Source organism: Taklimakanibacter lacteus (assembly GCA_003576695.1).
GTDB lineage: Bacteria > Pseudomonadota > Alphaproteobacteria > Rhizobiales > Aestuariivirgaceae > Taklimakanibacter > Taklimakanibacter lacteus.
In genome coordinates, this window is the sequence record QOZQ01000004.1 from 111345 (window position 1) to 167996 (window position 56652).

At 63.1% G+C, this 56652-nt stretch carries 54 protein-coding genes and 3 pseudogenes (2 of these 57 running past the window's edge); 33 read left to right on the top strand and 24 right to left on the bottom strand.

All coding sequences use genetic code 11. The features are described from left to right. Positions 1–339: the 5' end (the start) of a metallophosphoesterase family protein gene (locus DT068_RS08735; protein ID WP_119389434.1), read on the bottom strand. The gene continues 570 nt to the left of window position 1, outside the view; 339 of the gene's 909 nt are visible here — the first part of the coding sequence; the start codon lies at positions 337–339; its stop codon lies beyond the left edge, outside the window. A 93-nt stretch (positions 340–432) separates the two neighbouring features. Here DT068_RS08735 and DT068_RS08740 point away from each other — a divergent pair, with 93 nt between their 5' ends. Further along, a complete protein-coding gene (locus DT068_RS08740) occupies positions 433–1161 on the top strand; it encodes a phosphocholine cytidylyltransferase family protein (protein ID WP_162914077.1) in 729 nt (242 codons plus the stop codon). Here DT068_RS08740 and DT068_RS08745 read toward each other — a convergent pair. From DT068_RS08745 to DT068_RS08755, 3 genes are read right to left on the bottom strand one after another with little or no spacing between them, the layout of a single operon-like run. Continuing rightward, positions 1150–1938 carry an NTP transferase domain-containing protein gene (locus DT068_RS08745; RefSeq protein ID WP_119389436.1) on the bottom strand — a complete coding sequence of 263 codons (789 nt, stop codon included), beginning with the start codon at positions 1936–1938 and terminating at the stop codon, positions 1150–1152. The two genes, DT068_RS08740 and DT068_RS08745, sit on opposite strands and share 12 nt — an antisense overlap. After that, positions 1935–3071 carry a GNAT family N-acetyltransferase gene (locus tag DT068_RS08750; RefSeq protein ID WP_119389437.1) on the bottom strand — a complete coding sequence of 379 codons (1137 nt, stop codon included), beginning with the start codon at positions 3069–3071 and terminating at the stop codon, positions 1935–1937. The genes DT068_RS08745 and DT068_RS08750 overlap by 4 nt, the downstream gene beginning before the upstream one ends. Next, positions 3068–4795 (bottom strand): ABC transporter ATP-binding protein, encoded by a 1728-nt coding sequence (locus DT068_RS08755; protein ID WP_119389438.1) that lies wholly within the window; start codon positions 4793–4795, stop codon positions 3068–3070. Before DT068_RS08755 ends, DT068_RS08750 begins: the two co-directional genes overlap by 4 nt. A gap of 47 nt (positions 4796–4842) precedes the next feature. Here DT068_RS08755 and DT068_RS08760 point away from each other — a divergent pair, with 47 nt between their 5' ends. Together DT068_RS08760 and DT068_RS08765 are read left to right on the top strand one after the other, a co-directional pair. After that, positions 4843–5298: an NUDIX domain-containing protein gene (locus tag DT068_RS08760; RefSeq protein ID WP_119389439.1), complete on the top strand. Its 456-nt coding sequence runs from the start codon at positions 4843–4845 to the stop codon at positions 5296–5298. Positions 5299–5474: 176 nt separating this feature from the next. Beyond that, a complete protein-coding gene (locus DT068_RS08765) occupies positions 5475–6056 on the top strand; it encodes a GNAT family N-acetyltransferase (protein WP_119389440.1) in 582 nt (193 codons plus the stop codon). Between the two features lie 46 nt (positions 6057–6102). Here the strand turns inward: DT068_RS08765 and DT068_RS08770 are convergent, their stop codons facing one another. Genes DT068_RS08770 through DT068_RS08785 form a run of 4 tightly spaced genes read right to left on the bottom strand, consistent with a single transcriptional unit; the run spans position 6103 to position 12879 of the window. Beyond that, positions 6103–8166, bottom strand: coding sequence for a hypothetical protein (locus tag DT068_RS08770; RefSeq protein WP_119389441.1), 2064 nt, complete (start codon positions 8164–8166; stop codon positions 6103–6105). Position 8167: 1 nt separating this feature from the next. Next, complete coding sequence (locus DT068_RS08775; RefSeq protein WP_119389442.1) at positions 8168–10963, bottom strand: DUF4159 domain-containing protein; 2796 nt, start codon at positions 10961–10963, stop codon at positions 8168–8170. Continuing rightward, the gene (locus DT068_RS08780) at positions 10963–11865 is read right to left on the bottom strand and encodes a DUF58 domain-containing protein (protein ID WP_119389443.1); all 903 of its coding nucleotides are present in this window, start codon (positions 11863–11865) and stop codon (positions 10963–10965) included. Before DT068_RS08780 ends, DT068_RS08775 begins: the two co-directional genes overlap by 1 nt. 6 nt (positions 11866–11871) lie before the next feature. After that, on the bottom strand, positions 11872–12879 hold the full coding sequence (locus DT068_RS08785) for an AAA family ATPase (RefSeq protein WP_438816421.1): 1008 nt from the start codon (positions 12877–12879) through the stop codon (positions 11872–11874). A 93-nt stretch (positions 12880–12972) separates the two neighbouring features. On the opposite strand from DT068_RS08785, the gene DT068_RS08790 reads away from it, so the two are divergent. The 10 genes from DT068_RS08790 to folB all read left to right on the top strand — a co-directional run bounded on the left by DT068_RS08790 (position 12973) and on the right by folB (position 22747). Beyond that, on the top strand, positions 12973–13566 hold the full coding sequence (locus DT068_RS08790; RefSeq protein WP_119389784.1) for a DUF1285 domain-containing protein: 594 nt from the start codon (positions 12973–12975) through the stop codon (positions 13564–13566). Continuing rightward, positions 13563–14195, top strand: coding sequence for a CoA pyrophosphatase (locus DT068_RS08795; protein WP_119389445.1), 633 nt, complete (start codon positions 13563–13565; stop codon positions 14193–14195). The genes DT068_RS08790 and DT068_RS08795 overlap by 4 nt, the downstream gene beginning before the upstream one ends. Next, positions 14192–15415 (top strand): CCA tRNA nucleotidyltransferase, encoded by a 1224-nt coding sequence (locus tag DT068_RS27945; protein WP_162914078.1) that lies wholly within the window; start codon positions 14192–14194, stop codon positions 15413–15415. The genes DT068_RS08795 and DT068_RS27945 overlap by 4 nt, the downstream gene beginning before the upstream one ends. After that, positions 15412–16419, top strand: coding sequence for a DUF1176 domain-containing protein (locus DT068_RS08810; protein ID WP_162914079.1), 1008 nt, complete (start codon positions 15412–15414; stop codon positions 16417–16419). The genes DT068_RS27945 and DT068_RS08810 overlap by 4 nt, the downstream gene beginning before the upstream one ends. A 12-nt stretch (positions 16420–16431) precedes the next feature. Continuing rightward, positions 16432–16797: a cupin domain-containing protein gene (locus DT068_RS08815; protein WP_119389448.1), complete on the top strand. Its 366-nt coding sequence runs from the start codon at positions 16432–16434 to the stop codon at positions 16795–16797. A 148-nt stretch (positions 16798–16945) separates the two neighbouring features. Next, positions 16946–18634, top strand: a complete 1689-nt coding sequence (locus DT068_RS08820; RefSeq protein WP_119389449.1) for a hypothetical protein — start codon at positions 16946–16948, stop codon at positions 18632–18634. A gap of 24 nt (positions 18635–18658) precedes the next feature. Then, on the top strand, positions 18659–20812 hold the full coding sequence (locus tag DT068_RS08825) for an AAA family ATPase (RefSeq protein ID WP_119389450.1): 2154 nt from the start codon (positions 18659–18661) through the stop codon (positions 20810–20812). Continuing rightward, positions 20809–21540, top strand: a complete 732-nt coding sequence (locus DT068_RS08830) for a hypothetical protein (protein ID WP_119389451.1) — start codon at positions 20809–20811, stop codon at positions 21538–21540. The genes DT068_RS08825 and DT068_RS08830 overlap by 4 nt, the downstream gene beginning before the upstream one ends. Before the next feature lie 42 nt (positions 21541–21582). After that, positions 21583–22338 (top strand): SDR family oxidoreductase, encoded by a 756-nt coding sequence (locus DT068_RS08835; protein ID WP_368904582.1) that lies wholly within the window; start codon positions 21583–21585, stop codon positions 22336–22338. Positions 22339–22342: 4 nt separating this feature from the next. After that, positions 22343–22747 (top strand): dihydroneopterin aldolase, encoded by a 405-nt coding sequence (folB, locus tag DT068_RS08840; protein ID WP_119389453.1) that lies wholly within the window; start codon positions 22343–22345, stop codon positions 22745–22747. A 3-nt stretch (positions 22748–22750) separates the two neighbouring features. Here folB and DT068_RS08845 read toward each other — a convergent pair whose 3' ends face one another. From DT068_RS08845 to DT068_RS08870, 6 genes are all read right to left on the bottom strand, one after another. After that, complete coding sequence (locus DT068_RS08845; RefSeq protein WP_119389454.1) at positions 22751–24484, bottom strand: glycerol-3-phosphate dehydrogenase/oxidase; 1734 nt, start codon at positions 24482–24484, stop codon at positions 22751–22753. After that, positions 24481–25260, bottom strand: coding sequence for a DeoR/GlpR family DNA-binding transcription regulator (locus DT068_RS08850; RefSeq protein ID WP_119389455.1), 780 nt, complete (start codon positions 25258–25260; stop codon positions 24481–24483). The genes DT068_RS08845 and DT068_RS08850 overlap by 4 nt, the downstream gene beginning before the upstream one ends. After that, entirely contained in the window at positions 25257–26780 is a 1524-nt protein-coding gene (locus DT068_RS08855) for an FGGY-family carbohydrate kinase (protein WP_119389456.1), read from the bottom strand. The genes DT068_RS08850 and DT068_RS08855 overlap by 4 nt, the downstream gene beginning before the upstream one ends. Positions 26781–26787: 7 nt before the next feature. Then, complete coding sequence (locus DT068_RS08860; protein ID WP_119389457.1) at positions 26788–27762, bottom strand: ABC transporter permease; 975 nt, start codon at positions 27760–27762, stop codon at positions 26788–26790. A gap of 3 nt (positions 27763–27765) precedes the next feature. Next, positions 27766–29310, bottom strand: coding sequence for a sugar ABC transporter ATP-binding protein (locus DT068_RS08865; protein WP_119389458.1), 1545 nt, complete (start codon positions 29308–29310; stop codon positions 27766–27768). Positions 29311–29386: 76 nt separating this feature from the next. Beyond that, positions 29387–30505 carry a sugar ABC transporter substrate-binding protein gene (locus tag DT068_RS08870; RefSeq protein WP_162914080.1) on the bottom strand — a complete coding sequence of 373 codons (1119 nt, stop codon included), beginning with the start codon at positions 30503–30505 and terminating at the stop codon, positions 29387–29389. Positions 30506–30759: 254 nt separating this feature from the next. Here DT068_RS08870 and DT068_RS08875 point away from each other — a divergent pair. Next, a pseudogene (locus DT068_RS08875) lies at positions 30760–31521 on the top strand (triose-phosphate isomerase); the annotation flags it as partial. Positions 31522–31580: 59 nt separating this feature from the next. Beyond that, complete coding sequence (locus DT068_RS08880) at positions 31581–32228, top strand: glutathione S-transferase family protein (protein ID WP_162914081.1); 648 nt, start codon at positions 31581–31583, stop codon at positions 32226–32228. On the opposite strand, the gene DT068_RS08885 is transcribed toward DT068_RS08880, so the two are convergent. From DT068_RS08885 to DT068_RS28315, 3 genes and pseudogenes are all read right to left on the bottom strand, one after another. Further along, positions 32225–32983, bottom strand: a complete 759-nt coding sequence (locus DT068_RS08885; protein WP_119389462.1) for a sugar isomerase domain-containing protein — start codon at positions 32981–32983, stop codon at positions 32225–32227. The genes DT068_RS08880 and DT068_RS08885 overlap by 4 nt on opposite strands. Before the next feature lie 5 nt (positions 32984–32988). Then, positions 32989–33387, bottom strand: coding sequence for a UTRA domain-containing protein (locus tag DT068_RS28310; RefSeq protein ID WP_368904628.1), 399 nt, complete (start codon positions 33385–33387; stop codon positions 32989–32991). Next, positions 33291–33722, bottom strand: a pseudogene (locus tag DT068_RS28315) (GntR family transcriptional regulator); the annotation flags it as partial. The gene DT068_RS28310 and the pseudogene DT068_RS28315, both read right to left, overlap by 97 nt. A 452-nt stretch (positions 33723–34174) precedes the next feature. Between DT068_RS28315 and DT068_RS08895 the strand changes: the two are divergent. After that, the gene (locus DT068_RS08895) at positions 34175–34846 is read left to right on the top strand and encodes a GNAT family N-acetyltransferase (RefSeq protein ID WP_119389464.1); all 672 of its coding nucleotides are present in this window, start codon (positions 34175–34177) and stop codon (positions 34844–34846) included. 70 nt (positions 34847–34916) lie between these two features. Here DT068_RS08895 and DT068_RS08900 read toward each other — a convergent pair whose 3' ends face one another. Both DT068_RS08900 and DT068_RS08905 read right to left on the bottom strand, forming a co-directional pair. Next, complete coding sequence (locus DT068_RS08900; RefSeq protein ID WP_119389465.1) at positions 34917–35384, bottom strand: hypothetical protein; 468 nt, start codon at positions 35382–35384, stop codon at positions 34917–34919. A gap of 6 nt (positions 35385–35390) precedes the next feature. Next, positions 35391–35741, bottom strand: a complete 351-nt coding sequence (locus DT068_RS08905) for a DUF6152 family protein (RefSeq protein ID WP_119389466.1) — start codon at positions 35739–35741, stop codon at positions 35391–35393. Between the two features lie 138 nt (positions 35742–35879). On the opposite strand from DT068_RS08905, the gene DT068_RS08910 reads away from it, so the two are divergent. The 9 genes from DT068_RS08910 to DT068_RS08950 all read left to right on the top strand — a co-directional run bounded on the left by DT068_RS08910 (position 35880) and on the right by DT068_RS08950 (position 42834). Continuing rightward, positions 35880–36194, top strand: a complete 315-nt coding sequence (locus DT068_RS08910) for an ArsR/SmtB family transcription factor (RefSeq protein WP_119389785.1) — start codon at positions 35880–35882, stop codon at positions 36192–36194. Next, a complete protein-coding gene (locus DT068_RS08915; protein ID WP_119389467.1) occupies positions 36191–36547 on the top strand; it encodes an SRPBCC family protein in 357 nt (118 codons plus the stop codon). The genes DT068_RS08910 and DT068_RS08915 overlap by 4 nt, the downstream gene beginning before the upstream one ends. Beyond that, positions 36544–37143, top strand: coding sequence for an ATP-dependent Clp protease proteolytic subunit (locus DT068_RS08920; protein ID WP_119389468.1), 600 nt, complete (start codon positions 36544–36546; stop codon positions 37141–37143). Before DT068_RS08915 ends, DT068_RS08920 begins: the two co-directional genes overlap by 4 nt. A 155-nt stretch (positions 37144–37298) precedes the next feature. After that, the gene (gene uvrC, locus DT068_RS08925) at positions 37299–39218 is read left to right on the top strand and encodes an excinuclease ABC subunit UvrC (protein ID WP_368904583.1); all 1920 of its coding nucleotides are present in this window, start codon (positions 37299–37301) and stop codon (positions 39216–39218) included. Further along, entirely contained in the window at positions 39215–39823 is a 609-nt protein-coding gene (gene pgsA, locus DT068_RS08930) for a CDP-diacylglycerol--glycerol-3-phosphate 3-phosphatidyltransferase (RefSeq protein WP_119389470.1), read from the top strand. The genes uvrC and pgsA overlap by 4 nt, the downstream gene beginning before the upstream one ends. Further along, a complete protein-coding gene (gene moaD, locus DT068_RS08935; protein WP_119389471.1) occupies positions 39820–40074 on the top strand; it encodes a molybdopterin converting factor subunit 1 in 255 nt (84 codons plus the stop codon). The genes pgsA and moaD overlap by 4 nt, the downstream gene beginning before the upstream one ends. 131 nt (positions 40075–40205) lie before the next feature. After that, positions 40206–41372: a tetratricopeptide repeat protein gene (locus tag DT068_RS08940; RefSeq protein ID WP_162914082.1), complete on the top strand. Its 1167-nt coding sequence runs from the start codon at positions 40206–40208 to the stop codon at positions 41370–41372. 1 nt (position 41373) lies between these two features. Beyond that, complete coding sequence (locus DT068_RS08945; RefSeq protein WP_119389473.1) at positions 41374–42456, top strand: tetratricopeptide repeat protein; 1083 nt, start codon at positions 41374–41376, stop codon at positions 42454–42456. Between the two features lie 81 nt (positions 42457–42537). Continuing rightward, on the top strand, positions 42538–42834 hold the full coding sequence (locus tag DT068_RS08950; RefSeq protein WP_119389474.1) for a DUF3175 domain-containing protein: 297 nt from the start codon (positions 42538–42540) through the stop codon (positions 42832–42834). Positions 42835–42837: 3 nt separating this feature from the next. Here the strand turns inward: DT068_RS08950 and DT068_RS08955 are convergent, their stop codons facing one another. Then, complete coding sequence (locus DT068_RS08955; protein ID WP_119389475.1) at positions 42838–43725, bottom strand: branched-chain amino acid aminotransferase; 888 nt, start codon at positions 43723–43725, stop codon at positions 42838–42840. Between the two features lie 158 nt (positions 43726–43883). Between DT068_RS08955 and DT068_RS08960 the strand changes: the two genes are divergently transcribed. Genes DT068_RS08960 through DT068_RS08970 form a run of 3 tightly spaced genes read left to right on the top strand, consistent with a single transcriptional unit; the run spans position 43884 to position 46450 of the window. Continuing rightward, a complete protein-coding gene (locus DT068_RS08960) occupies positions 43884–44387 on the top strand; it encodes a MarR family winged helix-turn-helix transcriptional regulator (protein ID WP_119389476.1) in 504 nt (167 codons plus the stop codon). After that, positions 44384–45067 (top strand): response regulator, encoded by a 684-nt coding sequence (locus tag DT068_RS08965; protein ID WP_119389477.1) that lies wholly within the window; start codon positions 44384–44386, stop codon positions 45065–45067. Before DT068_RS08960 ends, DT068_RS08965 begins: the two co-directional genes overlap by 4 nt. A 9-nt stretch (positions 45068–45076) precedes the next feature. Further along, positions 45077–46450, top strand: a complete 1374-nt coding sequence (locus tag DT068_RS08970; protein ID WP_119389478.1) for an ATP-binding protein — start codon at positions 45077–45079, stop codon at positions 46448–46450. Between the two features lie 157 nt (positions 46451–46607). Here DT068_RS08970 and DT068_RS08975 read toward each other — a convergent pair. From DT068_RS08975 to nanR, 4 genes and pseudogenes are all read right to left on the bottom strand, one after another. After that, a pseudogene (locus tag DT068_RS08975) lies at positions 46608–48385 on the bottom strand (SLC13 family permease). A 154-nt stretch (positions 48386–48539) separates the two neighbouring features. Next, positions 48540–49301: an SDR family NAD(P)-dependent oxidoreductase gene (locus DT068_RS08980; protein WP_119389479.1), complete on the bottom strand. Its 762-nt coding sequence runs from the start codon at positions 49299–49301 to the stop codon at positions 48540–48542. Between the two features lie 4 nt (positions 49302–49305). Next, on the bottom strand, positions 49306–50175 hold the full coding sequence (locus DT068_RS08985) for a phosphogluconate dehydrogenase C-terminal domain-containing protein (RefSeq protein ID WP_119389480.1): 870 nt from the start codon (positions 50173–50175) through the stop codon (positions 49306–49308). A gap of 161 nt (positions 50176–50336) precedes the next feature. After that, the gene (nanR, locus tag DT068_RS08990; protein ID WP_119389481.1) at positions 50337–51080 is read right to left on the bottom strand and encodes a transcriptional regulator NanR; all 744 of its coding nucleotides are present in this window, start codon (positions 51078–51080) and stop codon (positions 50337–50339) included. A gap of 185 nt (positions 51081–51265) precedes the next feature. Here nanR and DT068_RS08995 point away from each other — a divergent pair, with 185 nt between their 5' ends. From DT068_RS08995 to DT068_RS09015, 5 genes are all read left to right on the top strand, one after another. After that, positions 51266–52267: a sugar ABC transporter substrate-binding protein gene (locus DT068_RS08995; protein WP_162914083.1), complete on the top strand. Its 1002-nt coding sequence runs from the start codon at positions 51266–51268 to the stop codon at positions 52265–52267. 248 nt (positions 52268–52515) lie between these two features. Beyond that, entirely contained in the window at positions 52516–53559 is a 1044-nt protein-coding gene (locus tag DT068_RS09000) for an ABC transporter permease (RefSeq protein WP_162914084.1), read from the top strand. Positions 53560–53562: 3 nt separating this feature from the next. Next, on the top strand, positions 53563–55086 hold the full coding sequence (locus DT068_RS09005) for a sugar ABC transporter ATP-binding protein (protein WP_368904584.1): 1524 nt from the start codon (positions 53563–53565) through the stop codon (positions 55084–55086). A gap of 3 nt (positions 55087–55089) precedes the next feature. Continuing rightward, positions 55090–56127 (top strand): ABC transporter permease, encoded by a 1038-nt coding sequence (locus DT068_RS09010; RefSeq protein WP_119389484.1) that lies wholly within the window; start codon positions 55090–55092, stop codon positions 56125–56127. A gap of 7 nt (positions 56128–56134) precedes the next feature. Continuing rightward, positions 56135–56652, top strand: partial view of a sugar phosphate isomerase/epimerase family protein gene (locus tag DT068_RS09015; RefSeq protein WP_119389485.1) — the 5' portion only. 331 nt of this gene lie beyond the right edge of the window; only the first 518 of its 849 coding nucleotides appear in the window; the start codon lies at positions 56135–56137; its stop codon lies off the right edge, out of view.

Genomic DNA, 56652 nt, shown 5'->3' on the forward strand with positions numbered 1-56652 from the left:
GGCGCCCTGATCCCAGGGGAAGGGGCGGTAGGCGTCATGGTTACCCGGCACCAGCGTGATCCAGTCCGGCGGCCCGAAGGCCTTGAGCCAGTGCGCCGCTTCGACGAATTCCTGCCTGAGAGCGATGTTGATCAGATCGCCAGTTACCGCCACGTGATCGGGGGAATGGGCCTTGATGTCGGCGACCATCGCCATGGCGATCGCCGGGTCATGCAGGAAGCGGCGGCGGCGATGCCAGTTGATCTTGCCGAGGGCCCGCTTGCCCCAATAGTCGCGCCATGATTCCGCCCTGGGCAAAGGCCCGATATGGACATCGGAAAGATGGGCAAGGGTGAACATAGGGCTTGTGGACAGTTTCGTTGACTTCCGACGAATCGGATGCAATTGAGGTTCGCCGTTAATAGGCGTGTGTGATCAGCGAGTTCAAGCATCGTGAAAGTCATCATTCTTGGAGCCGGGCAGGGCAAGCGCCTGCTGCCTTTGACCGCCGAAGTCCCCAAAGCGCTGCTCGATATCGGCGGGCGCCCATTGATCGGCCGGCAGATCGATGCCTTTGCCGCTTGCGGCATCAGCGAGTTCGTCGTGGTGACCGGCTATGCGGCGGCGCGCGTCGAAGAGGCGCTGGCCAAGATCGCGCGCGAAAAGCACATCACCATCCGGACCATCTTCAACCCGTTCTTCAGCGTCGCCGACAATCTCGCCAGCTGCTGGATGGCACGCCACGAAATGAAGGGCGAGTTCATCCAGGTCAATGGCGACAACCTGTTCCAGGCCGATCTGGTGAAGGTGCTGCTCGCCGCGCCGGAAGCGCCGGTCACCGTCGCCATCAACCATAAGCCGGCCTATGACGCCGACGACATGAAGGTGATGATGGATGGCGAACGCCTGACCGAGATCGGCAAGACACTGCCCACCGAAACCGTCAATGCCGAAGCGATCGGCTTCTATGTGTTTCGCAGCGACGGCGGCAAGGTCTATGTCGAGACGCTCGACCGGGCGATGCGCGAGCCGTCCGGACTCAAGCAATGGTTCCCGGCCGCCATCGGCATGCTGGCGAAGCGCATCGCGATCAAGACGGTGGCGCTTGACGGCGTGCAGTGGTGCGAGGTCGATTTCCCCGTCGATCTGCAGCAGGCGCGCCAGCTGGTTTCAAGCTGGTAGGGCTCTTTCCGCCAATATCCTCTCGGCCAGCTCCTTGTCCGCCGGCTTGTCGACATCGACGGCGGCTTCGGCGAAAGGCATGAGCACGGGCCGCGCGGTGAGACCGAGCCGGCGCGAGGCGAGCGCGAAGGCGCTGTCCAGCGTCAGCATGCCTGTGGCGAAGCGCACAAGCGCCACCGGCCCGAAGGCACCGATGAGCCGCCAGGGCTTCTTGCGCACAGTTTCCAGATGATGCCAGAAGTCGAGCGCCACAAGCGCGCGCGGCGACATCAAGGCGAAGAGATTGCAACCCGAGGCGCGGTCGCGCCCGAAGGTCAGGAATGTCCGTTGCGCTTCGGGAAAGCGCGCCAGGATCGTCTCGGCCGTCGCCAGCCCGGCGCAGAGATCTGCGCCCGAGGCCTCAGCCAGGGTGAGGAAATGCTGCAGCATCTCCCGGGTAAGGAGCGGATGATCGCCCGTGGTGATGAGCCAGGGATAATCCTCGCGACCCTTGAGAGCGGCGAGAGCCGAGCGGGCAGCACTTTCCTGCGTCGGCTGGAAACTCACCCTGGCGGCCAACGGACCAAGGGCATCGTCCAGAAGCTCACGCCTTTCGATGCAGACGCTGATCGACCCGATGTCAGGATGGCCGGCGAGGGTACGGATGACGCGTCTCAGCATCGGCTCGCCGCCCACCGCGACGAGGCACTTATGGGTGACATGATAAGCCTTAGCCATGGGATCGTCGGGACCGCGGCCGGCGGCCAGCACGAGCACATTCCAGGCGGAAGGCGTCACGTCAGGCTCTTCTCATAGATGCGATAGGTCTTGTAGGTCACGCCGCCCATGGCCTCGATCATGCGGCGCATCGGCATGTTGTCTTCGAGGATCCAGGACAGCTCGGCGTGGCGGGTGCCGCGGCCGACATGATAGGAGCGGACCGCATCGATGACGGCCAAGGCCAGTGCCGAGCCGACAGCGGTGCCGTGATAGCTCCGCTTGACGCCCATCAGCGGCATGCGCACCGACTGTGGCGGCCTGGCCAGGAGACGCCAGGCAAGCTTGGCCCAGCCGAGCGGCAGGAGCTTGCCGTCCAGATCCCTGATCCACTCGTTGAGATTGGGGAGCGATACCGCCATCGCCGCGGGCTCGCCCTTGTAGGTGGCGATCGAGATGTAGTCCTCCGCCACCAGCATCTTGAGATTCTTGCCGAGGGCGGTGATCTCTTCGCGGGTCATCGGCACGAAGCCCCAATTGCCGGACCAGGCGTCGTTGAAGATGTCGATGATGATGGCCAGATCGCGGTCGAGGTTCTTCTTGCTGAGCGGCCTGATCTCCAGATCGCCCGCCGCCTTGACCTTGTCGATCATGGCCTGCATCGGGCGGGGCAGCGGCTTGAGCCCGTTGTAGTCGTAAGCGAACACATCCTTCGCCTTGCCATAGCCCTGCGCTTCGAGATGGCGGGCGAAATAGGGCAAGGCGTGGCCCATCATCATCGAGGGCGGTGTTTCGAAGCCCGAAACCAGAAGGCCCATCTCGTCATTGATGGAAAAATTGAACGGGCCATGTGCCTTCTTCATGCCCCTGTCGCGCAGCCAGCCTTCCACTTTTGCCAGGAGCGCTGCAAACACCAGGGGGTCGTCGACAGCATCGAGAAAGCCGAACTGCCCGTTGGCGTCGGGATGGTGCTCGAGCCGCAGGCGGTCCAGCTGCGCGGAAATCCTGCCGACCGGGCGATCGTCCTCATAAGCGACGAAGAGAGCGACATCGGCATGCCGGAAGTAGGGATTCTTCCTGGGATCGAGATGCTCGGTCCGCTCGAGGTCGAGGGGCGCCACCCAGTTCGGGTCGTTGGCGAAGACGAGATGCGGAACGCGCAGGAAAGCCTGCTTGTCCCGCTTGCTGGTGGCCTCGACGACATTGAGGCTCATGCCCGGACCTTTTTCCTGGATTGGTTGGTCACTTTGCTGACATGGCCCTTTTCGACCTTGTAGAGATGGGTCGCAATCTCGGTCCAGGCCGGGCGGTGGGTGATGGCGACGGTCGTGTACTGGCCGCGCAACGTGGCGATGTTCTGGCAGATTCCGGCCTCGGTCTCGGGATCGAGCGCGCTCGTCACCTCATCGAGAATGAGCAACTTCGGCTTCACCACCAGAGCCCGCGCGAGGGCGATACGCTGGCGCTGGCCGCCCGAGAGCTTCGAGCCCATGGCGCCGACTTCGGTATCGAGTCCCTTCTCCATCGCCAGGATGAAATCGCGGGCGCCCGCCTGGTCGAGGGCCGATTCAATGTCGGCATCGCTGATCCCGTCATCGCCCAAGGTGAGATTTTCCCTGATCGTCGCATGCAGCAGGCTCAGCTCCTGGGGGACATAGCCGATCGACCGGCGCCACTGCCGGATGTCAATTTCGGTGAGCGGCACGCCGTCCAGCGTGATCGAGCCCTTATCCGGTTTGTGCAGGCCGATGAGCAGATCTATCAGGGTCGTCTTGCCGGCGCCCGAAGGGCCTTGCAGCACGGTGATGGAGCCCGCCTCGATGGCAAGGCTGGCGTTCTTGACGATCGGCGTCTTGCCATGGGCAAAGCTGACATTGTCGAAACGGCATTCCTTGCCGAGGGTGGCGGGGCGGGTTCCGGTGTGGACCTCACGCTGCGCCCGGGCGCTGAGAATCAGTTCTTCGGTGCGGATATAGGCGCTTTCCAGCTCGGCGGCCTGCTGGAGGAACTTCTGCAGCTTGTTGACGATCGACACGACCTGGAAGAACACGATGCCGAGCACGACGAGCTCGCCGAGCGACACCTTGGCATAGATGACGGCCAGATAGACGCCAAGGCCAAGGGCCACGGTGATGAGGAGCTCGCCGCCCTGAACCAGCCCGTTGCGCGCGATCTCGCGGGTGATGAGCGCCTTGCGCAGGCGCTTCAGGATCACCCGCATCTGACCGACGAGCTTGCCATAGCGGTCCATCGTCTTCAGCGGCTTGATGTTGTTCATCATGTCGGTGATGAAACGGGTGAGGTCGGAGGTCCGGTCGGACCGCTTGTAGCCGGCGCGTTTGGATATCTTCACCAGCCAGTTGAGCGCGCCGGCGATGCCGAGCCCGGTGGCGATGCCGACGAGCGCCAGCCGCCAGTCGACCAGGAAGGCGATGAGGCAATAGACGAGGCCCTGCACCGAATATGCCACAACCTGGGCGGCGAGGTTATAGGCCGCACCGGCATAGGACGCATCGCCGCTCATGACGTTCGCGACACGGCCGGCATGCAATTGCGTGTAGAAGCTCCAGCGCGCATCGAACAATGCGGTGATCAGCTGGCGACGCAGATTGGCGGAGACCCGCGCCACCGCGATGCTGGCATAGGAGAGCGCCACGAAGGAGAGCATGGCCTTCAGTGAGAAGAAGAACACCACGATCAGGATCAGGTTCGGCAGGGTCGGCGGGATGCCGAAAAACGCGATGGCCTGGTGGAAGATCTGCATCGCCGGCGAGGACTGGTTCGCCGTCTGCGCGTCACCTGCGGCGATGGACTGGATGGTCGGCAGCAAAGCCGTAATGCTCACCGCTTCCGCAAAGCCGGCGAGAAGGAGGCAAAGAAGAACCGACCAGGGCCTGGTATCCTCGGCCGTAAAAAAGATGCGGAAGACCTGTCTCATTTGTGGTTGGCTTTACTGTGATTGCCCGCCCGACTCAAGGATAGCCCATGACAAGCCGCCTTCTCCTGCTCTTGATGCAGCCCTGGTTCAGGTTCCGCCGCGGCATGACGCTGGGGGTGCGGGCCGTCATCCTCAACGGGCAAAATGAGGTCTTTTTGGTGCGGCACAGCTACGCACCGGGCTGGCTCCTGCCCGGCGGAGGGGTCGAGCGCGGCGAGACCATCCACGACGCGCTGGCCCGCGAGCTCCAGGAAGAAGGGGGGATCGTCGCAACCGGCCGGCCCGAGCTGCATGGCTTCTTCTCGAACGAGGCCAAATTCCGCGGCGACCATGTCGCCTGTTTCGTCGTGCGAAGCTTCAGCCGGGAGGCCTGGAAGCCGACCATCGAGATCAAGGAAGCCCGGTTTTTCCCCGTCGATGCGCTGCCGGAAGGGACGACAGGCGGGACGCGGCGGCGGATCGCGGAGATCGTTAACGGCATGGAGGCGCCGGCAGACTGGTAGAGATAGGTGTTTACGCGCGGCCGCCTTCATGATAGAGCGCGGCGATGAAGTGGACCCTGCACAAGCCCTGCCGCTTGCGACGACGAGACCGATCGGCGCTTCCGCGCGTCTGAATCGCTCCGCTGCGGGCTGTTTCCGCTGCCGGGGCCCGTGCAGTCTCAAATCCCGGATCCATCATGTTCACCATTGACGTTCAAGCGGCGCAGGCCGCCGATCATCCCGCCATCGAACAGTTGCTCGACCAGGCCTTCGGCCTGAGCCGCTGGACCAAGACATCCTATCGGCTGCGCGAGGGCAACACCGCCATCGAGGGCCTTTCGCTCGTCACCCGCGAAGCGGGTTTCGGGCTGACCGGGGCCATCAGCTTCTGGCCGCTCAAGATCGGCGATGCGGGCACCGACGCGCTACTGCTGGGGCCGCTCGCGGTTCACCCCGACCGGCAGAATATCGGCATCGGGCGCGCCCTGATGCATGCGGGCCTCGACCGTGCGAAAGCCCTCGGCCACCGCCTCGTCATCCTCGTCGGCGATGCGCCTTATTATGCCAGGGTCGGCTTCAAGAAGGCGCCTTACGGCCAGATCGAGCTGCCCGGCCCCGTCGATCCTGATCGCCTGCTTTACCTGGAACTGGCTCCGGGATCGCTGACGCTGGCGAAGGGTCTTGCGCTGGCGCCTCACCGCTTCGCTGAGATATCAGGGCGCTTCCTGCCAAAGTTGCGCGACTTTGGCGATAAGGAAGCGCTCAACAGATATATGTAGCTGAGCCTTTTTATCCCGATTGGCCTGAAGGCCAATCGCGAAAGGCTCAGCGGCCTTCGCGGTACCACATGGCGGCGAAACCCATCAGCAGCAAAGCCAGGCTGCCCAGGGTTGAGAACAGCGGGAGCTCGTGCACGGCGCGCACACGATGCGCTTTGTTGGCCTTGAGAGCGAGCCAGCCCGAGCCCGCCATCTGCCGGCCGGCATCGGCCTTGCTGATACGGGGCAGGCCTGAATAGTCCTCGAGCCAGTAGAGGCCGCCCCCTGTGGCTCTCGCCACAGGGGCGAGCTTGGCGTCGGTCGCCACCGGGTCGGCCGTCTCCTTGGGATCGGCGCTGCCGATCGCCACGGCGGCGGTGAGCTTGCCGTCGGCAAGGCGGTGGATGCCGGGTTCGGTCACCGGCAGGCCGGCGCGCCAGACACCCGGGGTCACCTGCCTGAGCTCGACTTCCTTCGTGCCGCCCGAGGGCAAGGTGACCATCACCGGATTGGCGGTGTCGGCCATGGTGCGCCGCTCGATCACGATATTGTCGTTGTCCTGCTTGCCGCTCAGATATTCCTCCTCGAGATCGGGTTCCTTCATCAGCCAATGCGCGAGGCGGCGCAGCAATTCGGTCTGCGGGCCGCCCCCCTCATAGCCGCGCGCCCACAGCCAGCCGTGATCGGACAGCAACAGAGCCAGGCGGCCTTGCTCCTCGCGCGACAGAACGAGGAGCGGCTTGTTGTCGAGACCGGACATCACGACTTCGCCCGCCTGGGCCTCGGCATCGACGAGGCGGAACCAGCGGCCCCAATTGGGCGTGGTGCCCTCAGCACCCGGCAGCCCGCGTGTCACCGGATGGCGCTGGCCGCGATCGGTGACCTGCGGCTTGAAACCGCCTTCGAGGATCTGCCCAGAGGGCGCGACCTGCAGGACGGCATTGAGCGGGGTGTTGTAGAGACCGTCCTCGGCTGCGAAATCGGGGCCGGCGGCGACCAGCACGGCGCCGCCGCGCTTCACATAGTCGGCGATGTTGGCGAGATACATCATCGGCAGGATGCCGCGCCGCTGATAACGGTCGAAGATGATGAGATCGAACTCGTCGAGCTTTTCCACGAACAGCTCGCGGGTCGGAAACGCAATCAGCGACAGCTCCTTGATCGGCGTGCCGTCCTGCTTCTCGGGCGGGCGCAGGATGGTGAAGTGGACGAGGTCGACGGAAGCGTCCGCCTTCAGCAGATTGCGCCAGGTGCGCTCGCCCGGATGCGGCTCACCGGAGACCAGCAGCACGCGCAAGCGGTCGCGAATGCCTTCGATGATCGAGATCGCCCGGTTGTTCTGCTCGGTGATCTCGCCCGGCAATGCATCGGCGATGATCTCGGTGATGTTCTGGCCGCCATGGTCGACCAATACCGGCAGCGAGACGCTCTGGCCGGGCGTCACGTCGATCGTCTGCTCCTCGCCATTGTTGAGGCGGATAGTGACACCGATGGGGCTCGCCTGACTGCCGGTCTGCTCGACCCGGAAGCGGACGGTCTGCTCCTTGCCGACGATGCCGAAGCGCGGCGACTGCTCGAGGATGATGCGCCGGTCGATCTCCTTGCGGCTGCCGGTGATGAGACCGTGGATGGGCGCGTTCAGTCCGAGCTTGCCGGGCTCGGCCGGCACGTCGTGGACCTCGCCGTCGGTGATGAAGACGGCGCCGGCAAAACGCTCGGGCGGCACTTCCGAAAGGGCTTCGTTGAGGGCGCCGAACAGGCGGGTGCCGTCATTCTCGGCCGATACATTCGAGGTCACGGTGACGACGCGCAGCTCGGTGTTACCGAGGCGCGCCACCGCCTGCTTGAGATCGTTGAGGGCACGCTCGGTGCGCTGCGTGCGGTCGCCAAAGCCCTGGCTGCGGCTGTGGTCGACGACGGCGATGGCGATGTCGGAGAGATTCTCGCGGTCTTCGTTGCGCAGGCTCGGATTGACGAGGGCGGCGAGCAGGAGGGCCAAGGCAAGGCCGCGCAGAATCCAGCCGCGGCCGCGCGTCATCACGGTGATGGCGATGAAAGCGAGCCCGACCACGGCAAGGGCGACGAGGACCGGCCAGGGCACGATGGGGGCGAAGGTGATGTCCCAGTTCATGCTACTGCCCCAGTCTTTCGAGCAAAGCGGGGACATGCACCTGGTCAGCCTTGTAGTTGCCGGTCAGCGCATACATGACGATGTTGACGCCGGTGCGATAGGCGAATTCGCGCTGCCGGTCGCCGCCCGGCATCGTCGCATAGAGCGGCTGGCCGCGGGTATCCTGCGCCCAGGCCGCGGCATAGTCATTGGCCCCGATGATGACCGAGGTCACGCCGTCGGCGTTGCCGGAACCGGTTCCGCCTTCACCCGATTCGACCCAGAGCTGGCCCCGCTCATAGCGGCCGGGGAAGGCCTGCAGGAGATAGAAGGCCTTGGTCAGCACGTGATCGGGCGGCACCGGCTCGAGCGGCGGGATGTCGAGCTTCTCGACCACGCGGCGCAGCGCCAGCGTGGCGCCCGAGACCTCGCCCATGAGGCTGTTCAGGTCAGCACCGTCCTCGCGCGTGTCGAAGAAGATGGTGCCGCCATTCTTGATATAGGTGTTGAGCTTGGCGAGGGCGGCGGGCGAGGGTGCCTGCGCATCGGGCAGGATCGGCCAGTAGATCAGCGGGAAGAACACGATCTCGTCGCGCTCGAGATTGACGGCCACAGGCTCGCCCGGCTCGACGGAGGTGCGCTCGACCAGGATATTGCCGAGGCCGGCGAGGCCCTGGCGGCTGGTCTCGTCGACCTGCGCGTCGCCCGTCTCGACGTAAGCGAGCCTGGTCTGCAACGTGTTGCTCAGGGCAAACTGGTCGGAAGCGGCGTCCTGGGCGCGAGCCATGTCCGGCGCTGCAGCGGCGCCGAGCACCAGCAGGATGACGATGGCGGCTCCGGCGCGGCGTGTCTTCAGCCTTTGCCAGCTGCCGGCAAGCCACAGAGCGGCGATGCAGTCGAGGAGGAAGAGGGCGGCGGCAAGGCCGAAGAGATAGGGAGCCAGGGGTATGGCGGGCGCACGCTCCATGCCGCGCAGTTGCGCGCCGCCTGGCAGGGCACCCATGGGCTTCAGGTCGTCCTGGGCGAGTGTCAGATTGATGGCGCGCTCGAGGCCGCCACGATTATAGAGGCCGGCCGGATGTGTCGGTGAGGGTTTGGCCGTGTCGATATCGGCGGCGGCGATGGGCTCGGCATCGGGCGAAGGATCGGCAAAATCACCCGTACCGGTCAGCACGCGACGGGGCGTGAAGGCCGCCTGGCTTGTCGCCACCTGAGTACCCGCATTGGCGCCGCTGCCGGCGCTCGGGGCGAGGTCGAGTATGCGCCGCAACATCTCGACAAACATGCCAGATAACGGAAGATTCGACCAATCGGCATTTGCGGTGACGTGGAAGAGGACGATGAGGCCCTTGCCGCGCTGCTCGGCGGTCACCAGGGGCGTGCCGTCGGCGAGGCTCGCCCATACTTTGGGCGTGAGATCGGCGGCGGGCTCGGCCAGCACCTGGCGATTGACGACGACGGCGGTATCGAGAGTGAGGCCCGCAAAGGGGCTGGTCTCGGCGAAAGGCTGCAATGCCTGGGGCGTCTCCCAGGACAGCGCCGAGCCCAGAGCGCGGCCGCCTTCGCGCAAGGTGACGGGGATCAGCGGATCCTGGGCCGCCGCCATGCGGGGACCTGCGAAACGCAGGAGCAGGCCGCCGCGTTCGACCCAGCCCTGGATCATGTCCTGCTCGTCCTGCGGCAGCACGCCGATATCGGCCAGAGCGAGGACGGACAATCCGGCATCGAGCTCGTTCTTGAGATCGGAAGCCTGCTTGGGCTCCGAGATCTCGGTGTATGGCTCGAGAGCGCGCGAGACATAATAAAGCGGCGAGAGCAAGGGTTGTGCCGATTCGAGCGTGCTGCCCGCCATCAGGCTCACCGTCTTGCGGCGCCAGCGGTCATCGAGAAGATAGATGGCGGCGGCGCTGCGCTCATTCGTCAGTTCGACGCGCTCGACCTCGTTGCGCAATTCGAGGGGCAGGTCGATGAAGCCTTCGGCGCGCTGCGAACCGGGACGCAGCGCGAGCGTCGTCTCGGCCAGGCTGCGGCCATTGCCGGCAAGGGCCCGGGCGACGACCTTGGTGTCTTCGGACGAGGGCGTCCGCAGGGCCGCGATCTTCATGCGGCCGCCTTCGATTTCAGGTGCGGCGAGGGCCAAGGGAATCGCGGTCGACGGGCCTGAGATCACCTCAAGATCAGCCTGTCCGCCATTGAGTGCCAGCAGTCCCCGCGCGAAGGCCGCAGCCGAACCGTGATCGAGGCCGTCGGAGAGCCAGACCACCGTGAGACCGCTATTGTCGGTGAAGGTCGTTTTCAGACGCTCAAGCAGGCCGAGGCGGTCGGGCTGCAGTGCCCTGGGGGTCAGCGCGGTGAGACGGCTCAGTGCATCATGAGCGGCCTGCGGGGCGAGATCGCCCGGGCGGGCCGAGGGTGAGGTTGCGGCCACCGCCACGGGCACGCCCGCCTGCTGCGCCGAGGCGGCGAGGTCCTGCAGCACGGCAAGGCGCGTGTCCCAGTCCTTGGCGGCGGCCCAGCTGTCATCGACGACGATGAGCAGCGGATTGCCGGCAAGCCTGGCCGCGTCACGCGGCGACAGCAGCGGATGGGCGACGGCGAGGATGAGAAGGGCTGCGAGCGCAAGCCGCAGAAGCAGGAGCCACCAGGGTGTCTTGTCCGGCTGTTCCTCGCGCGGCACCAGCTCGAGCAGCAGGCGCAATGGCGGGAAGCGCACATGCTGGGGCTTGGGCGGCGTGAAGCGCAGCAGCCACCAGATGACGGGCAAGGCGGCAAGGCCGGCCAGCGCCCAGGGGGTGAGGAAGGAAAGGCCCTGCAGCATCAGAAGGCCCTTGCCTGATTGGCGCGGCTCTTCTCGCCACCGATGAGCCCGTGCAGCGCATGCAGGATGCGCAAGGGCGCCTCATCGGTGCGATGGACGGCGAAGCTCCAGCCGATGCGCCGCGTGATGTCGCGGACCCGCGCGCGCTGCTCCGCGAACTTCGCCTGATAGGCCTCGCGCAGGCTTTCGGTCTTGCCCGCCACATAAGTGAGCGGCCCCGCCATTTCCTCGAACTGGACGCGGCCCTGATAGGGCAAGGTCTCTTCGGCCGGATCGCAGACCTGGACGATGTGCCCGGCAACGCCATTGGCGGCGATCGATCCGAGCGACCGGGCGATGCGCTCGGGCGGCTCGAGGAAGTCGCCGAACATCAGCACGGTCGAGAATTTCGGCAGCCGGATAGCGCGTGGCAAGGTATCCGAGGCAGGTGCGGTGATGAGCGTCTGCGCCAGGCGCAACAGCGCCGGGCGCGAATGGGCCGGGGCCAGATCGCTGCCCAGAAGCGAGACGCGCTCATTGGCGCGCACCGCAAGGCTCGCCACCGCCAAAGCGAGGAGCCTGGCGCGTTCGCCCTTGGAGACCGTCGCCAGATGCGACTGGAAAGTCATGGCGACCGCCGGGGATACCCACAGCCACAGTGTGTTGGCCGCCTCCCATTCATTCTCGCGGATGAAGACGCGATCGGAGCGCGCCGAGCGGTGCCAGTCGATCTGCTGGACATTGTCGCCGAAGGAATAGGGCCGGTATTGCCAGAAGGTCTCGCCGGGGCCCGAGCGCTTACGGCCATGCACGCCGATGATCACCGTGGCCGCGATCCGGTGCGCCTCGACAAGCAAGGCCGGAAGCGCGCCCGACAGGTTCCCGGCGCGGTCATTGAGGGCAAGGGCAGCCCGTTCCTGCATAAGGCTTCAGCTCAATCGCGTTTTTAAACGGTCGATCACACTGTCGATCGTCTCGCCATCGGCGCGCGCACTGAAAGTCAGCGCCATGCGGTGGCGGAAGACGGGTCCGACAAGGGCCAGCACATCATCGATCGAGGGCGACAGCCGGCCACCGAGCAAAGCGCGGGCGCGGGCGCCCAGCATCAAGGCCTGGCTGGCGCGGGGCGATGGACCCCAGCCGATCGTCTTGTTGACGAAATCATCCGCATCAGGTCCCGGCCGCGCCGTGCGCACGATGCTCAGGATCGCATCGGCAACCTGCTCGCCGACCGGCATCAGGCGGACGAGATGCTGGATCTTCATCAACTCGCCGGAGGTGAGAACGGCCGGCACCTCCTCTTCATCGGTGCCGGTCGTGGCGAAGAGCATGCGCCGCTCGGCATCGAGCGCCGGATAAGGGATATCGATCTCGACCAGGAAACGGTCAAGCTGCGCTTCCGGCAGCGGATAAGTGCCTTCCTGCTCGATCGGGTTCTGGGTGGCGAGCACGTGGAAAGGCCGCGGCAGATCGTGACGCACGCCGGCAATGGTGATGTGATGTTCCTGCATCGCCTGCAGCAGCGCCGATTGCGTGCGCGGGCTGGCGCGGTTGATCTCGTCGGCCATCAGGAGCTGGCAGAAGACCGGACCCGGCACGAAGCGGAACTGTCGGCGCCCGCTGTCGCTCTCATCCAGCACTTCGGAGCCCAGGATGTCGGCCGGCATCAGATCGGGGGTGAACTGGATGCGCTTCTCCTCAAGCCCCAGCACACGGCCGAGCGTGGTTGCGAGCTTGGTCTTGGCAAGGCCGGGGGCGCCGACCAGAAGACCATGGCCGCCGGCCAGGATGGCGGTGAGGGAGAGATCGATGACCTCGGATTGGCCGAAAATCACCTTGCCGATGGCTTCGCGCACCTTCTCGAGGCGGCCGGCCATCTGGTCGAGTTCGGAGACGATATGCTTGTCAGCTTCATTGATGCTTGCCATGGGGCTCACTATAGTTTGGGCCGAACCGGTTACGAAACCAAATCTGGTGGGCCAAAGGCCGATTCCGTTAATGAAATCCTTGTGAACAAGCATGGCCTTATCATGACCAAGCCGGAGCGCGATCCGGGCAATCCCCTGGCCGGGCTCAAGGAGGCGGAGAAAGCCTCGGGCAGGAAGGGCATGCCGCCGGTTCATCTGTGGAACCCGCCCTTCTGCGGCGACATCGACATGCGCATCGCACAGGACGGCCTGTGGTACTATCTGAACTCCCCGATCGGCCGCAAACCCTTGATGAAGCTCTTCGCTTCGGTGCTGCGCCATGACGAGGACGGTAAATATTACCTGGTCACGCCGGTCGAGAAATGCGGCATCAGGGTCGATGACGCGCCTTTCGTCGCCATCCGGATGGCTGTCTCGGGCAAGGGACGCGACCAGGCGATCACCTTCGAGACCAATACGGACGACATTGTCGCAATTGACGCGGCGCATCCCTTGCGCGTGGCGGTGGAGGAAGGAACCGACGGGTTGAAACCCTATGTGCTGGTGCGCGGCAGGCTCGAGGCTCTCGTGGCGCGGGCGCTCTTCTATGATCTGGTGGCGCTGGGCGTGGTCGAGGGCGAATGGTTCGGCGTCTGGTCAGGGGGGCAATTCTGGCCGATGCAGCGCGCCGCCGAGATCGGCGCCCTCCCCACATGAACGGGTTCCGGTTCGACGAGGCCGAATTCCGGGCGCGCGCCGCGACGCGGCTGCTCAAAAGCGCCACGGAAGCCGTGGGGCGCAGCGATGACGATCTCAATCCCGATCTCAGGGCGATCGACCATTCGGCCCCCATCCGGGCAGCGGCGGTGCTCGTCCCCATCGTGCTGCATGAGCCGGAACTCACCGTGCTCCTCACCCAGCGAACCGACCACCTCAAGAGCCATGCCGGTCAAGTAGCCTTTCCGGGCGGCAAGATCGACCACGGCGATGCCGACGCGCTGGCTGCTGCCTTGCGGGAGACGCGGGAAGAGACCGGGCTCGACCAGACCTATATCGAGCCGATCGGCTTTCTCGACGCCTATCTGACCCGCACTTCGTTCCGCATCGTGCCGGTGGTGGCGCTGGTGCGCCCGGGCTTCGTGCTGGCCCCGCATGAAGATGAGGTCGCCGCCGTCTTCGAGGTGCCGCTGCGCTTTTTGATGAGCGGGGAGAATCATCTCCGGCACAGCCGCGAGTGGCAGGGCAGGGAAAGATATTTTTATGCCATGCCCTATGGCGACAGGTATATCTGGGGCGCCACTGCCGGCATGATCATGAATCTCTATGACCGCCTCTATCACTCATGAAGACACCGCCTTCGCTTGCCCATGAAGCCTGGCTGATCGATCCGGCACTGCGCCGCGTCTTCGCCGCGATCGCGGCGGCGGGTGGCGAGGCGCGCGTCGCCGGTGGCGCAGTGCGGAATTCGCTGCTCGGCGAGCCGGTGAACGACATCGACATCGCGACGACGCTGACTCCCGATCGCATCATGGCGGCGGGCGAGAAGGCGCGGCTTGGCGTGCATCCGACCGGCCTCGATCACGGCACCGTCACGCTGGTCGCCGCCGGCAAGCCGTTCGAAGTGACGTCGCTGCGCGTCGATGTCGAGACCTTCGGGCGCAAAGCGCGCGTCGCCTTCACCGACGACTGGGAGGCCGATGCCCGCCGGCGCGACTTCACCATGAACGCGCTCTATTGTTCTGGTGATGGAAAAATATATGATCCTACAAAGGGTTATCGAGATATCCTAAGAAAGAGAGTCAAGTTCGTCGGGTCACCTGCCGAACGGATCGAGGAAGATGCGCTGCGCATCCTGCGCTTCTTCCGCTTCCATGCGCGCTATGGCGAAGGCGGTCCCGATCGCACCGGGCTTGCCGCTTGCATCCGTCACAAAAGCAAGCTCAAGACGCTCTCCAGCGAGCGCATCCGGCAGGAGTTGTTCAAGCTGCTCGAGGCGAAACGGGCGAGCGAGACCATCAAGCTGATGGCCCTGCGCAATGTGCTCAAGGTGCTGGTGCCGCATCCGCGTGATCTCAAGTCTCTCAGCCGCATGGCGAAGATCGATCGGGCGCATGGGCTGAAGCCCGATGCCCTGTTGCGCCTCTCGCTCATCGCCAGGGATGCGCTTTCCTTGCGCGAGCGCCTGCGCCTCACCAATGCCGAGATGCGGCGGCTCGAGGCGATCGCCGGTTATGCGGCGCCGACGCCGAAGCTCAGGGAGCGCGAAAGGCGCGCAGTGCTCTATCAACTGGGAGCCGAAGCCTGGCGCGATCTGGTGCGGCTCGCCTGGGCCCGTTCGAAGGATACGGTTGCAAGCAAATCCTGGTCGGCGCTTCTCGGCTTCGTCGATCAATGGCCGGTCCCGCGCTTTCCGCTCGGCGGACAGGATCTCCTGAGCCTTGGATTCAAGGCAGGGCCGACGATCGGCCGGGAGCTTGCGCGGCTCGAAGACTGGTGGATCGCGTCAGACTTCTCGGCGACGAAGGCCGATCTCCTGAAAAAACTGGACATGGAGAAGCCGGAATGATGTTGCGCGCATTCCTATTGGTCATGGGGCTGGTGGGTCTGCCCGCTTTGGCGCCGGCGGAAGTCAAGACCGTGCGAGACTGGACGGCGGACTGCGATGACGACCTTTACTGCACGGCGACCGCTTCCGGTGCCGGCGGCATGGTCATGGGCGGTACCGGCTATCAGTTGAGATTCACCCGGGCGAGCGGCGATATGTCGTGGTGGTCGATGCGCTTCCACCTCAAGCACGTGCCGCAGCCCAGGACGGAAGGTGAAATGCAGGTCTCCGTCGATGGCGGCGAAGCGGTCAGCTTCTATGAGGAATATGGCTATCTGCGCGATGCCGACGGCGTCACTTTCGGCATTGCCGGCGGCTCCGATCTCGACAAGCTCTTCGCCTCCCTCAGGAAGGGCCGGAAGCTCAGCCTTTCCTATGAGACGGCGGACGGAAAGACGCGGACGGAGGACTTCTCGCTGTCAGGTCTTGCGGCAGTCCTTTTGTGGGTCGATGACAAGCAGAACCGGGTCGGGAAATCAGCCGAGATATCTTCTCCGACCGGCGTCGAGGGCGAAGCCGGCTTCACCGCATCGAAGGAAGTTGCGGACAAGATCGCGGCGCGGGTGAAGTTCGATTGCGACCCGCCGCCCGAGAATCAGGAGATCGAGAGCCATCATCTGCCGGGCGGCTTCGCGCTCCATATCGCGCAATGCTTCGCCGGTCCCTACAACGTCACCCAGCTCTTTTTCTTCGAACGGCGCGACGACCTGCAGCTTCTCTATTTTGCCGATTATGGCGACAGCTGGACCGGCACCAACCAACTGTTCAATTCGGATTTCGATCCCAAATCCGGAAGCCTCAATTCCTTCTACAAGAGGCGCGGTATCGGCGATTGCGGCTCAGCCGGGCAGTGGGTGTGGTCGGGTTATTCCTTCCAGCTCGTCGCATTCAGAGCGTGGCCGGATTGCGACAATGGCAAAGACAGTGAAGAGTGGCCGATCATCTACAAACATCAAGCAAAATAACGGGAGCACAGAATGGCCGATATCATCGTGATGAAGACCACGGGCAAATCCGCGCCCAAGGTCGACAAGGGGCAGGCGAGCCCGGGCACGCTGTTGAAGGGGCAATACAAGACCAAGACCTGGAACCACTTCACCGGCGAAGACGGCCGGCTGTTTTCAGGCATCTGGGAATCGACGCCCGGTAAGGTGAAGGTCGACTACAAGGAGTGGGAATTCTGCCACTTCATCGAAGGCAAGGCCGTGCTCACTAACCATAAGGGCAAGAAGTGGACGCTGAAGGCCGGCGATGGCTTCCTGATCCCGGCCGGCTTCAAGGGAACCTGGGAAACGGTCGAGAAGGTGCGCAAGCACTATGTGATCCTGATGCCGAAGGACTGAGGCGCGCGGAACAACAACATCTGTGGTGCGGTTCCCGTCCCTGCAAGGGGCGGGCCGGCACAAATTTCTGTGCGTCGAGCGCTGGACGACCCGCGGGTTCCACCCTATATGTGCCCCTGCGATAACTTCTGCAGGAGAGACCACTTCCATGGCCGACGCTCCCAAGCCGAAACTTCAGCAGAAAACCGACGTTTCCGACGTCCTGACCGAGGCGGTCCGCCACCGCGCCGCCGAGGCGACCGCCGCCAAGAAAGAGGTCAGCGCCGATCCGCGCTTCGCCAATATCTCCGCCAACAGCTTCTTCAAGGTGATGTTCGCCGAGAACACCAGGCCCGAGGCGAAGCGGGAGGAAGTTGCAAAGCTGCTGACCTTCGAAGGCACAAAGGAGCAGAACCGCGAGCGCATCAAGGAATTCGAGCTGTTCAAGGAATATCTGCAGAGCCAGCGCGAGGAGATGGCGCAGGAGATCATCCGGCTCACCGATACCGGCACCTTTTCCGAGCTCAAGCAGGTCTATGACGAGCTCAACACCTCGCTGGTCGAATTCGACAACAAGATGCAGCCGCTGACCGACATCATCGATGCGGTCTATACGCTGCGGACAAATGGCCTGACGCTTGAGGCCTTCCAGGAAATCCTGCGCGACCGCAAGCGCGAGGAGGAGCTGCTGCGCCTCAAGGAAAGCAAGCGGATGGAATTCAACAACCTCAAATCATCGGTCGAGGGCATCCATTCCGACATTGCCGCCTTGGGCGAGCAGCGCAGCTTCTTCGGTCTGGGCGGCGTCAAGGAAGAGGCCCGCACCCAGATCGCGCGCAAGAATGAGGAGCTGAGACGGGTGGTCGATTCGCTGGACGGTCTTTCGGATGAGATCGCCCAGCTCGACAAGCAGACGCCGACCGAAAGCGAACTCGGCGAATATGTCGAGCAGAAGAAGAAGCTGCGCGAGCTTCTCGACATCAGCGCCGACGACCACAAGCAGCGCCAGAAGGCCTTGGTCGATGCAGCGGTCAATTTCGTCGTTACCGCCAAGACGCGGGTCGGCTCGGTGCGTGAGCATCTGGCCCAGATGAACGGCCAGGTGGAGAATCTGTTCGATGCCAACAATATGATGGGGACCGTCTACGCCATCATGAACGAGGGCATAAAGCAGGCCTCGGACGGCAACCAGAATATCCGCGACGAGCTGCAGCCGCCGGCGCAGGGTGCTGAGGACATGATCGCGCAGATGGCGCGCGAACAGAAGAAAATGGCGGTCGAGCAGCATATCACCATGTTGGATGCCTCGGCCGCCGACACGATGGCGACCTATGCCGATCTCACCTCCGGCGCCATCCGCATCAAGACCATGAAGGATGCCGTCGACCAGCAGGCGATCCGGGCGCGCACCATGCACAGCCAGGGCATATCGGGTGTCGCCGACCGCCTGAGCGTCGTCTTGCAGGCGGTTTCTTCCGCCGCCCTTGGTGAAGCCTCGGCGATGGCGAAGGATACACTGCAGCAGATGGCCCAGAACACCAACAAGGTGGCGCAGAAGGAAAGCATCCGCATCGCCATGGGCATCGAGGAGCAGAACAGCGACCTGTCCAAGGCGATCGATGACCTCGGCGCCTATGGCGAGGTGGTGCGCGCGGCGACCAACATCACGCGCGAGGGCCTCTCCGACATGCGCAGCAAACTCGATGAGCTCAAGAAGCTCGCCGAAGATGTGCAGGGCGACGTGCAGGACGCCATCGCGGTCAATGCCGACGTGGCGCGGCCGCAGCGCAATGCCGGCCCCGAGCCTGCTGCGGCAGGAGGGCCGACGCCGTCGCCCTTCAAGCTCGGCCAGCGCTAGTGCGCGCCGGATAGGGGGAGCGCCATGAGTTTCCTCACCCGCGGCGAAGACTACCTCGCCAAGGCGCCGAAATTCCGCCTGGTCGGGCGTGACGCCGAGCTCAAGAAGCTGTCGTCGATCCTGGTCCGCAACATGGCCAATTCCGTTCTGCTGGTCGGACCGGGCGGGGTCGGCTGCACTGCCCTCTGCATGGGGCTGCAGGCGAGCAAGAAGGACCCGGATGCGCCCTTCGACATCGTCAACAAGCGCTTGTTCTGGCTCGACACCGATGCGCTGTTCTCCTCGGGCGATCCGGTCAGCATCCGGGAATCGTTCCAGAGGATGATGGGTACCCTCGACCGCACGCCCGATTCAGTTCTGATCATCGAGGACACGCGCGACTTCATCGAGGCGGCGCGCAATGTGGGCACGCTGCATTTCATCAATGCGCTCTGCCTTGCGATCAAGTCGAAGAAGACGCAAGTCATCCTCGAAGCGCGCGATGAGGATCTCGATGTCATCCTCAAGAGCCATTCGGATTTGCGTGAGTTGTTCACCTTGGTCGACCTGGCGGAGCCGGAAGGCGAGGCCCTGTTCCAGATCGTCGCCGAGCGGGCGGAGCATCTGCAGGAATTCCATCGCATCCGTATCGCCGAAAGCGCCTTGCGCACGGCGATCGATCTCACCTCGAAATACCGTTCGCGCGATGCCGGCATGAGCCGGGCCCAGCCCGAGCGCAGCGTCTCGCTGCTCGACCGGGCGCTCTCGACTTACCGGCTCGGCGCCCACCGCAGGCCACCAGGGCTCGAAGAGGCGGAAGCCACCAGGAAAGCGGCGAAGACCGACAAGCAGCTCGCTGAAGCCGAGACAGCGCTGGCGCAAGTCCATGAGCGGTGGGGCAAGAGCCAGGAAAGGATCAAGGCGCTCTACAAGCGCCAGCGTGATGGCGAGGTCGCGGTGCTCGAGCTCGAGGAGGAGCTCGACAAGCAGCTGGAGGCGGAAACGGCGGCGCGGCAGTCGCCGGCCGAGAGTCCGGTCGGCGAGATCACCGGACGCATCGCCAAGTTCGCGCGCCTGGCCACGGGGGCAGGGATCGAATCCGATGCGGTGCGCGATCTCAAGCAGCGCATCGGCAAGTTCCAGGAGGAGATCACCACCAACCGCGCCGCGTTCGATGCGCTGACCAAGGAGCTCAACGATCATCTCGAATTGTCGCGTGATATCGTGCTGCGCGAGTTCAGCCAGATCTCCGGCATCTCGGTGAGCAAGCTCAACGAGAACGAGCGGGAGAAACTGCGCAATCTCGAGACCGAGCTCAAGTCCCGCATCTTCGGCCAGGACCATGTGGTGCGCGCGCTCTCCAATGCGGTCAAGACGGCGCGGGTCGGTCGGCGCAACCAGGACCGTCCGCAGGCCTCCTTCATGTTCCTGGGCCCCTCCGGCGTCGGCAAGACCGAGATGGCGAAGGCGCTGGCGGCGAGCCTGCTCGATGACGAGAAGGCGCTGACCCGCTTCGACATGTCGGAATACATGGAGAAGCATGCCGTCTCGCGCCTCATCGGCGCGCCGCCCGGCTATGAGGGCTTCGAGGCGGGCGGCATCCTCACCAATGCGATGCGCAAGAACCCGCTCCGCGTGCTGCTGTTCGACGAGATCGAGAAGGCGCATCCCGACGTGTTCAATGTCTTCCTGCAGATCCTTTCCGACGGGCGGCTCACCGACAATGTCGGACGTACCGTGTCGTTCTCCGAATCGATCATCATCATGACGACGAATATCGGCCAGCCGCATTTCCTCAATCCGAAGTTCAGCCTCGAGGAAGCGAATGCCGAGGCGATCAGGGAGATCGAGAAGACCTACCGCTCGGAGTTCCTCAACCGCTTCGCGGGCCGGCAGAACATCATCTGCTTCAACAAGCTCGACCTGCCCTCGATCGAGAAGATCGTGCGGCGCGAATTCGACGGCATGGACAGGACCTACGGCCAGGAGGGCATCAAGATCACGGTCGCGGAGGCCGATCTCAAGGCCTTCTGCAAGGGCCATTACGACCCGGCGATCGGCGCGCGGGGTCTGCCGGGCTTCATCCAGGCCAATATTGAGCCCATCATCGTCAATATGATCCTGGAGAGCGACAAGCGCGGCCCGCTCGATCTCGCCTATAATCCGAAACGGGCCGCTTTCGAGATCAGGCCGTCATGAGCAACCTGCGCGACGATGTGGAGGCGCTCAAGAAGAAAGTCGAGGAGCGGGCTCATGAGCGGGACAAGGTCCATGCGCGTTCATGGACCGGGCGCACCCAGCATGACCTGACGGCGCTGCACAAATTCCTGTTTCAGCTGATGCAGGCCCTGACCTGGATCTATCTGCGCATCCTGCGTCCGGTCGCGCGCTTCCTGTTCACGCCCATCAGGTGGATCTGGCACCTGTTCCGGCTCCTGTGGGACAAGGCGGTCTATTACGAGGACGCCTATGAGAACCGGATGTTCTCCAAGACACGCGCCGGCATATTCCTGTTCGTCTCGGCGGTCTTTGCCTGGTTCGTCTTCATCCCGGCTGTCGTCTTCATCTTCCACGCCATCCTCTATCTCACGACGGTGAAGCGCGACGAGATCGTCTATCTGACCAACTCGCAGGAAATCCTGCCGCATGAGAACGAGCATTCCGTGCAAGGTTGCCACGCGCTGCCCTGCACCGACCAGAACAGCATCTATTTCCGCATCCGCGCCACGAATTTCAACGAAGTCTGGTCGATCCTGCACGGACACGGCCTGTTCTTCCCCGATTATGTCGCGGCATCGGTGCCGGTGGCGGTGAGCCGTTGCAAGATCACGTCCTATGGTCTCAGGATAAAGCTCCTGATGCGCGGCTTCGACATGTATCCCGACCTCCTGCAGACCGAATGCACGCCGCTCGGCGAACAGCCTTGATCGTGTTCGCCAAGCTGATAACAAGGCTGTCGCATGAGCAGCATGACGGGTACCGTTCTGATCACCGGGGCAGCGCGCCGCATCGGGCGGCGCATCGCGCTCGATCTCGCGCGTGATGGCTGGGCGGTCGCCATCCATTGCAATCAGTCGCGCGCCGATGCCGAGACGCTGAAGCAGGAGATCGCCGCCGCGGGCGGGCACAGCGCCATCGTCCAGGGTGATCTCGCCCAGGCCGATGTGCCGGAACGGCTGATCACCGAGGCGGTGAGTGCGCTGGGGCCACTCACCTGCCTCATCAACAATGCGTCCCGTTTCGAGCCGGACGAGGCGGGATCCGTCACGCTCGACAGTTGGGCCCAGCATCTCGACACCAATCTGCGGGCGCCAGTCTTCCTGTCGCAGCATTTCGCCGCCCAGCTGCCGGGCGAAATGTCCGGCAATATCATCAACATCATCGACCAGAGGGTATGGAAGCTCACGCCCAAATTCTTCTCCTATACGGCGAGCAAGTCGGCCTTGTGGACGGTGACCCGCACCCTGGCGCAGGCGCTCGCCCCGCGAATCCGCGTCAATGCCATCGGTCCAGGTCCGGCGCTTGCCAATGTGCGCATGGACGAGGAAGATTTCGCCCGCCAGGCACGGCTGACGCTCCTGAAGCGCGGCACGTCGCCTGAGGAAATCTCGGCGGCGATAAAGTACATATTGTCGGCGCGAGCGATGACCGGACAGATGATCGTGCTCGATGGCGGCCAGCATCTCCTGTGGCAGACACGGGATGTCATGGATGTGAAAGAGTAGGGCGATGAGCAACGAAGCCAAGATCACCCACCATGTGGCAAGCGGCAAGGCGCGGCTGCGCCATGTCTTCGTCAAGGACCTCAAGATCGAGGCGCTGCTCGGCATCTATCCCGAGGAGAAGACGACACCGCAGAAGATCATCGTCAATATCGATCTCTCGGTGAAGGAGGGCAAGGATCCCCTGAGCGACGACATCAAGAATGTCGTGAGCTATGAGATCGTGGTGAAGAAAGTCGAGGAGATCGTGGCGGCGGGTCATGTGGGCTTGGCCGAGACGCTGGCCGAACTCATCGCCGCCGCCTGCCTGCGCGACAAGCGGGTGATGGCGGCCCGCGTCAGGATCGAGAAGCCCGACGTCATCCCCAATGCGCGCAGCGTCGGCGTCGAGATCGAAAGGCTGCGGGACTGATCCTCACATCACCGGCAAGACCGGTCTGTCCGTTGAGGCCTTGCCGATATTGAGCTTTGCCCCGATCGCCGCTATTTCCCGCGCGGTCCGTTCGGCAGACCAGTTGCGTCTCCGGGCAAGATGGGAGGCGATCGCCTGCACGCTCTCACTCGAGAGACGGCCCGTGAGCCCAAGTGTGGTGCGGCGGAATATGACGTCGCCCAGCGTCTCCACCTGCTCGTGCTGCAGAATGTAGTCGATCTCGGCATAGCTGTAATCCGGGAGCCCGGGCAGAGACCTGTCCGGAGAGTTGTCGGCGATGAATTCCGCGACCGTATGGGCGCGGGTGCCGAAGCGCGCAAAGAGATCGGCGATTCTCCCCGGCTCCTGGCGTGTGGCGCGTGCGACACGATCGATCCAGCTTTCGATAGCCGCCGGCCCTTGCGGGAAATCCCGCCCGCCGCCAATCGGCAGATCCTGCGTCGAGACTTTGCGTGCCTGGGCCAGCCGCGCCAGAATGTCGTCAGCCACATCGGCGGCGAAACCGCGGAAAGTCGTCCACTTGCCGCCGACCAGCGAGATGATGGGGAAGGGCCGTCCTCCTTGCGCTTCCATGACGGGCGCGGAGTGATCGCGGCTGATCAATCCCGGTGCCGTTCCCTTCGAATTGGGCAGCGGCCTGATCCCGCTATACGCATAGACGATCTCGCTTCTGTCGAGCGAGGTGCCCGGCAACAGCGCCCGCACACTGGCCAGCAGATAGTCGATCTCTTCGGAAGTGCAGGAAACATTGTCCGGATCGGCCGCTTCAATGTCCGTCGAGCCGATCAGGATCCGGCCGAGATAGGGATAGATGAGGCAGATACGGCCATCGTCCGCCTCGAAATAGATCATGCGGCCGTCGAGCAGCGCGACCAGATGGTCATCGCGGATGATGACATGCGATCCCTTGGTGCCGCCGATCAGCTCTGAAGGCGCGCCAAGCACGGCATTGACCTGATCTATCCATGGCCCGGCCGCATTGATCACGATCCTGGGACGCACCGTCACCTTGCCGTCCATATGCGCGAAGGAGATGGTGGCGGCGCCGCCCTGCGTAGCCGCTACCTGCGCGTAGTTCGAGGCGGCCGAGCGCGGAGAGGCCGACAATCCGTCAAGAACAAGCTCGAGGACGAGGCGCTCGGGATGCGAGATGGCCGCGTCATAGTAGGTGCCCGTGGCGACGATCCTGGGCGTCAGCTGCGGAAGCTCGGCCAGCGAGCGGCGGCGGCCGGCGAAGCTGTGCCTCGGCATGCTGCGATGGTGCGAGCCATAGAAATCGTAGATCATCAGGCCGAGCTTGATGAGCAGCGCGCCGCGGCTGCGCGGGGCGCTGAGCGATCCGAAAAAGGTCCTGAGCGCCGCCCACCAGCCCTTCGTCCAGGAGAAGATCGGTATGACCGTGCGCAGCGGCTTGACATAATGCGGCGCGTTGCGGAGCAGGAGGTTACGTTCGAGCACCGACTGCGCGACGAGGCCGAACTCGCCGGTCTCGAGATATTTCAGGCCGCCATGGATGAGGCGCGATGGAGCGGCGCTGGTTCCCGAGCCGTAGTCGGCCTTGTCGATGATGAGGCAGGTCAATCCCTGCTCGCACAGGTCGCGGAACAGTCCAGCACCGTTCACGCCCGCCCCGACGATCAGGACGTCGATGTCGCCGAAAGAATCCAGGGCGCGCAGCCGGTAGCGCCGTTCGGCGGCTGAAGGGGAGATGGTCATGATTTGCCGCTGGTCCTCACGACATGCAGCTTGACGCCGGCCTCTTCGAGGCGGCGCAACTCATCTGCGGGGAGACCTTCCGAGACAAGCACCTTGTCGAAGACGGTGAGGTCGGCCATCAGATGCAGGGCGACCTTGTTGAACTTGGTGTGGTCGACCAGGAGAATGCGCTGGCTCGAGGCCAGCATCATCGCCTGCTTGACCTTGACGACCTGCGCGTCCTGGACGAAGGCCGACGTCCCCATGACGGCCGAGGCGGAGCAGAACAGAACATTGGCCCTGACCGAGGCGATCGCCTTTTCGCACAGCATGCCGATATAGGCGTTGTAGCTGCGATGGAACTGGCCCCCGAGATTGATCAGGTCGATTTCATCGGCCTCGGTGAAATGCGAGGCGGAGAAAACGCTGTTGGTCAGGATGGTCAGCGGCTTGACGTCGACGAGCAGCGGCGCCAGGGCCGCCGCGGTGCTGGAATCGTCCAGCATCACCGCTTGACCCGGCTCGACATAGGCGAGCGCGGCGCGCGCCAGCGCGAGCTTTTCCTTCTTGCCGACGGTCTCGCGATACCGGAAGGCGCTTTCATAGAGACCGGAAGGCTGCACCGTGACGGCGCCGCGCAGCTTGCGGATCATGCCCTGATGGGCCAGCTCTTCGATGTGACGGTGGATCGTCATGCGTGAGACGCCGAAATGCGTCACCAGGTCATCGATGCGGACTTGGCCATGCTGCATGATGTAGTCGGCGATGGCGTTACGCCTTGTGCTCGCATTGCTCATGACCGGAGTTCCGCCGTTGGTTCCATGGCCGGCCAGAGCGGCCGCATCGCCCCGGCAAGCCGGCAATAGAGATCGTATTTGCGTTCGAGATCGGCTTTCCGGCTGCCGTCCGGGAGATAGCGCTTGTGCGTCCGCACCACGCGGCGGGCGGCGCTGATCGGATTGTCATAAAGTCCGATGCCCGTGCCGGCGCAGAGGGCAGCGCCCAGCGCGCCGGCTTCGTCCGACAGGGTGGTCAGCATGGGCAGATCGAGCGCATCGGCGAAGAGCTGCGCAATGGCGGGATTGCGCGAGACGCCGCCGGCAATGCGGGCTTCGCTGGCGCCGAATTTCGATCGCAAGGCATCGATATGAGCGCGATGGTTGAACACGACGCCTTCGAGAAGGCCTTTGAGAATGTCGCCGCGGTCGTGCCATCCGCGCAGTCCGAAGAGCGAGGCGCTGGCGGCACTGCCATAGGGAGAGCCGAACAGGAAGGGGTGGAAGGTGATTGCCGAGGGGCGCGTGAATGCGGCATCGATTTCCGCGGCGAGCACGTGATGGATCGAAGTTCCCTCGCGATCGGCCTTTTCCTGGTCGGCCCGGCATAGGGTTTCGAGGAACCATTCGTAATTGGCGCTCGAGGCTGGCGAGATCGCCATATTGTTCCAGGTGCCGGGCAGGACACCGCTCCGGCAGTACCAGCGTGCATCGACCGCTGGTTCGGTCGAGATGATCTCATTGATGCTGTAGGTGCCGGCGATGATCGCCAGCAGGCCCGGCTCATGACCGCCTACTCCCAGCGCGGATGCGGTCACGTCGTGAAGGCCGGCGGCAACCGGCGTGCCGGCAATCAGTCCCGTCTGCGCTGCGGCCTCACGCGTGACGCCCCCGATGACCTCGTGCGAAAGCGAAACCTGCGGCAGGCTTTCCGACAGTTCATCGAGCCCGAATATCGCGAGAGCCTTGGCCGAGAAGGCCTGGCTGCGGTAGTCGGTGAAAGACGTGCTTGCCTCGGTGTGATCGGTGCCGACGGTGCCGGTCAGGCAGAAGCGCAGCCAGTCCTTGCAGGCGAGAATGCTTGCGGTCCGCCGGTAGCTTGCGGGCTCATGGCGCTTGATCCAGGCCAGAAGCGCCGATGGCGCTGAGGCATGGGGCTCCTGGCCGGTGACGCGCAGGGCCTCCGCGGCGACGCCCTCAGGCCCCCAGCGCTCGATGATATCGCCGGCACGGCTGTCGAGCGACAATATGCCGGGACGCACCGGCCGGTTCTCCTGATCGAGGAGGTAAAGACCATCACCATGGGCGGTGACGGCGAGCGCGGCAATATCGGCCGGATCGCGGCCGCAGGCCGAAACTGCCGCGTGGATGGAGGCCGCTGCGAGCTGCCAGAGCTCGCCCATGTCGCGCTCCACCCAGCGCGGCCGCGGCTGCGACTGGGGAACCTTCATGCGCGCCACCGCAAGCTGCGTGCCGCCGACATCGAAGACGACGGTCTTCGCATAGGTCAGGCCGATATCGATGCCGATCAGGCTGGGCATGCGGGTCTCATGATTTGTCGATCCGCATGGCAAACCGGTCCTGCAGGCTCGCGAGATAGATGGCGATGAGCAGGACACCGCCGAACACCATCTGGCGAATCGAGGGCTCGATGCCGATCAAGTTCATGATATTTTCAATAATGGCAATGACGATGACCGCGCCGAAGACACCGGAAAGACGGCCGATGCCGCCGCTGAGGCTGGTGCCGCCGAGGATCGTGCCGGCGAACACCATCAGGATGGATCCTTCGCCGAGATCGGCGACGACGGATTGCAGGCGCCCGACCTCGAGCAGGCCGCCGACCGCAGCGGCAAATCCGGCGATGGCGAAGCAGAGGATCTTGGTGCGCTGGACCTTGACGCCGGCGAGGAGGGCGGCCTCCTCATTGTTGCCGATGGCGTAGATTTCCTTGCCTATGCGGTGGCGCTCCATGATCACCCAGGCGATGAGGTAGAGCAGCAGCCAGACGAAGATCGCGATCGGGATGCCGAGCCAGCGCTGCTCGCCGAGATAGGTATATTCCGGCGGCAGGTAGTAGACACCTTCGGGAATCAGATAGACGACCGCGCCGCGCATGAGGAGGAGGGTGGCGAGCGTCACCAGGAAGGCATTGACCCTGAGCTTGACGGCGAAGGCGCCGGCAGCGGCGCCGACGGCGAAGCCGATCAGCGGGGTCAGGATCACGGCCAGGATCGGGGGGATGACTTCGGGCAGCCAATTGAGCATGGCGACGATGGCGATCGTCGGGCTGAAGGCAAAGGTGGATTCGAGCGACAGATCCACCTCCTTGATCAGGAGCACGAGAAACAGGCCAAGAACCATGCAGCCGAGCGGGGCCGCGGCCCACATCACATTGAGAAGGTTCTGTGCCGTGGCAAAGCCGCGGATGTTGATGCCGAAGAGGACCAGGACGAGCAGGAGCAGCCAGATCAGGTGCCGTTCGAAGAGGAGTCTGGAGAGGCGATGGAATTGCGCGGGCACCGGTCAGACTCCCTGTATGGTCTTGTAGAGCGTTGCGACGTTGAAAGCCTGCGTGCCGCGGTTCAGCACGCTGACGATGCGCCCACGGAAGAACACCAATATGCGGTCGCAGACGGCGATGAGCTCGTCCTCGCTTTCGGACAGCATGATGACGCCGCTCGCCAACGCGAGCTCTTCGCGAATGGCGCGCAGGATCTCGGGCTTGGTGGCGAGATCGACGCCGCGTGTGGGCTCGTTCAGGATGAACAGGCGAGGGCTCGACAGGGTCAGCCGGCCGATCAGCACCTTCTGCTTGTTGCCGCCCGACAGCTCAGTCATGGCGGTGAAGGGGCCCGCCGCCTTCACCTTGAATTCCGTCATCTTCGCGCGCGTCATCGCTTCGGCGCGCGTCTCGTCGATCAGGCCAAGGGCATTGCTGAACGAGCGGTAGCTCGAGATCAGCGTGTTTTCGACGATGGAGCGCCCCGGTATGACGGCCTGCCGCTCGCGGTGCTTGGGCAGGAACCCGATCCCGTGGCGGATGGCGATGGCGGGCGAAGCGATGCCGACGGGGCGACCTTCGATGGCGATGGCGCCGGCATCGGGCCGCTTCATGCCGAATAACGCCTCCACGGCCTCTTCCTTGCCCGATCCGTCGAGGCCCGCGAGGCCGATCACCTCGCCAATAGCGACCTCGAATGACGCACTGGTGAGGTTCGGCGGCAGGGACAGATCCTTGACCGAGACGAAAGGCGCCGACGGCTTGCTCGGCGTGGCGTTGTAGTCATCGAGCCTGGTGACCGGAATGTCGCCGACGATCCAGTTGGCAAGCTCGGCGGCAGTGGTATGCGCCACGTCGAGGGTGGCGACCGCTTTCGAATCGCGCATGACCGTGACCCGATCGCAGAACTCCATGATCTCGCTCACATGATGGGAGATCAGCGTGTAGGAGCGTTCCGGGGCCGCCCTTACGAGCCGGCGCAGCAGCGCCAGCAGCATCTGCTTGCGCTCGCGCGACAGCGACGCCGTTATCTCGTCGAGCAGGATAATCTGAGCCTCCTCGATGAACTGCGCCTTGCCGAAAGCCAGCAGTTGCTGGCTCTCGATGGGAAGCCGTGCCATCGGCTCATCGGGATCAAGAGAGAGGCCGACTTCGGCGGCGACCGCCTTCGCCTTCTTACGCATCGCCGCGGAATTGATGAAGCCGAGGCTGCGATCGATCGGCCGTCCCATGAACAGGTTGTCGGCGATCGACAATCGGGCGGCGAATTTGGGCTCCTGCGGAACCAGCGAGACCCCGAGCGCATGCGCCTTGATCGGATTGTAGCTCGCAATGTCGACGGAATGGCCGTTGATCGCGATGCCCCCGCTGGTGGCACGGGCGAGACCCGAGATCAAGCTCATCAGGACCGATTTGCCGGCGCCGTTGCGGCCGATGATGCCATGGACCTCGCCGCGACGGACGGTGAGATTGACACCTGATACAGCAACGACCCCGGGAAACCGCTTGGTCAGTTCGGTGAGGCGATAAGAGTCGCCCCCGCCTGTCGGTTCGGCAGGATGCTGCATTCTGGGTGTCTCAACGCTCACGTGACCGGGTCATCGTCCAGCCCCGGCCGCTCGCGGCCGGGGCCAGGATGTTAGCTCAATTGCCCTTGGCATCCATCTGGTTCGCCCAGTTCGCCGGATCGTCCGGCTTGACCTCTTCCGGGATGGAGTAGGTCTGGGTCTTGTACCAGGCGCCGTCGAACTTGTCGGACGGAATGATCTCGACCGGCGCCCAAAGCTCATTGCCTTCGATCGGATAGGTCCCGGCCGCGGCGGGCTTGTCGATCAGCTTGCCGGTTTTCATCATGTCGTAGAGAAGGCGCATCGAGATGATGCCTTCGCCGGTTGCCGGCTGCACCGAGACATGCGTCAGGTCGCCCTTGGCCACGGCCTCGAGCTCGGGCTTGGTCCCGTCGACGGTGGCCACCGGAATATGAGCCGGATCATCCGACTTCTTCAGCATGCCTTGCGCGGCGAAAGCCGGAATGGCGCCGCCGATCCCCATCGTGCCGTCGATGCTGGCAACGCCCAGGATCTTGTCCTTGCCATAGCGCGAGATGATGTCGTCCACGGCCTTGCGCGCCTTGCTGCCGTCGCAGCCGGCTTCGCGGGTTTCGATCTTGAGATTGGGATTCTCCTTGACCAGCGGATCGAGGACCGAGTGATAGCCGGTGCTGCGGCCGATATCGAACGAGGCGGTGATGATGCAGCGCAATTCGATGAACACGCCTTCGCTCTTGCGCCAGTCCGTGCCGCGGTGCTTGTCGAGCCAGCCTACGATGGCTTCGCCGCCCTTGCGGCCTGCCGCTTCATTGTCGAAGGCGACAAAGGTCTCCTTGGCCTTCGGCACATAGGCGTTGCTGACGACGACGGGCATGCCCTTGGCGGCGAGCCCATCGAGCACCTTGATCATCGATTCTCCGCGCCACGGCACCAGAAGCACGCCGTCGACGCCGGCGGCGAGCTGGGCATCGAGCGCGTTGCGCTGCTGGGTGGCGTCATTGGCGCCGAATACGGTGAACTCGATCTTGACCTTGTCGGCGGCCTCGATGCGGGCCTTCTCCTGCTCCTGGCCGAGCTGGACACCGTTGAAATAGATGTCATTCGGCTCCCAGCGGATGACGGCGACACGATAGCTGTCCTTGGCGGTTGCCATGGTGACCGACGCGACCAGCGCGGTCGCTGCCATGCAGGCTGCCCAGAATTTTCTCTTCATCTGACTCCTCCCAATTGGCGCTCTGTTCTTTATGCGCAAACGTAACATATAATTTTGATATTATATCGTCAATTGCTGATACATACTGATGCGACTTTAATACGATTGGATCGCCATACTTCCTGTAAACCATTGAAATAGTGTCAGTTAACTTGGAACTTCGCAGGCGGGTGATGGGAATGACTATGTTGAAAAATGTTACATCGGGCCCTGGTCGCCATCAGGCTGAGAGTGCCGTCCGCGCCCGGAGCTGCTGGGTCGGGACCAGTTGGAAGATGAACAAGACACTGGCTGAGGCCCGCGCCTTTGCCGAGATGCTGGGGGCTGTCGCACCGGAGGTCGATGCGCGCATCGAGACCTTCATCATCCCGCCCTTCACATCCATCCGCGAGGTGAAGCAGATGCTCGCCACGACGCGCGTCAAGGTCGGGGCGCAGAACATGCATTGGGAAGATGCCGGCGCCTGGACCGGTGAAATATCGCCCGTTATGTTGCAGGACTGCGGCGCAGATCTTGTCGAGCTGGGGCACAGCGAAAGGCGGGAGCATTTCGGCGAGACGGATCGCACGGTCGGCCTCAAGACGGCCGCCGCCCTGCGGCACGGCCTGATGCCGCTGATCTGCGTTGGCGAGACGCTTGCCGAGCGCGATGGCGGGCGGACGCAAGAGATCCTGACCGTCCAGGTCGAGGGTGCGCTGGCGTTTCTCGACGAGGCGGATCGCGCGGCGCCCATTCTCTTCGCCTATGAGCCGGTCTGGGCAATCGGCGCTGGAGGCATTCCAGCCACTGCCGATTATGCCGACGCGCAGCAGGCACAGATCGCGGCCCTGGCCGGCAGGATCCTGGGCCGAACTCCCCCGGTTCTCTATGGCGGCAGTGTCAGCTCAGCCAATGCCGCCGAGCTTGTCGCGAAGCCCCATATCGACGGGCTGTTCATCGGCCGTTCGGCATGGCGGCCGGAAGGGTTTGTCGAAATCCTCGAAATCGTGGCGGAAGCGCAGCGCAGCGAGCGTTGAAATGGCTTGGCCCCGCGCCTACCCTCATAGGCCGAGACTTGTGCTGAAGGATCGTGTCCGTGGAGCTTCATTATATCGATGGCTCTCCTTTCGCGCGGATCGTGCGCGTGCTGGCATGCGAGCATGCGGTCGCGCTGCGTGAGGTCGAGATCGGCAGTTTTCCGCCTCCCGAACGCCTGCTCGATATCAACCCGTTGGGGCAGGTCCCTGTTCTCGTGGCCGATGGCGTGGCTTATTTTCCGACCCGGATCGCCATCGAAGCGCTTTTGGCCCGGGTGATTGAACCTGGCAAAGGCGTCGCGACGACCATCGCCAGGCGGCGCGCTCCGGCCAGGGATGACCAGGATATGGCCGTCATCCTGGCAATGGGAGATGCGCTGGCGGCCCACCACTATGCGCGATGGGCGGGAGTCGGTCCGGTTGCCGAAAATCAGCTCGGATTCGACCCGGCGCAACGGAACATGACGCGTGCCTTGCGGACGCTCGACTGGCTGGAAAAGCGCATGGAGGAAGGCTGCTTTCAGCCGGGCATCCTCTCGGTTCAGGATATTGCGCTGGCCTGTTTCATCCTGTGGACTGAATCGCGCGGGCCTATTGCCTGGCGGGAACGCCCGCAGATCGAGCGTCTGATCGGAAATCTCGAGAGCAGAGCGAGCTTCATTGCGACCAGGCCGCGGCCTCTCAAGCTGAGGCCTGCCGTCGGTTAAAGTCCACGGATGCGCGGGCGCCAGCGCTTCACGATATCGCCTGCGTCATTGCCGCCGCCCGAATTGGCGCTGCGATAGATATCGACGGGGATGCCGCGGCGGGTGAGATTGGCGACAGCCTCGGCCATCACTGCATTGATGATGAAGGTGCCGGAGATCGTCGAGGTCGAGCCCATGCGCTTGTCCGAATTGGGGATCGCGAGACACGCGTCGCCATAAGGCGCCTGGTTGTCGATGACGAGATCGGCGACATCAGAAAGCATCTTGCCGCTTTTGTGGCGCGATGTGACATGGGCCGCATGATCGCTCGAGGTGATGGCGATCACCTTGGCGCCCCGCTCATGGGCGAAAAGGGCGGCCTCGATCGGGAAGGCATTGCGGCCGGAATTGGAGGCGACGAAGAGCACGTCCCTGGGGCCGATCGGGTACTCTTCCAGGATGATCTCGGCATAGCCTTCGAGCCGTTCGAGGACCGTGGAGCGCTGGGCTCCCTGATGCAGCATGAGGGCGGGATCGAGAATCGCCTGCACCGCGGCGGCGCCGCCGGCGCGATAGAACACCTCCTCGGCGATGATGTGGGAATGGCCGCTGCCGGTGACATAGACGAGGCCGCCCTCCGCCAGCGCATCCGCCACCCAGCTCTGCGCGGTCGCGAGCCTGTCGCGCTGCGTCGCCACGAGCTTCTTCAGCATGTCGGTGATGCTGTCGCAATATTGATCGATCAGCGTCATGTGGTCCTGCGCCGCTGCCCGCATGCCGCTCACCCTGTGATTTCCGCGATATATTCGTAGCGATCGCCGCGATACCAGCTCAGTGCGTCCTCGAGCGCGTTGCCTTGCGCGCCATAGCCGATGCGATGGATGGCGAGCACCGCCGCGCCCGGCCGGATACCGAGCAGGGGGGCGACCTCTTCCGGCACCTCGACCGCCTTGAGGCTCTGCATGATGCGGCGCGGGCGTCCGCCTTGCGCATCCATGCGCGCATAAAGCGAACCTCCGCCGTCGTAATCGCTGCCGACCGCATGGACCGGGAAGATGGAGCGATCATACCCATGACGTCGTCGCCGATCTGGCGCAGGCGCGCCAGCAGCATCACCTCGGTGCCGAGCGGCAGGCCGGTGCGGAAGGAGACATCGGGCGGCACGGGCATCTTGCGGCATTCGAGAATGCGTGAGCTGGGCTTGAGGCCGCGGCTCAGCATGTCGTCGGTGAAGCCGGTGAGCCGCGTGACCGGCTTCAGGATGCGATGGGCAATGAAGGTCCCGGCACCCGGACGGGTGGCGACATAGCCATCCTTGGCGAGCTGCTCGAGGCTCTGGCGCAAGGTGGAGCGCGAAATGCCGAGACCGGCGGCGAATTCCCGTTCCGGCGGCAAAGGCACGCCCGGACTCAGGGTGCGATCCTCGATCGCGGAAGTCATCGCCATGACAAGCCGTATGCCCAGGGGGCCCGACAAATTGTCCATGCGGCGGCGGATTTCCTGCGTCTCGGTCATTGGCACCTTTGGGATCGGCGATCACCTTAGGGTGATCGAGGATGTCTGACAAGATCGGTATGTTATTGGACTGTACATTCCTGGATCCTATTGGCAGTGCATGTGAATCGCATTTCCACAATTAGTATACTAAAAACAGTAATTTACGTAGAGTTCATTCGCATCAGAATAGGCTTGCTGAAACAATTTGCAAAGAACTGGACGGCCGTCCAACAGTCCGATATCATGCCAATATCATACCAAGTGGGGATTCGATGTTGTCCAGAACGAAGGTGCTCAGCTGATGGGCCTTTCGCTCGTGGCGCCCGAATCCGGCGGCGCGGCCGAGCCGTGGCGATTGGCGTCCACAACTGCAATTCACGAACTCCTAAAGTGCGACAGGAGCGACAGGGCCGGTGCGATGGGACTGACTTTTATCGCACCGGCGCCTGTCTATTGAGGATACTGGCACCATGAAGCTCGATGCCTACAGGCTGCGCCGCGCCACGATCGATGATCTGCCGGCGCTCTATCGCGTCTGCCTCAGGACGGGTGCGGCAGGGGATGACGCAACCGATGTCGAGGATGATCCCGAACTGCTCGGCCGGGTCTATGTCGGTCCCTATGTGACGTTCGAACCCAAGCTTGCCTTTGCCCTTGTCGGGCCAGAGGGGGTTGTCGGCTATGTCCTGGGCGTGCTCGATACGCGTCGCTTCAACCGCAAGCTCAAGGATGAGTGGTTGCCGAAGCTGCAGCGGGCGGAGCGCGATCCCGGTGACGACCCGACGCGGTGGCGAGGCAGCGACTGGGTGCGCCATGCCGTGCACCACCCCTTTCTCGAACTTCCGCCGGTGCTCGCAAGCTATCCCTCGCATGCTCATATCGATCTTCTCGAAGACGCGCGGGGTCACGGCATCGGCCGCCACATGATGCAGACGATGATGGAATGCCTCGCGGGTCTCGGCTCTCCTGGTGTGCATCTGCAGGTGAATCCCAGGAATGCCGGCGCTCAGGCCTTCTATCGCAGCCTCGGTTTCGTGCCGATCTCCTCAACCGACCTGCCGGAAGATACGCTGTTCATGGCGCGTCGCATCGCGGACGATGACGAAATGGCCGGCGGCCCGCCGGGAGGACTGGTTTCCTGAGTCGGATCGGTCGGTTAGGGGCGGAGCTCATAGACCGCTTCACCATGACCGGAAATAATCTGCATACTGATCAGAAATAGGCGATCGAGCGTCCGGCGATGACGGCGAGAATCCAGGCCGAGGCCGAGACGCCGGCATGGAGGCGGGCATTTGCCGGGATGGGCGGCGCGAGCATGGTGCGCCGCTTCGCCCAATGATAGAGGCTGAGATTGGCCAGCCCGCAAATGATGAGAAGCATCTTGCCGAGGAAGACCGGATTGCGCCCGAAGGCGGTCGCCTCGGCGCTGAACATGATTGGGCCGCTGATGAGGAGGAGGGCGAGGCCGGTTGCCGCGACGCCGAGAGCGGTGCGCGAAACGGCGCTCGCCATGTCGTAGCGCCGGCGCAGGAGCAGGAGGTCGAAGACGAGAATGGCGCCGACCAGGAACGTGGCGCCCACGACATGGGCGAGATTGGCGAGCGGATAGAGCCAGACCGAGCCGCGGGCGGCTAAGCCCAGGGATGAGAATTCGAGACTCTCGAGAAATGCGCTCCACATCGCCGGTCAGCGCATCTCATAGACCTTGCCGTCGACGGTGATCCGCTCGGCCCGCATCTCATGCTCGCGCCGTGTCGAGGGATAGCCCTCCGCCTTGATCATGGTGCCGGTCTTGAGCATCGCCTCGCTCAGGCCCCTGTTGCTCATGCGCGAGATCGGGGCGAGGGTGATTTCCCAGGTGGCATTCTCATATTTCAGCATCACATGGGCATGCGGGTTCTGCCAGGCGATCATGTCGATCGGGGCTTCGATGGTGAATTTCCCGGCTGAGTCATAGCTGCCCCAGCCATGATGGGCCGATGCCGCGGTGGCGGCACTCAAAGTGAAGAGGAGAGCGGCGGTCAGTTGCCGGTGCATAGCGATCCTCCTTCATGAGGCGAGAGCCGTCATTGCCAATCTAGCGGCTGAGGCCACGACGACAATGAAGAAGGCCCCGGTCTCCCGGGAATGTGAAGAGGCTTGCTTTTTGTATAAGTATATACTTATATATTGATCATGGTTGAGACCGAGATTTTCCGTGCCCTGGCCGACCCGACGCGGCGCGCCGTATTCGAGCGGGTGGCGGCGCGCGAAATGAGCGTCAGCGAGCTGAAGAGCCATTTCGCGGTCTCACAACCCGCCATCTCGCAGCATCTGGCGATGCTCAAGGGGGCTGGGCTCGTCAGTGAGCGGCGCCAGGGACGCTTCGCCTATTACCGCGCGGATCCGAAGGGCATTGCGCCCCTCGCCAGCTGGGTGGAGCGCTATCGTGTCTTCTGGCCCGAACGCATCGAGAAGCTGAGGGATGTTCTCAAAGGAATGGATGAATGAGCGACGAAAGCATGGCCGACGACAGGATCATCACCGAATGCGATCTCGATGCGGCACCCGGCAAGGTCTGGCGGGCGCTGACCGAACCTCATCTCGTCAAGGCCTGGCTGGTGCCGGATGACGTCGATTGCCGGGTGATGGAAGCGCAGCCCGGGCAACTGCTGCGCTGCTCCTGGCGCAGCCGCCGTGACGAGCGCGATGACGAGGGCAACAGCCTCGATACCGTCGTCACCTTCGAATTGAGCGAGACGCAAGCGGGCGGCACGCACCTGCGCATCGTGCATGAAGGCTTCGCGATGGTGGCGCCCGCCGCCAATGACAATGGCGAGATCATGATGATGAGGGCGGCATGAGCAATTTCGTTCCGGTCGTCATCGAGCAGTCGAGCCGCGGCGAGCGTTCCTTCGATATCTTCTCGCGTCTGCTGCGCGAGCGCATCGTTTTCCTCAACGGCCAGATCGACGACAACATGTCGGCGATCATCTGCGCCCAGCTCCTGTTCCTCGAGGCGGAAGGGGCGGGCAAGGAAATCGCCATGTATATCAACTCGCCGGGCGGCGTGGTGACCAGCGGTTTCGCCATTTACGACACGATGCAATATATCAAATGCCCGATCTCGACCGTGTGCATGGGCTTCGCCGCGTCGATGGCGTCGTTTCTCCTGATGGCCGGTACGCCGGGCCGGCGCATCTCGCTGCCCAATGCCCGCATCCTGCTGCATCAGCCTTCCGGCGGGTTCCAGGGCCAGGCCTCCGATATCGAGCGCCACGCCCAGGACATCATCAAGATGAAGAAGCGCATGATCGGGCTCTATGCCAGGCACTGCAAGCGCAGCACCGAAGAGGTCGAGCGCACCCTCGACCGTGATTTCTTCATGACGGCGGAAGAGGCGCGTGACTGGGGCCTCGTCGATCATGTCTATGAGGTCAGGGCCGGCAAAGCCGCCTGAATAGGCGTCATTTTCGGGAATTCCTGCAGGAAACCTTATCTCCGTGGCCTTAGGCTGGCGGGACCGGCGGAGAGGCTTCCGCGGGCACCTGCTGTCATTTTCGGGCGGTTCCCATGCTATTTGCGCTATCAGGCTGGAATCACGATATTGGGCCCATGGACGAACCGGAAGACATCATTGCGGATGAAGAGGCCGTGGGCGATGGCCCTGGTCCGCATGTCATCCGCGCCCATCTGAAGACGCTGCCCAACAGGCCCGGCGTCTACCGGATGTTCGATGCCAAGGGCGATGTTCTCTATGTCGGCAAGGCGAGGAGCCTGAAGAACCGGGTGGCGAGCTATATCAGGCTCGGCGGCCACACCAACCGCATCGCGGCGATGATCTCGCTCACCGCCAATATGGAGTTCGTGACCACCGAGACGGAGGCCGAGGCGCTTCTCCTCGAAGCCAATCTGATCAAGAAGCTCCGGCCCCGCTTCAACGTCTCTTTGCGCGACGACAAGTCCTTTCCCTATATCCTGATCCGCAAGGACCATGAGGTCGCCCAGATCGTCAAGCATCGCGGTGCGCGCTCGCACAAGGGCAGCTATTTCGGGCCCTTCGCCTCGGCCGGTGCCGTCAACCGCACGATCAACGCCTTGCAGAAGGCCTTTCTTCTGCGCTCCTGCACCGACAGCGTTTACGAGAACCGCACCAGGCCGTGCTTGCTCTATCAGATCAAGCGCTGCTCGGCGCCCTGTGTAGGCGAGATCGCGGCCGACAAATACAATGAGCTGGTGGACGAGGCGGAAGCCTTCCTCAACGGAAAGAGCAAGGCGGTGAAGGCCGATCTGGCGCGGCTGATGGAAGAGGCGTCCGAGAAGCTCGATTTCGAAAGTGCTGCCCGCTACCGCGACCGTATCCAGGCGATGAGCTTCGTCACCTCCGAGCAGGGCATCAACCCGCAAGGCGTGGAAGAAGCCGATGTCTTCGGCTTGGCACAGGAGGGCGGGCAGACCTGCATCCAGGTTTTCTTCTTCCGCGCCGGGCAGAACTGGGGCAACCGGCCCTATTTCCCGCGCGCCGACAAGTCCCTGGCCGCGGCGGAGGTGCTGGGCTCGTTCCTGGCGCAGTTCTATGACGACAAGCCCATTCCGCCCCTGATCCTCCTGTCGCATGAGATCGAGGAGACGGCGCTGCTCGAGGAGGCGCTTGCCACCCATGCCGGCCGCAAGGTCGAGATCGCGGTGCCGCAGCGCGGCGAGAAGAAGGCGCTGGTCGAGCATGCGGTCACCAATGCGCGCGAGGCCATGGGCCGCAAGCTCGCCGAATCCTCCTCCCAGGCCAAGCTCCTGGCCGGGGTCGCCCGCGTCTTCGGCCTGGCGGAAGCGCCGCGCCGCATCGAGGTCTATGACAACTCCCATATCCAGGGCGCCCAGGCGGTGGGCGGCATGATCGTCGCGGGGCCCGAAGGCTTCCTCAAATCGCAATATCGCAAGTTCAATATCCGCGCCGAGGACCTGACGCCGGGAGATGATTTCGGCATGATGCGCGAGGTGCTGACGCGGCGGTTCTCGCGCTTGCTTAAGGAACATGGTGAACGGGAGCCCGCCAATGAGACGAGCCCCGACCAGCCGCAGGCCTGGCCGGATCTTGTGCTGATCGACGGCGGCCAGGGCCAGCTCAATGCGGCGCGCGCCGTGCTGGCCGATCTCGGCATTGCCGATCTCTGCATCGCGGGCGTCGCAAAAGGACCAGACCGGGATGCCGGCCGGGAGCATTTCTATGTGCCTGACAAGCCGTCTTTCATGATCGAGGGGCGCGACCCGGTGCTTTACTATATCCAGCGCCTCAGGGACGAGGCGCACCGCTTCGCCATCGGCAGCCATCGGGCGAAGCGCGCCAGGGCCATTGCCCTCAACCCGCTGGACGAGATCGCGGGTATTGGCCCGACTCGCAAAAAAGCCTTATTACAGGCCTTTGGATCGGCCAAGGCGGTGGCGCGGGCCAGCCTTGCCGATCTGGCAAAGGTCGAAGGGGTGAATAACGCTCTGGCCCAGGCTATCTATGACCACTTCCACGAGGGCGCTCCATGAGCGATGCCGTAACGAAATTGGCCCAGAAGGAAAGCCAGCGCCATGCGCTGAGCCTGCCCAATCTGCTCACCTATGGGCGGCTGGTCGCGGTGCCGTTGGTGGCGGGGCTCATCCTGTGGGGCGGTGATGCGGCGCGCTGGACGGCGCTCGCTTTCTTCATCGCGGCGGCCATCACCGATTTCTTCGACGGTTATCTGGCCAGGCGCTGGAGCCAGCAATCGGCCCTGGGGCGCATGCTCGACCCGATTGCCGACAAGGTGCTGGTCGCCGTCGTGCTTCTGGTGCTCGCGGCCGATCGCACCATCGATGATGCGCATCTGTGGGCGGCGGTCATCATCCTCACCCGCGAGGTGCTGGTGTCGGGCCTGCGCGAATTCCTGGCGGAACTGCGCGTCTCGGTGCCGGTGACCAAGGTGGCCAAATGGAAGACGACGGTGCAGCTGATCGCCATCGGCTTCCTCATCGCCGGGCCCGCCGGCGACAAGATCCTTCCCTATGTCAGCGAATTCGGCCTGTTCTGCCTGTGGATCGCCGCGGCGCTCACGCTTTATACAGGCTATGATTATTTCCGGGCCGGCATCGGCCATGTGATGGAAGACAAGTGACGAAGATTCTCTATTTCGCCCGCATGCGTCAGATCATCGGCAAGGGGGAGGAGGACATCGCGATCCCAGGCGAGGTCAAGACCGTCAGCATGCTGATCGATTTCCTCAAAGGCCGCGATGAATCCTATGCCGCGGCCTTCGCCGATCCGCGCATCATCCGCGCTGCCATCGACCAGGCACATGCGCCGCTCGACACGCCGATCGCCGGCGCGCGCGAGATCGCCTTCTTCCCGCCGGTCACCGGGGGATAGGGATTCCACCGTTTTCGGGCTTTCTTCTTTTTGTTCTTCTTGAGCAACGATTAAAATTTGAACTGTCCGGTTAGCAGGAAGTTCAACCCCGGATGTGACTATCGACTGCGATGTTATCCGGGGGCGAATCGATGTTTCATTTGAAATGGTTGCCTATTGCCGCGTGCCTGGTGCTGACAGCTTCTGGTCAATCTGCGGCTTCGCCTTACGATGATTGTCGCGACGGCAATGCGTTCACGGACTCCGAGAACCAGTTCATTGCCTGCGACCATGCTCTGCAAGCGGCATTGGACACGAAGCAGAAGTCCTTTCTCTATTTCAAGCGGGCAGAAGCGCTCTATTGGATGGACAAGTTCGGTCCGGCACTGGCCGATGTCGATCTTGCCATCCAGGGTAACCGGCAACTCGTCCCGGCCTACGTCCGGCGCGCTTGGATTTATCTCACATTCGGGCAATGGGAGGAGGCTAGCCGCGATATCGAAGAAGTACTCGCTCAGGAGCCTCACAATGCCGAGGGACTGTTTGCGCTGAGTTATTTATTTACAAGCATCGAGCCGAATTCGGCCAGGGCGCTCGAAGCCTTGCGGCAATCCCTCGAAATCAAGCCCGATTTTCACCTCGCGCGGCTCAACCTTGCCTACAAGAACTACATGCGTGGTGATCTTGAAGGTATGTTGAAGGAGTTCGACACCATACTGGCGCATGATGCGGGCGAACTTGACAAGGTTTCTTTCCGTTCTGGCGGTCCGAGGCGTGGAACATATCCGTTCAGCGGCTACGTTCGATATGAGCGATCGAAATACCTGATTTTCGCCAGGCGGAACGAGGAGGCGCTTGAGGGCGTCAACTGGCTGATCGCGCATTACCCCAATGTCGCCTCGGCCTTCGTGCTTCGCGGTCAAATTCTAAGAGGCCAAAACAAGGAGAGTGACGCGCTCAAGGAATACAGCCATGCCGTCGAGCTTGATCCTGCCGATGTGGATGCGCGGCGGGGAAAGGCCTGGACGCTTTTCTCCCTTGAGAAAATGGGCGAGGCCATGGCCGAGGCCGACTGGCTGGCCCAGCGAACCTCACCGGTCCGTGGAGAGGGATTCCAGTTGCGCGCTTATATAAACAAAAAGCTTGGCCTTGGTGACCAGGCCCTGCTCGACTATGAAGAGGCGTTCCGAAACGATCGGGAGATATTGCGCCGGACGCAGCGGTTGGTGGTCGAGCTCGGTTATGCCTCCGCCGACAGCTCCGGCGAAGAGTTTCGCAACGGGATGAGAGCCTGCATCGCAGATCCGGAGTGCTACTGAGATGTTTGCGCGGACTTCGGTCTTCGGCCTCGCCCTGACAGCGGGGCTCACCGTTCTCAGCGATTACTCTCTAGCATCCGACCTGGAACAGTGCGAGGCCGCGACTGCGGGCGAGCAGCAGCGGCAAGATGCTTGTGACAGGGTCATGCACGCTTCATCTGCCTCGCCGCGCGATCGTGCGCGAGCGCTGGTTCAATTGGGTCGCCTCGTGCGAATGAAACCGGATGGCTTCAGTCAGTGGCCCGGTATGCTGGACGCAGCCGTAGCCGCCGATCCGACCTATGTGCCGGCAATCCTCAATAGGGCGGAATGGTTTATCTTCGAAACCAAAGGGCATGATGCGGTCAGGCTCCTTGAGCCGGCGCTCGCGAGCAACCCTCGCAACGTCGAGCTTCTGGTCATGCTCGGACGCGCCAATGCCGCCCTCCAGCTGCCCGACCGCGCCTTGCAGTTCTTCAGCGAAGCTCTCGATGAAGATCCTCACCATATGAGAGCCAGCTACGAGGCCGGGCAAGCTTATGAAATGGTGAACGAATATAAGCATGCCGCCGAGGCCTATAGGAAAGCGGGAGAAAGTTACGATCCTTCCTATGTTTCCCAGGGCTGGCTCGGCATCGAGGACCCCAATATTCCGGCCGCGCGCATCTACAATCGCCTGGGTGAAGTCGACAAGGCAGCGGCTCTCCTGACCACCGCCATCGATCGCTCACCTGTGGGACTGGTCCAGGCCAATGTTTTCGAGGCGCGGGCTTCCTACTATCAGGCACTGGGGCGCGATGAGGAGGCGATAGCGGATCTTACATCGGCTCTGCGCAAGGCAAATCCGGATGAGCACATGCCTTTGCTGTTTAAACGCTCGATCCTTTATCAAAGAACGGGCAAAAGCCGGGAAGCAGAAGAGGATATCGGCCGGGCGCTGCGTAGCGGCGACCGCAGGACCGTGCTGCGCATGCAGGTCTATCTGCGTAACCAAGGATATACTGAAGTCACGATCAACGGCGTTGCCGATCCGGGTCTGATGAAGCTGATCTCTGCCTGCTTCGCCACGCCGAAATGCAGCGATGGCCTGGGAAGCCCGATATAGCGGCAAATGCAAGAAACTCGATCGCGGACTCTCAGGAACCATTCTCCTTCCCTGGGGTTGTGCGTCGAGTGAGAGGCATGGATGAGCACCGCTCCCCAGAAACGCTGGTCGCAGGACGTCACGGAGAAGAGCGATGCGCTCGATCTCGACAAAGGCGTCTTCACCTGGAAGAGCCCCAAGCGCATCGCAGCATCGCTGAAACGCTCGGCGGAGCACAGCAGGCGGCGAAAATCCGGCGCCTTCCGCTCCGCCATGTCGATGCTGACCTTCTATGTCAATCGCGGCGGCAAGGATCTGCCCAAGGCCCAGAAAAACGTGCTGGAGCGCGCCAAGGACGAATTGCGCGCCCAGTTCGGCCGGGCGCGCAAGGAGGATTGAGGATCAGGCCGCCTTCTTCTTCGGCTGCACTTCGTTCAGATAATCCGAACGCAGCGCGCGGGTGAGATCGCCGACGGTGAACTTGTAGGGACCGATCTCGCCGACCGGCGTCACCTCGGCGGCCGTGCCGACGATGAAGCACTGCTCGAAGCCCTTCAGCTCTTCCGGCATGATGGCGCGCTCGATGACCTTGATCTGGCGCTTCTGGGCGAGGCCGATGACGGTGCGCCGGGTGATGCCGTCGAGGAAGCAGTCGGGTGTCGGCGTGTGGATCTCGCCATCCTTCACGAAGAAGATATTGGCGCCGGTGCATTCGGCAACGCGGCCGCGCCAGTCGAGCATCATGGCGTCGGCATAGCCCTTGCGCTCGGCCTTGTGCTTGGAAATGGTGCAGATCATGTAGAGGCCGACGGCCTTCGCCTTTGAGGGGGCGGTCATCGGATCGGGCCGGCGATATTCGGCAATGTCGAGCCCGATGCCCTTTTCGAGCTGGGCCGGATCGAAATAGGCCGGCCACTGCCAGATGGCGATGGCGAGATTGATTTTGGTGTTCTGCGCGGCGACGCCCATCATTTCCGACCCGCGCCAGGCGATCGGGCGGACATAGGCGTCGGCAAAACCCTGCCGTTTCAGGGTCTCGCGGCAGGCGGCGTCGATCTCGGCCACCGTATAGGGGATCTTCATGTCGAGGATCTCGGCCGAGTCGATCAGGCGCTGACTGTGCTCGGTCAGCTTGAAGATTTCGCCGCCATAGGCGCGCTCGCCCTCGAAAACGCCGCTGCCATAATGCAGGCCGTGGGTCAGCACATGGACCTTGGCATCCTTCCACGGCACGAATTCGCCGTTCATCCAGATGACGCCTTCGCGCTGGTCAAAAGGAACGATCGCCATGGCACTTCTCCCAATTTTTCCGGCTGCTTGGCATTTTTGCACGCAGCGGCGGTTCGGCCTATATGTCACTACGGCTGTCCGAATATTCGGCCGACATGACGCAATAAGGTTTCTTGCGATTGTGACCTCTTATAACAAACTTCGGAAAATACGTCAATATGGCTGACATAATTTCTGGCCGCGATGTGGGTGATGAGGAAATCGTCAGCCTCATCGAGCTCCTGTTCTTCGCCTATCGCGATTTCACCTCCGATCCCGACGCAATCCTGGCGGAATGGGGCTTCGGGCGCGCCCATCATCGGGTCGTGCATTTTGTCGGCCGCAATCCCGGCATGACGGTGGCGCAGCTCCTCGGCATACTGGGCATCACCAAGCAGAGCCTCGGCCGCGTGCTGCGCGACCTGATCGAGAAGGACCTTGTCTATCAGCGCCCGGGCGATCTCGACCGAAGACAGAGACTCCTGTTCCTCACCAGGGAAGGCGAGGCACTCAGGCTCAAGCTGATGGCGCCGCAGGGCGAGCGCATCATCCGCGCGCTCAGCGAGGCGGGCGAAAAGACGGAGCCCTCCTACCGCACCGTGCTGTATCATCTGATCAGCCCGGAGAACCGCCGGGCGGTGAGCGACTGGCTGAAGAGTCGCGCGGAGCAGACGAAGGAATGACAGAGGAGAAGCCGCATATACTGGTCATCGACGATGACCGCCGCATCCGCGAGCTCCTGCAGTCCTATCTGGCGGAGAACGGCTTCCGCGTCTCGGTCGCGCCGACGGCGGCGGGGGCGCGTGAGCGGATGCGCGGCCTCACCTTCGACCTACTCATTCTCGATGTGATGATGCCGGGCGAGAGCGGCACGGCGCTGGCGCAGTCGTTGCGCGGCGCACAGGAGCGGATCCCCATCCTCATGCTGTCGGCGCTGTCGGAGATCGAGGACCGGATCAACGGATTGATGGCGGGAAGCGATGATTACCTGCCGAAGCCCTTCGAGCCCCGGGAATTGCTGCTCAGGGTGCAGAACCTGCTGCGCCGGGCGGCGCCACCGGTCGACCATCGGGTCGATGTGCGGTTCGGCGACTGCCTGTTCAACGTGACGCGCGGCGAGCTCAGGCGCAATGGCGATCTGGTCAAGCTGACGACGCGGGAGCGGGAACTCCTGCGCCTCTTCATCCAGAATGCCGGCAAGCCGATCACCCGCGCCGAGCTTTCCCCCGACGGGGCAGAGGACAATGCCCGAACCGTGGATGTTCAGATCAACCGCCTGCGCCAGAAGATCGAGGAAGACCCGTCCAACCCGGTTTATCTGCAAACCGTGCGCGGGGCAGGCTATACTCTGCATATAGACTGAGGATGCCAGATGAGCGCCGTCACCGAGACCGCAAGGAAGGTCGAACACAGCTTCTACTGGAAGTTCAACCGTTTCCTCGAGCGCTATCTGCCGGCCGGACTCTATCAGCGCTCGCTCATCATCGTCATCGCTCCGATCGTGCTCCTGCAATGCATCATGGTCGGCATCATCCTCGACCGGCACTGGGACAACGTCACCAAGGTGCTGGCCCGCTCGTTGTCGCGCGAGATCAATCTCATCATCGAGCTCTACGACAAGTCGGCCAAGACGCCGGACGACGTCGGCGAGATCGAGCAGATGGCGAACAAGACCTTGCGGCTCAATCTCGATATCGAGCACAATGCCGAATTGCCGCCGCCGGTGCCGACGCCGTGGCTGTCGATGGTCGACAGCCGCCTCAGTGCCTATCTCAACAACAGCGGCAAGCCGTTCTGGATCGACAGCACCGGCAAGGTCGGCTATGTCGATATCCGCATCGAGGTCGAGAAGGGCACGGTCTTCCGCATCCTGGCCGAGGATGAACGCGCTTTCGCCGCGAACACCAACTCGCTGCTGAGCTGGATGTTCATGTCGATGCTGATCCTGCTCTCCATCGCCATCGTCTTCATGCGCAAGCAGATCAAGCCGATCCTGGAGCTGGCGCATGCGGCGAGAAGCTTCGGTCTTGGCCGCGATGTGAGCGACTTCAACCCGCGGGGTGCCACGGAAGTGCGCCAGGCGGCGCAGGCCTTCCTCAACATGAAGGAGCGCATTGAGCGCCATGTCGACCAGCGCACCGCGATGCTGGCCGGCGTCAGCCATGACCTGCGCACCATCCTCACCCGCTTCAAGCTCGAGCTCGCCTTCCTCGGCGACAATGACAAGGTGATGGCGCTCAAGGGCGATGTCGAGGAAATGCAGACGATGCTCGAGGCCTATATGAACTTCGCCCGTGGCGCCGGCGGTGAGAAGGCGGAGGCTTCCGATATCACCCGCATGGTCGAAGGGGCCGTGAAGACCGGGGCCAAGCCCAACTCCCGGGTTTCCGTCGATATGGCGCCCGATCTCGTCGCCAAGGTCAAGCCCAATGCCTTCCGCCGCCTTATCGTCAACCTGATCGCCAATGCGGCGCGCTTCGGCGAGGAGATCGCGATCAGGGTCAAGGCGAAGACCAATCGCCTGGTGATCGTGATCGACGACAATGGGCCCGGCATCCCCGCCAATATGCGCGAAGACGTGTTCCGGCCGTTCTTCCGGCTCGACGAGGCGCGCAATCAGGACGAGACGGGGACCGGGCTCGGCCTTTCGATCGCCCGTGACATTGCGCGCGCCCATGGCGGCGACATCACGCTCGAGGAAAGTCCGCTCGGCGGCCTGCGCGCCGTGGTGAGGATTCCGGTGTGAGCGTTATACCGTTTTAATATCAAAACATCACACAGAGGAAAATCGCCGTCCCGACGGGAACTGCTTCTCCGTGCCGGGGCTTACTGCCCGACATGAAATTCGATCGCGAGAGTTTCGCTGGTTGCCTTGTTGCTCGGTGTTCGCAAGGCCGCCCCGGTCAGCCGGTAGGCCAGAACAACAATATCAGTGGCACGCCGGCGAAGAGCACGATCAGGGACAGTGGCAGTCCCAGGCGCCAATAATCGCCGAAGCGATAGCCGCCCGGGCCCATCACCAGCGTATTGCATTGGTGCCCGATAGGGGTGAGGAAATCACAGCCCGCGCCGATGGCGACCGCCATCAGGAGCGGGTCGGGACTGATCTTGAGCGATGTCGCCAATGATGCGGCGATCGGTGCCAGGATCAGCACCGTTGCCGCATTGTTGAGAAAGGGCGTCACGCACATGGCGATGAGCAGCAGCAAGGCGACATAGCCCCATCGCGGCAGGAAGTCCGTGAGCAGGGAAATTAGCTGCGCCATCGTGTCCGTCAGGCCGGTGGATTGAGCTGCGTCACTGACGGGAATGAGGGCGCCCAGCATCACGAGGATCGGCCAGTCGATCGCGTTATAGGCCTCGCGCAGGCTGATGCAGTCGGCGATGATGACGAGCGTTGCGGCGATGAAGAAACCGATGGCCACCGGCACGACGCCCAGCGCCACCAGCAGCATGGCCAGCGCCAATATGCCGATCGGCAAATAGGTATTGCGGCCACGCCCGAGGCTCAGCGGTCTTTCCGCCAAGGGAAGGCAGGCGAGCTCGCCCAGCGTTTCCGGCATGAAGCGCATGTTTCCCTGCAGCACGATGGCATCGCCGGCCTTGAGCCGCACCGAATTGAGCCGATGGGTGATGCGGCTGCCGCGGCGGCTGACCGCGAGCAGATTGAGGTCATAGCGGTCGAAGAGCTGGTTCTGCGAGACGGTGCGGCCGATGAGGGCGATTCATTGCCGATGACGGCCTCCATCACGCCGATCTCGTCGCTCGCCGTTTCCTTCGCCGGACGCTTGTCCTGGCGGACCAGCGTCAGCTTTCCAGCCGCAACGGCCCTTTCCAGCACCGCAGGCTCTCCATGCAGGATCAGCAGATCGTCGGCGCGGATCTTGGTGTTCCTCGGCGGGTTGGACCGGTTGAGCCCGCCGCGGATCAGGACCGCGACATCGAGCTCGTCTTCCGCCCGCTTCTCGATATCGCTGAGCGATTTGCCGACAAAGGGCGAGTCGGGAGGAACCGTCACCTCGGTCGCATAGGCATCGAGATTGAAGGCCGCCTCGATCGAGGCGGCCGCTCGCCGTCCGGTCGGCAGCAATCTGTAGCCGAAGGCCAGGAAGGCGATGCCGGCCAGCGTCAGGCCGATGCCGACAGGAGCGAAGTCGAACATCCGGAACGGCGTGCCCAGCATCTTCTCGCGCGCTTGCGAGACGATGATGTTGGGCGAGGTGCCGACCAGGGTGATGAGGCCGCCGAGGAGCGAGGCGAAGGACATCGGCATCAGCAGCAACGAGGGGGAGGTTCCGCTGCGGCGCGCCAGCTTGAAGGCGATCGGCAGGAACATCGCCAGCGTACCGATATTCTTGACGAAAGCCGAGAGGGCCGCAACGCAGGCCGTCAGCGTCACGATCTGGCTGCGTGGCTTCGACAGATCGAAGCGGGCCCGGCTCATGGCGAGTTCGACCAGCCCCGAGCGCGAGACGGCAGCACTCAGGATCAGCGCGCTGGCGACGATGATGACGATGTCGCTGGAGAAGCCGGTGAAGGCCTTCTCCGCCGGGACGATGCCGATCACAAAGGCCGCGATCAGGGCGATGACCGCGACGAGATCATATCTGAGGCGCCCCCAGGCAAAAAGCGCCATCATCGCGACGATGGTCGCGAGCGCCAGTAGTTGCGGATGATCCATCGTCGATCCCCGGAATTCCTGCTTCCAGGTGAGGCTAGGGCAGGGATCGGAAGTTTACCAGTGGCGGGGCTTCAGGCTGAAGGTCCAAGCGCTTCCGGAGGAAATCTCCCTTGCCCCGAACGTCCGAGAGATCGGGCTGCGGGCCGCTCCCGGCTCACAGTGCGGTTGAGCCTCCGTCAACGAGCATCGGCGCGCCGGTCGTATATTTCGATTCATCGGAAGCGAGATAAACGGCGGCCCAGGCGATGTCATCGACAGTGCCGAGGCCAAGAGGATGCATGTCCCGAATCTGCCTGTCGACGGCAGAGGGGTCACTTTGCTGGGACAGGAAGTGGCGATACATCCCGGTATCGATGGTGCCCGGGCAGAGCGCGTTCACCCTGATCCGGTCCGCCGCATAGCGCGTTGCCATGGACCGGCCGAGATGCACGACCGCCGCCTTGGTCGCGCAATAGGCGTGATGCATGGGAAAGCCGATGAAGGCGCTTTCACTGGCCACATTGACGATCGATCCGCCGCCTTTGGCGCGCATCAGCGGGATCACCGACCGGCTCAGCAGATAGACGCTCTTCACATTCACGGCGAAGATGCGATCCCAGTCGTCTTCCGCCATCTCTTCGACCGATCCGTTGAGGACGATGCCGGCGTTGTTGACGAGCACGTCCGGCTCTCCAAGAGTTTCAGCGATATCCGCCACGATACCTTCGACCATCCGCCGGTCCGTCACATCGCAACGCCAGGACCGTATGTTCGGATGCGGCCGGTGATCCGGCGCCGCTGCCTGCGGCGCCGTCTCTGCGACATCGAGTGCTGCAACCCCGGCGCCCTCGCAGGCGAAGCGGTGGGCGATCGCCGCGCCGATGCCGCGCGCCGCGCCGGTGACGATGGCTATCTTGTCCTGCAATCGCCCGGGCATGGATCTACGCGCCCTTGCCGAAGACGATGAGCTCCGCCGCTTCCTTGACGAGCTTGGGCTTCAGGGCTTCACGCCACCCCGGATTGACGACTTTCTCCTTGGCGAAGCGCATCAGGCGCAGGGCCGCATCGGATGGAACCTTGGGGGAATAGCCGAACCACATGGCAATCTCGACATTGAGATGGCCGATCAGGAAATCGAAGGCCGCTTCGCGCGGTATGCCCTGCTTGGCGCATTCGTCCACCGCTTCGACCATCGTGTCGACGAACGCCATTGCGAGCATTTCGGACAGGCCCGGCTCCAGGATCGCGAGCTGCTCGACGCTGACCCGGTATGTCCTGATGATCGGAGACCACATCGCCTCGCAGATCCGGGCGCCCAGGGCGTAGTGCTCTTCCGGTCCCTGCATCAGCGCGCAGACGATCGACTGTGGCGCCACGCCGCCATGGTAGTCGACACGCTCAGCCCCTTGTGTCGTCGTGCTGTAGAGCGGCGGGTGACAGGGATGCCCGACGAAATAGGTCAGATCCGGCCTGTCCTTCGGCATGTCTTCGGCATAGGGGGCGGCCGCGTCGAGGATCAGCAGCATCGTGCCTGATGCGAGTTTCGGCGAGATGTCGCGCGCGACCCGGCCGATGATGTTGTCGGGAAGCGCAAAGATGACAGCCTGCGCGCCGGCGATCCCGCGCTCGACATCGATCGCCGCTATGCCGGCCTCGACGAGCCGTTGGCGGCCCGCTTCGCCGATTTCCACCGCCCGCACGTCATAGCCGGCATCGATGAGCTTGCGGGTGATGCGAAAGCCCATCTTCCCGCCCGAGCCCAGGATCGCGATCGACGCCTTGCCTGCCGCCGGTTCAACTTTTGAAGCCATGTCATCAACCTCCCTTTGTGCTGTTTGATCGTTCGGGACGACCTTGCACGGGCGTCGCCCGCGCGACTCCCTTATATGATTTTATTTATCATGTCATCATACCAGTTTTCGTGCGCTAACAAATTGAGAGAGGGAGCGGTTCCCCAAGGTGGCCGCGGCGGCTAGTTGCCTTCCCGCGAAGCGGTGTCGTGGGCCTGCGGTCCCTCTTTCAGGAGCTGCGAGTAAAGGCTGTTTGCCCGCAGGAGATGCTCTGCCATGGCAGCCGCTGCCCCATCGGCGTCTCCGGCCGCTATGGCGCGGTAGATCTTTTCATGCTCGGCGATGGTGATCCGATCGGCGCCGCGCACCGAAACCAGCTCGCGCTTGAAGCGCGACATCCAGTCGAGCATTCCCCGTGTCACGGCGGCAAACAGCTGGTTGCCGGAAATCTCGGCGATCAGGCAGTGGAACGCCATGTCGCAGGCGACGAATCGCTCGGTGTTGGCGCGCGCCGCGGCCAGATTGCGGTGCGCCTGGGCTAGGCGGTCAAGATCGGCGCCGGTTGCGCGGCGCGTCGCGATCCGGACCATGCCGGTTTCCATCAACAGCCGCGCTTCCTTGAGGTCGTCGAGGGCGCGCGAGCCGGTGGCCAGCATCATCACCATGGCGCCCGACACCTGCTCGACGACGTCGTTCGGCGTCGGATTGACGACGCGCGCGCGTTCGCCATGGGAAATGCGCAAGAGGCCCATTTGCTCGAGCTTCTGCATCGCCTCGCGCACGACCGGCCGGCCGACATCGAGGCGCAGCATGAGCTCGCGCTCCGAGGGCATCTGGGATCCGGGCGGGAATTCGGCCGAGGTGATGGCCGAAACGAGCCGGTCAAGCACGTCGTTCGAGAGTTTCCGTCGTTTGATGGGTAGCATTGAAGGCATCGATCCTGACCTGGCTGAGGAAGGTGAGATAACCATAAAATAGTCACCGGGCGTATAAAAGCAATTGACAAACTGGTATGATGACATCATGAATCGTGCCGGAAGATCGGGGCCGAGCCCATCTTCCGCAGCCAACGCGGCATCAACCGCGAAACAGGGAGGAAACAAAAATGTCCATGAACAGACGTGATTTCACAGTCGGAACGCTGATGGGGCTCGCCGCGATGTCGGGCCTGACCGTCGCCGTCCGTGCCGAGGGCGACAAGACGATCGCCGTCCTGTTCGACGGTCTTTATTCGGAGTTCTGGGTCGCCGGCATCAAGATCATTCGAGCCGATCTCGAGAAACGCGGCTTCAAGATCATGGAAGCGATCTCGGACAAGGATGATAACAAGCAGTTCGAGCAGGTCAAAGCCGCCATCGCGCAGAAGGTCGAGGGCATCATCATCGTCCAGACCGACTCGAATGCCGTCATTCCGGCGATCAAGGCAGCCAACGCGGCAAATGTTCCGATGGTGCATTTCAACCGGCCGCCGGCGCAATCGGAAGCCTTCTCGGTCGCCATTCAGGCCGACAATCAGAAGATCGCCAGGGATGCCGTGCTCTATTCCTGCGAGGTCGCGAAGGCGTCGGGCAAGAAACACCAGGCCGCCATCCTCATCGGCAATCTCGGCGATCCCAACGCCATCCAGCGTCGTGACGGCTTCGACGAAGCCGTCGGGCAATACAAGGATGTGATCGACGTCGTGGCCCGCATTCCAACCGAATGGGACGCCGACAAGGCCTTTGCGGGGCTCACCAACGCGTTGCAAGCCAACCCCGATATCTCCTTCCTCTTCACCTCCTCGGACTTCCTGATCCCGCAAATCCAGCAGGCGCTGGAAGCGGCCGACAAATGGGCGCCGATCGGCGATGACAAGCATGTAATCTTCACCGGTTTCGACGGCTTTCCCGCCGCCTACGGGCTGATGAAGGACAAGTTCATGGATGCCTGCGGTGTGCAGAACCTCTTCTATGAGACGACCCTCGCCATCCAGGCCATCCTCGACCTGAAGGCCGGTCAGAAGGTCGAAAAGCTCCTGCTTGATCCGGGCTTCGCGATCACCCAGGCGAACATGGAAGAGAAGAAGGGTGAAATGTGGGGTTATGTTCTGTGGAAGGAAGCAAATCCGGGCTGAGGCTTTCGGCCTCCCGCACAGACCATCCGGCCGCGGCCGCGATGGTCTGTCACTCCCGGAGCGGGATGCGAAAAAACGAGCCCCGGCTCTTCGCAAGAATCCCGCTCTCGATATCAGAATCGATCACGTCCGTGAGTTTGGATTGTCTCAATTCAGACTCATCGTGATCTGACCCATTCACGAGAGAAAAAGCCTTGGCGGCCACTGAACATACACCACCCCTGGCAATGCCGGCGGGCAGGGCAGGGATGGTCCCTGATGCCGGGCGCCAAGCCCGGCGCGGCGGCTTCGCGGGCCGGCTCGTGAGGTCGGAATATTTTGTCCTGCTGCTCTGCGCTCTCTATGCGCTCGCGGCCTATCCATTCGTTCCGGTTCTCTTTTCGGCCGAGGTGGCCGGCAACATGATCGCCGACATGTCGCCTTTGCTGATTGTCGCGGTGGGGCAGACCTTCGTACTGGTCATTGCGGGCATAGATCTGTCGATTACCGCCGTCATTGCCCTTTCCGCCGTGGTCGGCGCATCGATCATGACGCAGGCCGGCGGCTATTTGCCCGGCAATGGGGGCGTGCTTCCGGCGATCCTCGCCATGCTGGGCGTCGGTGGCGCGGTCGGGTTGCTCAACGGCCTGTCGGTGACGCGGCTCAACATGCCGCCTTTCCTCGTGACCCTGGCGACGCGCATGTTCTTTGCGGGCCTCGCGATCTGGTACACGACCTTCCACACGACGTCTTCCTCGATCGCCGACCTTCCGCCGCTGTTCACGGGCCTCTATGATTTCGTCGTGCTGACCCTTCCGATCGGCGAGTCGGTGCTCACGCTGCCTCTGTTGCCGGTCCTGATCGCGGTCATCGTCGTGATAGGGGCGCATGTGACACTGTCGCGCACCATGCTGGGGCGCTGGATCTATGCGGTCGGCGCCAATCGGCGAACGGCGCGTGTTTCGGGCATTCCGGTCGAGAGCACGATCATCCTGGCCTTCACGATCTGCGGGGTCTGCGCCGCGCTGACCGGCATCCTGATGTCGTCCCGGCTGCAGACCGGCTCGCCGATCCTCGGGGAAAATGTCCTCCTCGACGTGATCGGCGCGGTGGTCATCGGCGGCACCAGCCTGTTCGGCGGCAAGGGCAAGATCGTCTGGACGCTCTCGGGCGTCCTGTTCCTCGTTCTTCTCGACACCACGCTGAAGCTGCTCGGCGCATCGCTTTTCCTCATCTTCATCATCAAGGGCGCGGTGATACTCGCCGCCGCGACTCTCGACACATTGCGAAATCGCATCTTCGTGGAGCACTAGGCGTTGAGCGAAGCACGACCACTGCTCTCCGTAAGCGGGCTTGCCAAGAGCTTCTTCGGCGTCCGCGTCCTCCATGGCGTCGATTTCGATGTGTTCCCCGGCGAGGCGCTCGGCCTCGTGGGCGAGAACGGCTCCGGCAAGTCCACATGCGTGAATATCATCGGCGGAGTCCTCAAGCCCGATGCGGGCGAGATGAGCCTGAATGGCGCTCCCTATCATCCCCTGTCGCCGAAAGGGGCCGCCAGTGCCGGGATCGCCTTCATCCACCAGGAGCTCAATCTGTTCGGCAATCTCTCGATCGAGGAGAACCTGTTCATCGAGCGCCTGCCGAAGCACCGCATGCTGCCGTTGATCGACAGGAGGGCGGTGCGGGCGCGCGCCGTCCAGCTCCTGAGGGAAGTCGAGCTCGACTTGCCGCCGACTACTCCCGTGGCGCGCCTTTCGCAAGGCGAGCGTCAGCTGATCGAGATCGCCAAGGCCATCTCGATGAATGCGAAAGTCGTCATATTCGACGAGCCCACGACATCGCTGACGCGCCACGAGGTCGACCGGCTTTTTACCATCATCGCGCGCCTCAAGGCTCGCGGCATCGGCATGATCTATATCAGCCACGCGCTCGATGACGTCATGGCGGTGTGCGAGCGCATCACGGTCCTGCGTGACGGCGCGGTGCTCGGCGGCGGGCCGCGCGATGAATTTTCCCTCGCCAGGATCATCAGTCTCATGGTCGGCCGCGCGATCGATACGATTTACCCGGAGCGTATGGTTCCGCCGCGCGCGGATCCCGTCCTGCGCGTAGAGGGACTCGCTCAGCCCGGTGTCGCGAAGGACATCACATTCGATATCAAGGAGGGCGAAGTCGTCGGGCTGGGTGGCCTCATGGGATCGGGGCGGTCCGAGCTCGCGCGGATGATCTTCGGCCTCGATGCCTTCTCACGTGGAAGGATCATTGTCGGTGACAAAGTGCTCGCAAATCCGACGCCGCGCGAGGCCATCGATGCGGGCATGGCGTTCCTGACCGAAGACCGGCGTGGCGAGGGGCTGCTCATGGATTTCTCGATTGCGGAGAACACGATTCTGGCCGCGCTCGGGAGATTCGCCCGAGCCGCCGGCATGCTCGAATGGAGAAAGGTCGTGACCGAGAGCAAGACGATGGCCGGTCGCGTTCATCTCTCGACCGATCGGGTCGTCGAGACCCGGGCCAAGCATCTCTCCGGCGGAAACCAGCAGAAGATCGTCATCGGCAAGTGGCTCATGCGCATGCCGAAGCTGTTCATCCTGGATGAGCCCACCCGCGGCATAGATGTCGGTGCCAAGCAGGAAGTCTATCGGATCATCAACGCCCTGGTCGAAGCGGGAAGTGCGGTGCTGCTGATCTCATCCGAAATCGAAGAGCTCATGGGGCTTTCAGACCGCATATTGACCATTTATCGCGGCGAGCTGACCGGAAGCTTCGCGCGGGCCGCATTTGATCGCGAAATCCTGATGGGAGCGGTCACGCGGCCACCGCGTGCCGAGGCGGGCTGAACCATGAGCGACAATCGCCTGACGCTTGCGCTGCTCCGTCTCGCCCCGCTCCTGCTCTTCGTGGTGATCGTGGTGGCTTTCGGCCTGCTCAACGAACGGTTCCTGTCTTTCGGCAATTTCAGGAACATAGTCATCCAGGCCGCCCCGATCGCCATCCTCGCCATCGGCATGACTTTCGTGCTGCTGATCGCCGAGATCGACCTTTCGGTCGGCGCGGTCATGTATGTCGGGGCGAGTCTTGTCGCGATCTATCTGGAGCCCGCGACCGGTTTCGGGTTCACCGATCCCAATCTGTGGTGGCCGCTGTCGCTCGCCGTGTTTGTCGCCACCGGGATGATCGTCGGCGCCGTCCATGGACTGGTCGTCACCTCACTCGGGATTGCGTCGTTCATAGCGACACTGGCAAGCCTCTTCATGCTGCGCGGCCTGGCGATGTTCCTGTCGAACACCCGCACCCTCCAGTTCTCGCGCGAAATCAAGGATATAAACCGGTGGGAGATCTTCCAGATCGTGCCGATGGCGGACCGGGCCTACGGGGTTCCGGTGGCAATCCTGATCCTGCTCATCGTGTTCTTCTCAGGCTGGCTTGTCCTTCGCCACACCGCCTTCGGACGGCAGATCCATGCCGTCGGCGAGGACCGGGAGGCCGCCAAGAAGGCGGGACTGGCGGTCAAGGGGATCGTCTTCGCCTGCTTTGTCATCTGCGGCTTCTGCGCAGGGGTGGGTGGCTTCGTGGCGGCAACCCAGCAGGGCGCGGTCGGACCCAATTTCGGGCTGCAGGTCGAATTCCAGGTCATCGCCGCCGCCGTCCTGGGCGGGGTTTCCCTCTTCGGCGGACGTGGCTCGGTGTGGGGTCCGGTATTCGGAGCGATCCTCATCCGCACGACGATTGCCGGCCTGACCTTCGTCAATGCGGATCCCTACATCTATCCGCTCGTGACGGCGGCGATCATCTTTCTTGCTGTCGCGGTCGATGGTCTGCGCACCCGAATGATCGAGCGCATGAGCCGGCGCATGATCCGGCCGCTCGAAGCAGGATAGATCCGTCATGAGCAGGCTTATATCCGTATCGACCGTCGTCCATGATGGCTATCCGCTCGAGCGTTCCTTCGAGGAGATCGCCGATGCGGGGCTCGCGCTGGTCGAGCCGGCCTATATCCGCGGCTATATCGAGTTCGACGAGACCGCCTTTTCGGACATGGCGGCGCGTCGGATAAGCCGCGCCATGAAGCAGGCAGGTGTTTCCGCGACTGCCGTGTCGGCCCATATGGATCTGGGTGAGGCCGACTCCACGGCCATGCTCGCAAGGCGGGTTCGATTTGCTGCGGCCATCGGCGCGCGCTACACCATCACGAATTCGAGTCCCGACGCGAGGCGCGATCAGTTCCTGCGGGCAATCGAGGCAAACCTGCCGGCCGCGCAGGCTCTGGGTGTGGTGCTTGCTCTCGAAAATCCGGGACATGGGCAGGACTATCTCATCCGGGATGGCCGCACCGGCTCCGATGTCGTATCCCTGTTCAAGTCACCATGGCTGCGCTTGAACTACGATGGCTGCAACGTGCTCAC

Bases quoted from the DNA above. Each gene is read 5' to 3' on its own strand.
- DT068_RS08815 (WP_119389448.1), top strand. From the start codon at position 16,432: ATGGCCGATATCATCGTGATGAAGACCACGGGCAAATCCGCGCCCAAG.
- DT068_RS08845 (WP_119389454.1), bottom strand. From the start codon at position 24,484: ATGACCATCTCCCCTTCAGCCGCCGAACGGCGCTACCGGCTGCGCGCC.
- DT068_RS08955 (WP_119389475.1), bottom strand. From the start codon at position 43,725: ATGGCGATCGTTCCTTTTGACCAGCGCGAAGGCGTCATCTGGATGAAC.
- DT068_RS08850 (WP_119389455.1), bottom strand. From the start codon at position 25,260: ATGAGCAATGCGAGCACAAGGCGTAACGCCATCGCCGACTACATCATG.
- DT068_RS08950 (WP_119389474.1), top strand. From the start codon at position 42,538: ATGAGCACCGCTCCCCAGAAACGCTGGTCGCAGGACGTCACGGAGAAG.
- DT068_RS28310 (WP_368904628.1), bottom strand. From the start codon at position 33,387: ATGCCGCAAGATGCCCGTGCCGCCCGATGTCTCCTTCCGCACCGGCCT.
- DT068_RS08770 (WP_119389441.1), bottom strand. From the start codon at position 8,166: ATGAACTGGGACATCACCTTCGCCCCCATCGTGCCCTGGCCGGTCCTC.
- DT068_RS08920 (WP_119389468.1), top strand. From the start codon at position 36,544: ATGAGCAATTTCGTTCCGGTCGTCATCGAGCAGTCGAGCCGCGGCGAG.
- DT068_RS08830 (WP_119389451.1), top strand. From the start codon at position 20,809: ATGAGCAACCTGCGCGACGATGTGGAGGCGCTCAAGAAGAAAGTCGAG.
- DT068_RS08760 (WP_119389439.1), top strand. From the start codon at position 4,843: ATGACAAGCCGCCTTCTCCTGCTCTTGATGCAGCCCTGGTTCAGGTTC.
- DT068_RS08780 (WP_119389443.1), bottom strand. From the start codon at position 11,865: ATGCAGGAACGGGCTGCCCTTGCCCTCAATGACCGCGCCGGGAACCTG.
- DT068_RS08905 (WP_119389466.1), bottom strand. From the start codon at position 35,741: ATGCACCGGCAACTGACCGCCGCTCTCCTCTTCACTTTGAGTGCCGCC.
- DT068_RS08900 (WP_119389465.1), bottom strand. From the start codon at position 35,384: ATGTGGAGCGCATTTCTCGAGAGTCTCGAATTCTCATCCCTGGGCTTA.
- DT068_RS08995 (WP_162914083.1), top strand. From the start codon at position 51,266: ATGAACAGACGTGATTTCACAGTCGGAACGCTGATGGGGCTCGCCGCG.
- DT068_RS09010 (WP_119389484.1), top strand. From the start codon at position 55,090: ATGAGCGACAATCGCCTGACGCTTGCGCTGCTCCGTCTCGCCCCGCTC.
- DT068_RS08965 (WP_119389477.1), top strand. From the start codon at position 44,384: ATGACAGAGGAGAAGCCGCATATACTGGTCATCGACGATGACCGCCGC.
- DT068_RS08855 (WP_119389456.1), bottom strand. From the start codon at position 26,780: ATGCCCAGCCTGATCGGCATCGATATCGGCCTGACCTATGCGAAGACC.
- DT068_RS27945 (WP_162914078.1), top strand. From the start codon at position 14,192: ATGAAGACACCGCCTTCGCTTGCCCATGAAGCCTGGCTGATCGATCCG.
- DT068_RS08895 (WP_119389464.1), top strand. From the start codon at position 34,175: ATGAAGCTCGATGCCTACAGGCTGCGCCGCGCCACGATCGATGATCTG.
- DT068_RS09000 (WP_162914084.1), top strand. From the start codon at position 52,516: ATGGTCCCTGATGCCGGGCGCCAAGCCCGGCGCGGCGGCTTCGCGGGC.
- DT068_RS08765 (WP_119389440.1), top strand. From the start codon at position 5,475: ATGTTCACCATTGACGTTCAAGCGGCGCAGGCCGCCGATCATCCCGCC.
- DT068_RS08750 (WP_119389437.1), bottom strand. From the start codon at position 3,071: ATGAGCCTCAATGTCGTCGAGGCCACCAGCAAGCGGGACAAGCAGGCT.
- DT068_RS08825 (WP_119389450.1), top strand. From the start codon at position 18,659: ATGAGTTTCCTCACCCGCGGCGAAGACTACCTCGCCAAGGCGCCGAAA.
- DT068_RS08820 (WP_119389449.1), top strand. From the start codon at position 16,946: ATGGCCGACGCTCCCAAGCCGAAACTTCAGCAGAAAACCGACGTTTCC.
- DT068_RS08835 (WP_368904582.1), top strand. From the start codon at position 21,583: ATGACGGGTACCGTTCTGATCACCGGGGCAGCGCGCCGCATCGGGCGG.
- DT068_RS08970 (WP_119389478.1), top strand. From the start codon at position 45,077: ATGAGCGCCGTCACCGAGACCGCAAGGAAGGTCGAACACAGCTTCTAC.
- DT068_RS08885 (WP_119389462.1), bottom strand. From the start codon at position 32,983: ATGCGGGCAGCGGCGCAGGACCACATGACGCTGATCGATCAATATTGC.
- pgsA (WP_119389470.1), top strand. From the start codon at position 39,215: ATGAGCGATGCCGTAACGAAATTGGCCCAGAAGGAAAGCCAGCGCCAT.
- uvrC (WP_368904583.1), top strand. From the start codon at position 37,299: ATGGACGAACCGGAAGACATCATTGCGGATGAAGAGGCCGTGGGCGAT.
- DT068_RS08865 (WP_119389458.1), bottom strand. From the start codon at position 29,310: ATGCAGCATCCTGCCGAACCGACAGGCGGGGGCGACTCTTATCGCCTC.
- nanR (WP_119389481.1), bottom strand. From the start codon at position 51,080: ATGCTACCCATCAAACGACGGAAACTCTCGAACGACGTGCTTGACCGG.
- DT068_RS08755 (WP_119389438.1), bottom strand. From the start codon at position 4,795: ATGAGACAGGTCTTCCGCATCTTTTTTACGGCCGAGGATACCAGGCCC.
- DT068_RS08960 (WP_119389476.1), top strand. From the start codon at position 43,884: ATGGCTGACATAATTTCTGGCCGCGATGTGGGTGATGAGGAAATCGTC.
- DT068_RS08810 (WP_162914079.1), top strand. From the start codon at position 15,412: ATGATGTTGCGCGCATTCCTATTGGTCATGGGGCTGGTGGGTCTGCCC.
- DT068_RS08870 (WP_162914080.1), bottom strand. From the start codon at position 30,505: ATGAAGAGAAAATTCTGGGCAGCCTGCATGGCAGCGACCGCGCTGGTC.
- DT068_RS08980 (WP_119389479.1), bottom strand. From the start codon at position 49,301: ATGCCCGGGCGATTGCAGGACAAGATAGCCATCGTCACCGGCGCGGCG.
- DT068_RS08790 (WP_119389784.1), top strand. From the start codon at position 12,973: ATGACCAAGCCGGAGCGCGATCCGGGCAATCCCCTGGCCGGGCTCAAG.
- folB (WP_119389453.1), top strand. From the start codon at position 22,343: ATGAGCAACGAAGCCAAGATCACCCACCATGTGGCAAGCGGCAAGGCG.
- DT068_RS08915 (WP_119389467.1), top strand. From the start codon at position 36,191: ATGAGCGACGAAAGCATGGCCGACGACAGGATCATCACCGAATGCGAT.
- DT068_RS08795 (WP_119389445.1), top strand. From the start codon at position 13,563: ATGAACGGGTTCCGGTTCGACGAGGCCGAATTCCGGGCGCGCGCCGCG.
- DT068_RS08940 (WP_162914082.1), top strand. From the start codon at position 40,206: ATGTTTCATTTGAAATGGTTGCCTATTGCCGCGTGCCTGGTGCTGACA.
- DT068_RS08945 (WP_119389473.1), top strand. From the start codon at position 41,374: ATGTTTGCGCGGACTTCGGTCTTCGGCCTCGCCCTGACAGCGGGGCTC.
- DT068_RS08910 (WP_119389785.1), top strand. From the start codon at position 35,880: ATGGTTGAGACCGAGATTTTCCGTGCCCTGGCCGACCCGACGCGGCGC.
- DT068_RS08775 (WP_119389442.1), bottom strand. From the start codon at position 10,963: ATGCTGCAGGGCCTTTCCTTCCTCACCCCCTGGGCGCTGGCCGGCCTT.
- DT068_RS08985 (WP_119389480.1), bottom strand. From the start codon at position 50,175: ATGGCTTCAAAAGTTGAACCGGCGGCAGGCAAGGCGTCGATCGCGATC.